Here is a 57671-nt window from a genome sequence, read left to right on the forward strand (position 1 = left end):
GACGATTCGGTCATCACATTCCAGCAGCGCGCAGAGGGGTATGCGGACGACGCCGCGGTCATCGAGGCGCTGAGCACGAATCCCAACGTCGCGGTGATCGATTCGACCGCGCTTGCCGGTGTTGGCAGCTTTGGAGGAGCAGTGCAGGATCCGTTCACGCTCAGTGATCCGGATGGCGACGGCCCGCAGGAGGCGGTACGTTCCGGCGACGACAATTTCGCCCCGGTGACGGTCCAGGTCGAAGGTCCGGGCGGGTCGACCATCGATGTTCAGATCATTGGCATCATCGATTCCAAGATCAGCTCGCTTATTGGGCTTTTCGCTCCCATGGCGACCATGGAGCAGGTGCTGCCGAATCCGTCGCTGACCTCGTATTTCATCCAACTGAACGACCCGAGTCAGTCAGCTGACGTCGCCAAGGAGATCGAGCAGAAGCTGCTCATCAATGGTGTCCAGGTCGTCTCTGTGAAGGATGAGCTGGAAGACTTCCAATCGCAGGCCCGGAGCTTCCTCTACATCTTCCAGGGATTCATGGGGCTGGGTCTCATCGTCGGTCTGGCGGCCATTGGCGTGATTGCCTTCCGGGCGGTGGTCGAACGCAGGCAGCAGATCGGCGTGCTGCGCGCGATCGGCTTTCAAAGCCGCGCGGTCTCGATGTCGTTCCTCATCGAAACGGCGTTCATCGTGCTGCTTGGGTGTCTGTCAGGTACGGTGCTGGGACTGTTGCTGGCGCGAAATCTCTTCGCGGGCGACTCGTTCGTGGAGGGTGGTGTGAGCCTGGTCATTCCATGGGTAAACATCATCGGGGTTCTCATTCTGACGGTCATCGCGGCCCTGTTGATGACGCTCATCCCGGCTCGGCAGGCATCGCAACTCTCCCCGGCAGAGGCGTTGCGCTACGAATAGGTGGAATGGGGCCTGAGTCAGGAGCCCGGTGATGGCCGTCCGGGCTCAGGACCACGCAAACAGGAGCGGCAATGAAGCTTGGTGGAGTTCTGAACAATCGGCTGTCCATGCTGATTGCCGAGATGGGTCACACAGATGGTTTGACGGTAGCCGATGCCGGTCTGCCTGTGCCGATCGAGGTCGAGCGCATCGACCTGGCAGTGAGCCCGGGAGTGCCGCGTTTCGCGCAGGTGCTGGAGGCGGTCGCCTCTGAACTGAAGGTGGAGACGATCGTCATTGCGACAGAAACGCTCACCGCGAATCCGGCAGCGCTCGAGACCATCGAGCGCTGCTTTCCCGGCGTTCCGATCGAATCGGTGCCGCACATCGAGTTCAAGGCGCTCACACGCGACACGCGAGCAGTCGTCCGCACAGGAGAGTGCTCACCCTATGCGAATGTCATCCTGCGCAGCGGCGTGATCTTCTAGCCATCTCTCTATGAGTCCCGACACGATCGGCTTTGCATCGTCTCAGGATCCAGGATTCAGGGCCTTCCACCAAGCACGCCCAACGGGAAACTGCACGTCACGATCCAATTCGGCGCGTCGACGATCTCACCGATCTTGAGGTCCGCGCAGGCCGAGCAGAGCACATAGGCTTCCTGGGGGCTGAGCTTCTCGGTGCGCACCAGGAAGCCCACCATGTACCGGACGGCGTTGCGCGCGTTCTCCATCAGGTCGGGGCCGTGGGCTGTGGTTACCATCCATCCGTCGTTCTGCGACCCGGGCATCTTGCCGGGCAGCATGATGGCCGGTTCGGGCATCGGGTGGCCTTTGCGGAGATCGAACTTCGCGGTCACGGTTGCCTGGCACTCGATGCCAGTGCCGCAGATCTCCCCGTCGCCTTGCGCCGCATGCACATCGCCCAGGCTGAAGTTCGCTCCCGGCACGAAGACCGGAAAGAAAACCTTTGAACCAGGTTGCGCCTGCTTCAGGTCCATGTTCCCGCCGTTCGCGCGAGGCGGCAAGGTGATCAACGGTTCGTCGCTGATCGGCGCGACTGCCATCACGCCGCAGAACGGTTCGAACGGCACGCGAATCCGATCATCGAAAGCTGCGTGCTTGCCAGACGATAAGTCCCAGTGATGCAGGTACGGTTCCTGATACTCTGGGTCCATCTGGAGGAGCCCAAAGTTCGGCACCACGCCGCTCCAGCCCCACTGCTTCGGTTTGATGGAAAGGATCTCCACGATCAGCGTGTCACCCGGTTCGGCGCCCTCGATGGCGATCGGGCCGGAGATCTGATGGATGACCGAGAAGTCGAGATTCGCCAATGCGCTGCTGGCCGACTCTGGACCGAGTTGATTGTTCAGCGCTTCCGGCGTTTCGAAAACGACGGTATCGCCGGGAGCTATGGTCAGGACTGGCGGGATAGCAGGATCGAAGCGATCGTGACGAAGATCCTCGGAAACGTGATGTGTGGTGCCCAATTCGGCGACTCCTCTCGAAAGATTGGTAGCATTGAGCCAGAGCATAGCTGCTTGCACCGGCGCAAGCCCCTCATCAACCCGCCCGTTTCGATCCCGCAAAGGGTCTGGAATCGGCACGTTTGCGTGAAGCGAGAGCATCCGATTGGCACGTGACCGACATGTGAAGATCGTTACCACCCTGGGTCCCGCCGTTGCCGGCCGCGACAAGTTGCGCGAACTCATGCTTGCCGGGGCGGATATGGTGCGCGTCAATGCCGCGCATGGCTCACCTGATGAACGCGCCAAGCTCATCGAGGACGTGCGCGTGGTCAGCCAGGAACTTGGCACGCAAGTCCCGATTCTCTTCGACTTGCGCGGATTGAAGATCCGCACAGGTCCGCTGACCAACGACGAGAAGATCCCCATCGGGCGGGGCAGCGTGGTCGAGATCGTGCCGGAGCCCGTGCCGGCCACCGCCAAGCGCATTGGCATCGACTATCCCGAGTTGCTCAACGTCATCCAGCCGGGCAGCCGCCTGTTGATCTCTGACGGTCTCATCGAGCTGCTGGTGGACCGGGTGGAGCGCGATCGGGCCATCTGCAAAGTAGGCCGTGGGGGCTTGCTGATGGGCCGTCAGGGCGTGACGTTGCCGGGCGCATTTATCGGCGGCGGCTCGCTGACGCCCGGCGACAGGGAAGACATTCAATTCGCGGTCAAGCAGGACGTGGACTTCCTTGGCCTGAGCTTTATCAACGACGCCAGCGATCTGGTCATGGCGCGCGGGGTGGCCGCCGCGCATGGCGCGAGCCCGCCAGGGTTGATCGCCAAGATCGAGCGCCCGGACGCGCTGCAGAACGTGCGTGATATCGCCCAGCAAGCCGACGGCATCATGGTGGCGCGCGGCGACCTTGGAGTGCAGCTTCCGCCGGAGAAAGTGCCGCGGGCGCAGAAGGACATCATTTCCTGTTCGAACGCGCTCGGCGTGCCGGTCATCACCGCTACCCAGATGCTCGAGTCGATGATCACGCAACCAATGGCCACCCGCGCGGAGACGAATGACGTGGCGAATGCGGTGTGGGACGGGACCGATGCGGTGATGCTGTCCGCTGAATCGGCCGTGGGGCTCTTCCCGATCGAAGCGGTCGAAACCATGGCGCGCATCATCAAAGAAGCCGAGCACGGCGGACCGATTCGAACTGCTGCCTCGCTGGAACCGATTCCCACGCGGGGTGACACCGCGCTGGCGAACGCAGACGCGATTGCGCGCGCGGCGTTCGAGCTGGCCGAGAGCGCGCACATTCAGCGGATCGTTGTCTTCACCCTGACGGGGAATGCCGCGCGCCGTCTCGCCAAGTACCGCCCGTCCGCGCCGATGATTGCGGTGACCAGTGATGAGACCACCTCGCGGCGGCTCAACATCGTCTGGGGCATCACCTCGATCGTAGTGCCTCTGGAGCAAGATCCAGACCTCATGTTCCGCAAGACCGGGCGCCAGATCATCGATCTCGGACTGGCAGAGAAGGACGAGTACACGCTCATCGTCGGTTCGCTGCCGATGATGCGCGTCGCCGGCAAGACGAACCTGTTGCACATTCGCCGTTTGGGAAGCTAATCGCGCAGCAGAGGAGCGCATCGAGCGACTCGATGAAGCGGGTCGCGCAGGCTAGCTTCGTGGAAGCGACACCACGACCATAGGAGCGCCTGCGTTTCCTCGCGAGATCAGGAAGCTGCCCCCCTGGATCTCGATGAGCCTGCCGGCGACCGCCAGACTGAGCGCCGATTCGCGACGCCGGTGGGCCGACTCCCACCGCACCCGGCTGGCGACGTCGGTTGCGTTTTCCCCGGGAAGTTCCAGCGCGGCAACCTGCACGAACTGGCCAGATTCGCGCATCTCGACAGCAAGCTGTGAACCGTCCGGTGTCTCGGCAAGCGCGTAGCTGACAAATGCTTCCAGTGCGCGCAAGGTCTGGTCGGGATCGGCGAGCACCCGAGGCGCGGAGAAATCGACATGCGGTCCGAGAATGACCTTGCGCGTGGCCGCCCCGGGTTGCAGCCGATCGCAAACGGCGATCACCAGTTGCGCCAACGACACCGGTTGCATTCGCAGGGTCACCTGACCGCTCTCGAGCTGCGCGATCTCCTCGACCTCGTCGATCCTCCGTTGCAAGCTGGCAGTTTCGCGGTCGATAGCGTCCAGATGCCTGCGGGTTGCTACGGGCTCTCCGTTCGAACCAGACGCCATCGATTGGGTGATGGCGCGAATGGCGTCGATAGGAACCTGCGCATCGGCGGCAATCGCGAGGAGCAGGCTTTCGCGGGCGCGGTCCTGGTTCGATTGCCGGATCGAGGATGATTGCGCGCGTGACGCGAGCAGATTGATCGCCGTGGCGATCTGAGCGAGCTCGGTGTTCCCTGTTTCAGGGAGCCGTGCTTCGTAGAGGCCTCCGGCGATGCCGCTTGCGCGCGCAGCCATGGCGCGCACCGGGCGTGTGTCCATCCAGGCGGCGACGAACGCAAACGAGATCGCGATGACAGCAGCAAAGGCAATGATCAACCAGAGCAAGCGCCGGTCGGTCGTCGAGTCGGTGCCCTGCCAGATCGGAACGATTGCCGCGATGGCGAACACGAATACCGCCAGGACGCCCGAAATCGACAATCGCGCGAGATAGCTGCCATCTTCGGCCCGGTCGACCACCCAGAGCAAGAAGACCCCCGGGAGGAGCGCCAATGCCGCTCCAGCCGCCAGCCAGCCGGCGATTTCCGCGAGCGACTGCCCGCCGAACCCGAGCCAGACGCCCGCGGCTGTCACGGTTGCCGCAAGCGCGACAACGGACGCAATGGCCAGGAGGGCGACCGCGCGGCCGGTGTCCGGCAATGTTTTCATGAATGGTTCACCACGGCTCATCGCCAGGGACCTGCTTGCCGCCGAAATGGCCGTGCTCCGCGTGGTCTGCTTCGGCGAGAAGGGCGAGCTGGTCGAAGAAGGTGTCGAACTCGGTTTCGGGCTGAAAGAAGCGGAAGCGGCCGATTTCGTAGAGCGCCTGCTGTCCAGGCGTAAACGAAGCGCCCACGGAAGCGACCCGGGAGAGCGTCGCCAGGCGAGGGTCATCCTCCGGGAGGGTGACAACCCAATCGGCCAAAGCGTCCAGCCCGGCCGCGCTGGTCAGATTGCGTGGATCGCGCAGGTCATCCTGATAGCGCGAGCGACGCCAATCCGCCACCGAACGGAAGTGCTCCGCGATCGATGGGCGCAGGTCGAATTCGGTCATGCCGGGTTCCTCATGCGGACATTGTAGAAGACGACACCCATCAGAACGGATGTTTTGACGATTTGTCACAAAACGCTTGCATTAGATCAGGTGTTCTGATACAGTGTGTACGTACACATTTCTGCTGACAGCGAAATGGCGCGCCAATCGAAGAAATGCTGACACCCGTCCCGCGTGCTGTCCGTAGTGCCGGTGAGACACGATCCGCCGGTCGAGCCGGAATGATTTGAAGGAGTACATGAATGGGACATCCTGCCCTCACCGCCGACGTTCGCGAAGCCGACGATGCCGTCCAGCCGCGCAGGCTGCGCACACTCGGCAAACTGATCCCCTGGCCGCTCGATCTCGTGCCGCGAACGGTTGAAAGCGGTGGAACGGGAATTCTGGCGAGCGCGGAGATTCGCACCAAACGATTCATCAATCATCGCCGGGTCGAGGAAGACCGCTACAGCGCCGAAGTGATGGCGGCCGACTCTTCCTTGCACAGCGTCATGCAGGCGCTGACCCACGCGTTCGCTGAGATGGAGGAGTTCATCGCCCAGCGCCCGGATGGCGAGGCCGTCGTCATGGAAATTCGACTGCGGGCCTGAACCGCGTGAAGATCGTTTCCAGGCCCCGCTTTCACTGACGAGAGCGGGGCTTTTTCATGCCTGGAAGCGGTCGAGCTCGAAGAGCGAGATGTCGTGGCGTGTCGAACCGTCGATCGCCAGATCGGCAAGGATCTCGCCGATGACCGAACAGAACTTGTACCCGTGCCCGGAGCATGGGGAGGCCACGATGACGCGCTCGTCGTCCGGCAATGTGTCGATGATGAAATGCTCGTCCGGGGAATTGGTGAAGATACAGGTGCGCAACGCCAGCGCCGGACCGTTTGCCATCGGGGTGTAGCGGCTGACGAACGCCCGCAGGATGTCTTCGTCCGCCTGGTCAGGTTCGCGCAATCCCTCGGCCGGGTCGATCGTTTCGTCCAGGTGGTGATAGCGCCCGATCTTGAATCCTGGGAATCCGTAGACCGGAAAGCCGTAGTAGCGTCCTTCGGGCACGGTCAGGTTGAAGACCGGGAATGTTTCGGGGGTAAAGAGCACCGGTTCGATCGGTTGCAGCCAGGCCAGCACCTGTCGTTCTGGCTGCAGCAGGGGAGCCAGTTCGTCCAGCAGCGCGCCCATCCATGCCCCGGTGGTGAAGATGAGTTTTTCGGTGCGGTATTCGCCGCGGGTCGTGCGCACCGAGATGCCGTTGTCGCTCGCTATCCAGTCGAGCACTTCTTCGCGGCCATGAATCTCGGCGCCCAGCTTCATCGCTTCCGCGGTGTGCTGCACGATGGTTCGCTCCGAGAGGACGAAGCCGCCTTCTTCCTGGTAGAGCGCCAAGTATTCTTCCGGCAGGCGGTAGCCGGGAAAGCGCCGGGTCAGCTCGGCACTCGTCAGAACCTCATGCGGCAGGTCATGCACCTTGCACGATTCGAGCGCGCCGGTGAAGACGATCCCATCCGGCTCACTGGCGTCGATGGAACCGGTAATGTGCAGGAGATGCTCGCCGCAGGCCGCCTCCAGTTCCCGCCAGAGCTCATACGCGCGTTTCAGCAGCGGAACGTAGCGTGTGTCTTCATAGTAGGCGAGGCGAATGATGCGGTTGACTCCATGCGACGAACCGCTGGAATGGGGGATATCGAACTGCTCGAGTCCGAGCACCTTCTTGCCGCGACGGGCCAACTGCCAGCACGTGGCCGACCCCATGCCGCCTACCCCGACGACGATTGCATCATATGCATCCATCACGCCCCTGGCTCCTTCGGTTCCTCGTCTACCGACTCGGGCTGGTCGTATTTCTCGATCAACTCGTGCAGCGCCGCTTCGTCATCGTATCGGTCATCGTCCACCCAGGTCTCGGTCAGGCGCGGACCGCTCGGGCCGGCCACGACCTCGATGTCGTCCGCCCAGACGCGGATGACGGCTGAAATCATGGCTGCCACTGACGGACCGAGCAGCACACCTGGTATGCCCAGGAGCTTGCTCCCGATGAGCACTGAAATCAGGCTGGTGAATGGCGAGATGTTCAGCGTGCGGCCGAAGACCCGTGGCGAGGTGACGTAGTTCTCGAACTGCTGGTAGATCAGGCACGCCACGATGACGATCATGGCCGAAGTTGTGCTCACCGTTAGCGCCAGGATCGCGAAGATTACGGTCGCCATCGTCGCGCCAACGATGGGAATGGCATCCAGCACAAAGGCGATCACCGCGGCCACGAGCGGTGACGGAAGATCGAGCGCGGTAAACACGATGAACGTGAAGATCGCGAAGAGACTCGAGTTGATTCCCTGACCGATCACATAGCCGCTGACCACCCGGGTCACTTCCGGGACCATGCGACGGACCTTTTGTTCCTGGCCCTCGGGCAGCATCCGTCCCAGCGAACGGAGCACCTGATCGCCACCGGTAAGGGTGAACGCCGCGACCGCGAAGGCGGTCACGATGCCTGCCAGCACGCTGAAGACGGTTTGGCCGCCGGAAATGGCTTGCTCCACATCGATATCCACGTCGGTCACGTCCGCGCCGGTGGTTTGCTTATCGACGTACGCAATGATGCGGTTATAGAGTTCCGGCTCGCGCGGCTTGAGCCAGGCGAATGCGTCACGGGCGTGTTGCGGCATGTTGTTCCAGAAATCCGCCGCCTGCTGTATCAGCGACGGCGCAACGGCCGCGATGACGAGCGTGAGAACGAGGAGCACGCCCAGCAGCACGAAGATGACGGCGATGCCTCGCCGCACTCCCCTCCGCTCCATGCGTTGCACGAGCGGAAACAGCGCCGCGGCCAGCAGGAACCCAAGGAAGATCTGGAAGAGCACTTCGCTCAGCCGGGTGACCAGCAGCAGGAACCCGATGGTGGCGAGGATGCGGATGATGGTCCGCCATGGGATGTCGATCTCGATGCGCTGCGGGGGATCGTGGTCCCCGTGCCCGCGCGAGGTCGGATCGAGACCGGCAGAGCGGCTTTCGGTTCGGAGGCGCTTTGGATTCTTGATGACAGTGCTCGGCATAGTGCTCAATCGGTCACACGACCGTCACAATCGTGAGAGTATGCACGATCCGCGCCAGCGCTTTGGCGCAATTGCGACAATGGTTGCGCGAGTAGAGTTTGACGAAGAATCTTTCAGTTCGATCGAAGGAGCTTGAATGTCACGAGAGGCCTTTGCAGCGCTCGAAGCCGAAGTGCAAACGATTCACGACCTGGAAATGGCACGCGAGCTGTTGTCCTGGGACCAGCAATGCATCATGCCGGTGGCTGCCAACGACCAGCGCGCCAATCAGGTCGAAACACTCTCCGTCCTGATTCATGATCGTTTGACCAGCGACTCGATCGGCCAGCTGCTCGACGAGAGCGCTGATGTGGGCGCGGCGGCAGGCGCGGAGTCGTACGAGGCAGGGCTGCTACGTCTTGTGCGCCGCATCTACGACCTGAGCCGACGCATTCCCAGTGAGCTCGAAGGCCGCATCGCTCAGGCGGAGGCAGAGGGGTTCGCTACCTGGCGAGATGCCCGCGCCGCGAACGATTTCGCGGCGTTCTTGCCGGTACTGGAGAAACAAATCGCGCTGCGCAAGGAATATATCGCCTGTTTCGATCCAACCGAGTCGCCTTACGACGTGCTGCTCGATCGATTCGAGGAAGGCGCGACCGTGGCGCAGATCGACCCGATCTTCGATCGGCTCAAGCCTCGCCTGATCGAACTGACCAGAGCGGTTGCTGCAAACCAGGACAAGGTCGACGACGGGCTGCTCTTTGGGTCGTTTCCAAAGGCGGCTCAGGTGCAGTTGTCCGAGGACATTGCGGCGGTACTTGGCGCGACGGAGGCAAGCTGGCGTGTGGTCGAGACCGTTCATCCGTTCCAACAGAGTTTTGGCACGAAAGACATTCGGCTCGCCACTCGCTACGACGAGGACTTCTTCTCCACCGCGTTTTATGGAACGATTCACGAGTTCGGTCATGGGCTCTACGAAGCGCAAATCGATCCCTCGCTCGATCGCACGCCGTTGGCGACCGGCGTTTCGATGACCGTGCACGAGTCGCAGAGCCGGTTGCTCGAAAATCTGGTCGGCCGCGGTCGTCCGTTTGTCAACTATGCCTGGCCCCTGATCCGCGCGGCCTTCCCGGACGCCCTCGATGCCTATTCAGCCGAAGAGTTCTATCGGGCTGTCAACAAGATGCAGCCATCATTCATTCGGGTGGAAGCGGACGAGCTCACGTACGGTCTGCATATCATCCTGCGATATGAGCTCGAGCGAGATCTCTTCGAAGGACGCCTGGAGGCCAAGGACCTGCCCGAAGTCTGGAACGCTCGCATGAAGGAGTACCTCGGCGTCGAGGTTCCCGACGATGCCCATGGCGTGTTGCAGGATGTGCACTGGTCAGAGGGGCTGTTCGGCTACTTCCCGGATTACTTGCTCGGCACGGTTCTCTCGGTTCAGATTTGGGAGAAGATGATGGTGGACATTCCCGACCTGACCGAGCAGATCGAGCAAGGCGACTTTGCCGCGCTGCGTGAGTGGCTTCGCACCCACGTCCACTGGAGCGGCAGCAAGTTTCCGCCCAGGGAAACGATCGAACGGGCGGTTGGTGGCCCACTCGATCCAGAACCCTATCTGCGCTACCTCGAGCGCAAGATCGCGGATTTGTACGGTATCTGAGTCCAGAGTCCAGAGTCCAGAGTCCAGAGTCCAGAGTCCGGGGTGCGGAGTCCGGAGTCCGGAGTCCGGAGTTCGGGGGCCGGAGCGAACGGACGCATTCACTGGACACGGGCGCTTGAACGAAAAGGAGTTCGACCAGACCATGTCGATCAGATTCGGAATCTTCGCGCCGCAAGGTTGGCGGCGGGACCTGAACAGCTTTTCCGATCCATACCAGCAGTTCGAGGCGATGACCCATGTTGGTCGCGTTGCGGACGCAGGGAGCTGGGACTCGATTTGGGTCTACGACCATTTCCACACGACGCCGCAGGCCGAGCTGGAGACCACGTTCGAATGCTGGACGATCACGTCAACGTTGGCGCGCGACACGAAGCGAGTGAATGTCGGCCAGATGGTGGGCTGCAACGGATATCGGAATCCGGCGCTCTACGCCAAGATTTCATCCACCGTCGATGTCGCCAGCAACGGCCGGCTCTACGCAGGTATCGGCGCGGGGTGGTATGAGGCCGAGTGGAAGGCGTACGGCTATCCCTGGGTGGAGACACCGCAACGGATGGGGATGTTCCGTGAAGCCGTACAGGTCATCAAGAAGATGTGGACCGAGGACTATCCGGAGTTCCATGGCAAGTACTACACCATCGACAAGCCGATCAACGAGCCGAAGGGGGTCCGGAAACCGCACCCCATGTTCTGGATCGGCGGCAGTGGCGAGCAGGTCACGCTCAAACTTGTGGCGCAATACGCCGACGCGTGCAACGTGATGGGCGATGTCGAGACGGTCGGGCGAAAACTGGAGATCCTGCAAGGCCACTGCGCGGCAGCCGGCCGCAACTACGACGACCTGGTGAAATCGACCCAGATTCGCGTCCACCTGATCGAAGCGGGCGAGGATCCTGTTAAGGCATCGGAAGCAGTCCGCCAGGGAACCCCGTTCGACGACTTTGCCAGCGGTTTCCTGATCGGCACTCCAAAGGATGTTGCGGAAAAGGTCGAGCAATTGGCAGAGGTCGGAGTCGACTACATCATCATGTACGTGACCAATGTTGCCTACGAACCGGCATTGGTGGACCTCCTCGACAACGAAGTTGTGAGAAAGTTCGCCTGACCGGTTTTCGGAGTTACGACCGAGGGGATAACGCGCACTGGTGGGTACCGAGCTTCTGGAACGTCGCACGTTCGGCAAGTCGTCGCTCGAAGTCCCTCCCATCGCGGTGGGCTGCGCGCCCCTTGGCGACATGCGCGACACCTTTCTCTACTCCGTGCCGGAGGAGCAGGCGGTCGCTACGGTGCTGGCTGCGCTCCGCAGCCCGCTGAACTACATCGACACTGCCGCCTGGTATGGCGACGGTGAAAGCGAGCGGCGCATCGGCATTGCGCTGCGGGAACTCGGCGGATTGCCCGAGGGGGCAATTCTCGAGACCAAGATCGGTTGTTCGCCGGAGCTTTGTGATTTCAGTGGCGACGAGGTGAAACGCCGATTCGAGCGTAGCCTGTCGTTGCTGGGTGTCGACCGGTTCGACGCGGTCTTTCTCCATGGGCCAGAACGCACCTCGTTCGAGAACGCCATGGCGCCCGGCGGACCAGTCGATGTTCTGCGCGGCTACTACGAACAGGGGCTATTCGACCATTTTGGGGTGGCGTCCGATCTCAGCGATGTCGATCTGCAGTACCTGGAGACAGGCCTGTTCGATTGTGTCATCTGCTCCAACCGATACACCCTGCTCAACACGAACTCCGACGAGCTGTTCACTTACGCGCATGAGCGAGGGATTGCCGTCCTGAACGCCGCTCCGTATGGCAGCGGCATCCTTTCGCGCGGGCCCCGAGACTATCCACGCTACTTCTACCGAACCGCGCCGCCGGCAATGATCGAGCGGGCACTCGCCATCGAAGCGATCTGCGAGCGATATGGCATTTCGCTGACCGCTGCGGCGCTGCAATTCTCGCTGCGCGATTCGCGCATCACCGTTACCATCGCCGGTATGAGCCGGCCGGAGCGGATACAGGAGACGATCGATCTCGCCTCGGTCGAGATCCCACAGGCAGTGTGGGACGAGATCGAGGCGCTTGGTCCGCCGGATACGTCCGATCCCGCCAGCTACTAGTCGGGTTCGAACGTTCGTCAAAGGAGAGAACGTGGGCAAGGAACTACTCGCGCGTCGTACGTTCGGCAACACCTCGTTGGAGGTTCCCCCGGTCGCCATGGGCTGCGCGCCGCTTGGTTCGATGGAAGACACCTTTCTCTACGCCGTTCCTGAGGACGAAGCGATCGCAACTGTCAAGGCCGCCCTCGCGAGTCCGTTCGACTACATCGACACGGCCGCACTCTATGGCGATGGCGTCAGCGAAGCGCGTGTTGGCATGGCGCTGAGAGAGCTTGGCGGCCTTCCCGAGGGAGCGGTGCTTCAGACCAAAGCAGGCCGAGATCCGGCCGACAACAACTTTCGTGGTGAAACGGTCAAGCGGCGTTTCGAGCGCAGTCTGGAACTATTGGGCGTCGATCGGGTCGATGTGGTCTACCTGCACGATGCCGAGTGGACCACATTCGAGGAAGCGATGGCGCCGGGCGGTCCGGTCGAAGTTCTGCGCTCCTATCAGGACCAGGGCGCGTTCGACTATCTCGGAGTAGCGTCCGGGCCGAACGATGTCGAGTTGCAGTACATCGAAACCGGACTTTTCGACGCGGTCATTACCCACAACCGCTATACGTTGCTGAACACCAACGCCAATCCGGTCATCGACGTTGCCGCGGCCAAGGGGATGGCCGTGCTGAACGCCGCGCCATATGGCAGCGGGATGTTGTCACGTGGTCCGGAATCGTATCCGCGCTATGCCTACCAGCAAGCGCCGGACCATCTCATCGCGCGCACCGGCAAGATCCGTGAGATTTGCGACCGTTACGGTGTGCCATTGGCGGCCGCCGCGCTGCAGTTCTCGATGCTCGACCCGCGCATCACGGTCACGATCGTCGGCATGAGTCGACCCGATCGGGTCAAGAGCACGGTCGAGCTTGCCTCGATCGATATCCCGGGCGAAGTCTGGGAAGAAATCGACGCGCTCGGGCCGGCCGACACCGACGATCCGGAAATCTATCGATTCAAAGACAAGAAGTAGCGACTCGATCTATCAGGAGGAAACGTGGCAAGCGGAACAACCTACGATCTGTTGATCAAGGGCGGCGACGTCGTCGACCCGGGGTCTGGATATAGCGGCCAGCTCGATGTTGCGGTCAAGGACGGTAAGATCGCCGCCGTCGAGGCTGGAATCGACCCTGGCTCGGCGGCTTCGGTCAAGGACGCCAGCGGCAAGCTGGTTACGCCGGGACTGATCGACCTGCATACCCATGTCTACTGGGGATCGACCTTCTGGGGCATCCTGCCCGACCCGGTGACGGCGCGCACCGGGGTCACCACCTGGCTCGATGTCGGCAGTTCCGGCGGTTACAACTTCCCCGGTCTGCGCAAATACGTGATCGAGACCCAGAAGTCGCGGGTCTACGCGTTGCTGAACATCTCCTCGATCGGGCTCACGGGACCCACCTGGGAGCTTTCCAATCCTGACTATCTCGACGTCGCGCTCGGCCAGACGATCATCGAGGCAAATCGGGATGTCATCATCGGCGTCAAGGCGCGTATCGATTCCAGCACCACTCGCGGCGTTGGCATCAAGGCGTTGGATGTGGCCCGCGAATTGGCGGAAGCGGTCGACCTGCCGCTGATGATCCATATCGGCGTTGGGCCGCCAACGATCGACGAGGTCATCGAGCGTATGCGCCCCGGCGACATCATCACCCATTGCTTCACCGGCCACAGTATGAATCTGCTCGATCCGAACGGGCAGCTCTATCCCCGCATCGCCGAGCTGCGCGAGCAGGGACTGGTGCTCGACATCGGACACGGCGCCGGGTCGTTCAGCTTCGAGACCGCCAAGACCATGCTGGCCAACGGCGTGTTGCCGGACGTGATCTCGACCGATATTCACCAACTGGCGATTCAGGGACCGTGCTTCGACATGCCGACCACGATTTCCAAGTTTCTGGCAATTGGCATGTCGATCGAGGATGCCATCGAGCGCGCCACCAGCAAAGCCGCCAAGGCGATTCATCTCGATTACCTCGGCTCGCTCAAACCGGGCAGCGTGGCCGACATCGCCATGTTCCACCTCGAGTCAGGCGACTACACCTTCCAGGATGTCTTCATGAACGAGCAGAAGGGAAGCCAGCTGCTGGTGAACGACGCCACCTGGATCGATGGGGAGGAGATGGAGCGGGTGCCCTATCCTGACCTGCAACCATGGGCGGTCCTGAGCGAAAACCAGCGGAGCAAGATGATCCCGCTGGTGGAAGTGCCGAACAAGCCGGCAGCGCCGCTGCTTGACAACCGCACCCGTTAGGGGGCAATGTCCACATTGCATTAGCAAGCGAAACGCGCGACTAGTGGAGTCTCGCGTCACGAGAACAGGAGGAACACCCGTCAATGTCGACCGAGCGTGACCTGGTTCAGAAATTTGCCACATATGCGGAATCGCGGCGGTACACCCGTCGCCAGATCGTGCGCGCAGGCGCAGCCCTTGGGTTGTCCGCCACCGCAGTGAACTCGGTGCTGGCGATGCCGGCATTCGCGCAAGATTCGGCCGCCTCGCCAGCCGCGGACGGTCCCGTGATGGTGCCGATCGTTGGAGCGGAAATGTCGTTCGACGACATCAAGGCCGCGATCGCCGAGGAAGGCGAAGTCAACGTCGGCAACTGGACCTATTCGGCCAACGATGCGTTGATCAAGCGGTTCCAGGACTACATCAAGGATGTCTACGATGTGGACATCAAGCTCAACTACTCGGGATCGCAGACGCCGAGCACGTATATCACCGACCTGACCATTGCGGTCGGTGCCGGGGACAATGCGCCGTACGACGTGTTGGCCATCGAGGAGAACTACTGGGCCGAAGCGCAGGCGCAGGCCGCTGAGGCAGGCGCGCCGATGATGGAGGATTTCCTCCCATCGCCACTGGTTCCGAATGCGGATCGGGTGCTCGAAACCCTGATCCATGCGCCGACCTCGGTTGGGTTCCAGGCTTCGGCGTCCCCGGGCATTACGATCAACACCGACAACGTCGACTACGTCACTGACTGGGACGATCTGGCCGACGAGCGCCTCAAGGGCAAGCTGCTCATGTGGTTGCCTGGTGACATCACCGGCGGCGGCATCCTGCTGGGCACCGCGGCTGCGCTCGGGCTGGACTACAAAGATCCCGCGCAGATGGACGAGGCGATCGCCTTCCTGGTCGAGAAGGTCCATCCCAACGTGCTCAAGTACACCAACCAGCAGCCTGAATTGGAAGAGCTGCTGAAGTCGGGAGTGGTCGACGCGGCAACGTTCTGGAACGGCGTCGCGCGCAAGTTCTACTTCGATGGAACCGAGAACTTCGCATTTGTGGTCGCCGAGTCCGGTCAGTACGCGGTCAACGGATTCATGTGGATTCCGGCCAAGCCGAAGCATCCGGTGCTTGCCCAGATCTTCGTGGACTGGCGGCTCAGCGACGACGCCCAGTTCCCGGATCTGGAGGCATGGGATATCACCGAAGGTTGGTGGTCGGAACTGCACGAAGGGCTCATGGGCCCGTCGTACGAGGCCGCGATTCCGGAATGGATCGCACCGGTCTACTTCGACTACTTCCCGACCATCGATCAACTGGCGACGCTCTACAAGAACGTCGACTGGGAGTACTACAACCAGCACAATCAGGAGTGGTACGACAAATGGCTCGAGGGCATCGGTCTCTAGCATAGAGATTCGAGCGCTCGCCGGCGCGGCTCCGGGGCAGCAACTGCCTCGGAGCCGCCTGTGTGCAGGGAATCGTTCGACGCATGCGTGAACCCGTTCTCGTTTCGGCCGACCGCGAAGTCGCGGCGCTTCCGGCTCCTGTCGGAGAATCGCGCCTGCGCCGCTGGCTGGTGGGTTATGGGTTGCTGACACCCGCGGTCATCGCGGCGATCGTTTTCTCCTTCATTCCGCTCGGGTACATCATCCTGGTGAGTTTTACCCGCGAGTCGACCTTTTTTCTCCATCATCCCGATTACACGTCTGATAACTACCGCGAGATCTGGGACCGCTACATGCCGCACGTGTACACCACGGTGCGTTTGGCAACCCTCTCCTCGATCGTCGATCTCGTCTTTGGATTCCCATTTGCCTACATCCTCGTGCGCAAGATCAGGTATCGCGGTCTGGTGCGAACGCTGATGGTCTTTCCGCTTTTCGGGCCGCTCTATCTTGCGTTTGGTCTCTACTATGTGCTGCTGCCAAACGGGGCGCTCTATCCCGTGCTCGAGTTCCTGGGCTTGAAGCCGACGACTTTGCTCTATTCGGAGCCCATGACCGTGTTTGGCATGGCGCTCTTTACCTTTCCCTTCATGACGATGAACGTAGCCGCGGCGCTCTCGAATATCGACCCGGTATTGGAGGAAGCGGCGCAAACGCTGGGCGCCAATCCGTTTCGCGTGTTCGAGCGGATCCTGGCGCCGCTCGCGTGGCCGGGAATCCTGGCCGGTTTCCTGATGTGCTTCGGATGGAACCTGGGTGTCTTTGTGGTGCCGATTCTCCTCGGTGGCACGCCGCAGCAACGGGTGCTCTCGCTGACTCTGCAACAGAAAGCAACCGTGCAGTTCGATTATGGGCTCGCGTCGGCGATGGGCATCGTCTTGCTCGCCATGGCATTCACGGTCACCTGGGCATCGTTGCGATTCTCGCGGGGGGCGCTGGGCGCATGAGCGGTCACCGTCGGTTCGGTATGAAAACGGTCTGGACTGTTCTGCAGCATGCCTATATCTGGATCTGGCTGGTGCTTTTCGCGTTGCCGTTTGTGGCGACCGCCTTGCATTCCATCGAGGCGCCCGGCGGTGGGTATTCGACGTTCGCCTATAGCCAGGCATTCGGATCGTTCAAGCACAGTCTGATCTTGTCGGTCGAACTGACCGTGCTGGCGATCCTGATCAATCTGCTAATCGCCATTCCTGCGGCGTTTGCCATCGTGCGGCACGACATTCCCGGCAAGCGGATGATCCTTTCCGCATTGAATCTCTCGCTCTACACTCCGGCCGCGGTGATGGGCCTTGGCCTGGCGATCACATACGCCTACTTGCTCGACATTCCGCGCACGCGGGTGGGCTTGGTTGCTGCCTATGTGGTCGGGACCTTCCCCTTGATGCTCGTGCCGATCATCGTGGCCCTGCGCGACCAACCGTTGATCTATGGAGAGGCGGCGCGCACGCTCGGAGCGAATCGGTTGCAGACCTTCTTCCGCGTCGAGCTGCCGTTGCTCGGTCCTGGCATCAGCGCCGGGGTGCTGATGACCTTCGTGATCGTGTTCAACGAGTTTCTGGTGACGCTCTTCATCGCCGGTCCGGAAACCGAGACGGCCGCGTTGCGGGTCTACAACCTGACCAAGACGGCTGGGTTCGCGCAATCGACGGCTGCGTTGGCAACCATCATGCAGGCGACCTCGTTCATCGTCGTGCTGCTCTTCTTCAAGCTCTTCTCCCAGCGGTATTTGAAGGGCACCTATTTCACGTAAACCGGAGCATCCATGGCCCAGGTACGTCTGGTCGAAGTCGAAAAACGCTATGGCGAAACAGTGGCGGTCGATCGCGTCAGCGCCGATATCGCCGACGGTGAGTTCATCACGCTGCTGGGTCCATCCGGTTGCGGGAAGACGACCACATTGCGCATGGTTGCCGGGTTGATCGAACCGAGCTCGGGGCAGATCTGGTTCGACGATCAGATGGTCAATCGCGTTCCCACGCACAGGCGCAACGTCGGCTTGGCGTTCCAGAGTCATGCGCTCTTCCCGCACATGTCCGTGGCGAAGAACATCGCCTTCGGTCTGCAGATGAAGCGCATGCCGAAAGCGCAGATCCAGCAGCGGGTGGGCGAAATGCTCGACATGATCGAGATGACCGATTTCGCTGACCGCATGCCGGGTCAGCTTTCTGGCGGTCAACAGCAGCGTGTGGCGCTCGCGCGCATGCTTGCGACCGATCCCCGCGTCTTGCTTTTCGACGAACCGCTCTCCGCGCTCGACCGCAATTTGCGCGACACATTGAAGTACTCGATTCTCGAGCTGCAGCGTCGCACGAAGAAGACGGCCATCTATGTGACGCACGATCAGTCGGAAGCATTCGCCATTTCGGATCGCATCTTCGTCATGAACAAGGGTCGCGTCGAGCAGGCCGGCAGCCAGCTCGACATCTATCTACGCCCTGCCACTGAGTTCGTTGCCAATTTCGTCGGGGACAACAATGCGATTCCGGGCGTTATCGAGTCGATTGCAGTGGCCGCCGACGGCGAGCGAACGGCGAGGGTACGAGCGGGCGCCTTCGAGCTGACGGGTTTTGCTCCGGAAGCGTTGGCGGTGGGCGATTCTGTGCTCGCGTTCGTGCGGCCGGAGAATATCGAAGTGGTTGGCGCCAACACCCGCAACGAGGCGGACGGCCTGGTAACTGGCACGGTCGAGCAGATCGTCTTCGAAGGGCCGACCGTGCGCCTGGACGTCGATTGTGAGGGCACGCTGCTCAATGTCTCAGCCAGTGGCGTCGAGCGCCTGACACTGCTCGACAAGGGCCAGAAGCAGGTCACGCTCCGCTTCCGGGATGTCTCCCTCGTCAAGCAATAAATCCGCAACTCGGCTGTACGAATACGTCATCGAATACGCATTTTTGAGGATGGGACGGCGCGTCTACCGCAGCGACTATAGACGCACGGTCGGAAGCGCATGAGGGGCGCCCGCGACCGGCGAATAAGCCGATTGTGTTGCTGGAGCGTCTGGGAATGAGTCAAGAGAACGTCGAGCGGGTACGGAGTTTTTTCGAGGAAGCGTTTTGCAAGAATTGCATGCGCACATTGCAGGAGACACATGCCACCACGCATGTCAGTCATCTGCCCGGAGGCGACCACTACGGTCCCGAGGGCGTGCGCATCGATATTGCGGGATATCTGGAGGCGTTTCCCGACCTTCGCATTGTGCTCGAGGAGATCTGGGACGCTGGCGAATCGATCGCGTATCGGTTCAAGGCCACCGGCACGCATCTTGGCGCATTTCTCGGCTTCACCCCGACCGGACGCCCCGTGAGTATCGAAGGGCTCGGAATCGACCGGATCGAGAACGGTCTCTTTATCGAACGTTGGATCCAGTTCGATACGTTTGGACTGTTGCAGCAGCTCGGTCTCTGGGGCTCGGACACAACTTCCTGAACATCAAGACCGCCCACTAAACCCGTCGTGCAGCGGTTGCCCGGCAACATCGAGCTCGACCGAGTAGATCGAACCGGTGGCGCATTCGGTGATGACCAGTGTTCTACGGTGCGGACCGCCGAAGGCGACGTTGGTCACGCGTTTGCCGGGCACGAGGATCGAGCCGATCTGCTTCCCGTTCGGATCGAAAATATCCACCGATCCTCCGTCATGGTGCGCGACGTAAAGACTCCCGTCCTCGGCGAACGCCATGCCGTCGCCGCCTGACGGCGCCGTCGTTTCCGCCCAAATCTCTCGAGGGCCGACTGTGCCGTCGGCTTCGATCCGGTAGCGCAGCAAGCGATCGCGATAGGTCTCGGCGAGGATGACGTATTGCCCGTCATGCGTGAGGGCTACGCCGTTCGGAAACGCCAACCCGCTGTCGAGCTGCTGCAACTCCCCGTCGACCGTGTAGCGATAGAACCCGCCAACCGGATTTTCGAGGCTTGTGCGCCAGGGATCGGAGAAATAGACATTCCCATCCTTGTCGAAGACGAGATCGTTTGCCCCGTTCAGGGGGACGCCATGAAACTCGTTGACGAGAATTGTCGCCTCGACGTCTGGCGAGATGCGCATGAGCCCGTGGATGTCGTCGCCCTCATCGGCAACCCACAACGACCCGTCGGGATGAAACGCCAGCCCGGCCGGCACGCCACCCGTGTTGTAGAACTCGCGAATCTCGCCGTCCGGTGAGCGACGCAAGATCGAATGGCGTTCCCAGTCGACAAAGAACAGATTGCCATGGCGATCGAACGCCGGGCCCTCGAGCGTGTCGAAACCAGATGCAAGCACGGTCATCTCGCCGACAGTTGCCACGGGTGCAAACTCCTTTGATTTCGAATGGTGACGGACGAGGAACCCTAGTCCAGATGCTTGCTTGGTCAGCCAGGGACGAAGAGCGGTATCTCTTCGTCGATCGCTTCCTGAATGATCGGCTGATAGGCGACGCCAAGCACGTTCGCGACTGCCTGAGAGAACTCCTCGAGTTGTACCCGCAGAAAGCCCATCGTTGTATAGGCGATGGTTCCATCCTGCCGAATGACATAAACAGTGGGAGTTGCAAAGATGTCGAATTCGACCGAGAGCGGAAAGTCATCGCCCTCGATCAGGACGGGATAGGCGAGGCCGCCCGCCCGGCGAATGAACGACCGAGTGACATTGGCCGAATCCTGCGCGATGCCGAAGACCTGCAAGCCGAAGACGCCGTATCGATCGACGAAGCGATCGAGCATGGGCATCATGGCTTTGCTGGCGGCACAGGAGCTCTTGTAGATACCGAGCAGCAAGGGACCGGAGCGCAGCACCTCGGCGAGGTTGTAGTCCGTCCCTTCGCTGTCGGGAAAGGTTCTGTTCAGATTTGGGGCGTGTTCCCCAGCCTGCAGTGACACAACGCCGATCCCAGGAGTCGCGCGCGAAATCGTTCGTGTGTCCAGTATCGCCGACGCCGGGCAACCGTTACCCGGTGTTATGCGCCGCTGGTGTATTGCCAGAGGTCGGCGAGCGGACCGGCGACCCCGAGACCGCCGAATATGTATGCCTCACTGTCGAGCGTGACCAGGTCATGGCTCGACCTCGGGGCGATGATCCCGCTGTCGTCTGTCGCTTCCTGCCACTCGAACCCGTCGCTCGAGCGGGCGCCATACCAGACGTCGGCCGCAGGACCGAACTCTGTTTGGCCTCCGACGAGCAACACCGAGTCCCCGAGTTGCGCTGTTGCTGGATTGGACCGCGCGGCGGGAACAATCGATGGGGCGAGTTGTGTCCAGGTTCCGGAGGCTGTTTCGTATTCCCAGAGATCTCCCTGTGGGCATGGTCCATAGCCGGAAGAACAGCCGGCGTAGAGCAACAGTCGCTCGCCGTTGTCGATTGGCGTGACCTCATGCAAGCATCGACGCAGGGGACGCGTCTCCGGGGTGGGCGATACATCCAGCCAACCCGTCTCGCCTGAAAAGGCCCAGGTATCGTCGAAGCGGCCTTCAAAGGTGAACCCATGCGAAACGATGAAGCGGCCCAAGGCATCGAATGCCCCGCCGAGCCCATAGCGGGGAGTGGGAGCCACCGCCAGGCCATCATCGAGCAGCGTCCATGTTTGCGACGCGAAATCGAAGGTCCAAAGGTCAGCGTAGAAGTCGGCGTCCGCCTGTCCACCAAAGAGAACGAAGGCCGAACCATCGGGTGTCGCTGACGCCGCAACGCCAAAGCGGGGGGAAGGCCCTGCGCTCTCGATCGGCGTCCAGCGACTCGATGCAAGATCGAACGACCAAAGGTCGCCCAACGCGACCCCATTGGCGTCGCGGCCACCAAAGGCGTAGAGCCGGCCGTTCGCGGCGTCGGCGGTCAGGACATGGTCCCAACGAGCCAATGGTCCGCTGCCGTCATCGAGGAGTTTCCAGCGATCAGTCTGCGCGGAGGCTCGGGTCAATCCAAACGGAGCGGCCGCGGCAATGGCGGCCAACAGGGTGCGGCGAGTGATGCGCATGTGCATTCGGTCTCCTGGGCGAATTTGGGTTGCTGAATGCGCTACGTTGCCCAGAGCGATGCGGATCACTCCTCCTCGTAGATGTCGCTCGGCTCGATGTATTCGCTATCCTCTCCGGGATGCTCGATCCGCTCAGGAGAGAACTTCCAAAGGTCGCTGAGCGCGCCCTCGGCGCCGTACCCCCCAAAGACGTAGTACTCGCCGTTCGCCGCTGTCATGTCATGCCACGCTCGCCGGTAGATTCCGAGCGGGCCATGGTTTACCGGCGTCAATTCGGTCCACTTGAAGAACCCGTCGAACAGGTCGCCGGTCCAGACATCTGATTGCAGTCCGAGATCGGAGGATCCGCCCACGAGGAGCACGGAATTGCCCAGCTTGGACATGGCTGCGCCCGTTCGCGGTGACGGGCCGGATGTTGGAGTGACCTCCGCCCAGAAATCGTTGTACATGTCGTAGGACCAGAGATCGCCGAGCCGCCCGGCGCCATCGGGATTCGAAGCTCCGTATCCCATGAGGAGAACCCCATAGTCAGGGAGGGCGACAAGATCGTGATCGAATCGGGCGATTGGCTTCAGGCCGCCGGAAGAGAGTTCCGACCAGCTTCCAGAGGCTGCATCGAATGCCCAGGTGTCGTCGAAGAGCGAATTCCCGTTCCGTCCATGGGTAATCACGAACCGGCCGAACACATCGATCGCGCCCCGGCTTCCCATCCGCGCGCCAGGTCCCGGACCATTTGTCTCGATCTGCCGCCATGTCGTCGAAGCGAAATCGAACCACCACAGATCGTCGAAGACCGCGTCGTCCGATGCCCCGCCTGCGTAGTAGAAGCCTGATCCGTCGGCCGCGATCGCCGAGGCGCTGTCCGACCGCGCTTTGGGGCCGCTCAGATCGAGCTCGCTCCACGTCCAGCTGCCGAGGTCGAACATCCAGAGATCGCCCTTGACGGTTCCCAGAGCGTCGCGCCCACCGACGAGCACTAACCTGTTGTGCCAGGTGTCGATGACCAGGGTGTGTCCCCAGCGGCCAAGCGGATCGGTAGGCTGGCCGTTCGCCAGCAAGATCCAGGGAGGATCCGGTTGCGCTTCCTGGGCACGCGCCGTGCGTCCAAACAAGGCAATGGCCACTGTGGCGGCCAGGAGCGAGCGTCGATCGATTCGCATCGTTCGGTTACCCCTAAACCGGCGGTCGGTTGGCCGCCCATGGCGCGGCGGCTTCGAACGCCGCCGATGCGGCGATGACCGTACCGTCGTCATGCCAGCGCCCGACCAACTGCAGACCGACCGGCATCCCATCCGACGCGAACCCACACGGGACGGTTGCTGCCGGCGTGCCGGTCAAGTTGAAGGGATAGGTGAAGGCAGTCCAGCCGAGATAGGTCATTGCGCGCCCCTGGATCTCGGGTGGAAAGTCGAGTCCGGCGGCAAACGCGGTGCACGGCATGGTGGGACAGACAAACAGGTCGAAGTTGGTCATGAACTGTCGCCAGGTTTCGTAGTACTCCGCGCGGCGTTGCTGCTGACGTGTCAACTCGGCGGCGGTGACTGTCAGCCCGTATTCGACCACCTTCTTGCGGCCCGGGTCGATCTGCCCGGACACCTCGTTCAGATTGTCGATGTGCATCGATCCCATGGCCGCGGCCCAGAGGTCGTCGATGATCTGCCAGGGGTCCGGGAGTCCCGGGTGCGCCTCGACAACTTCGGCTCCCAGATCACGCAGCAGCCGCACTTGCTGCTCGCAAATCGCGGCGATCTCGGGTTCGATGGCGGCATATCCCAGATCCGCGCTCCAGGCAATGCGCCAGCCCTTGAGCGAACGGTTCTCGCAGAAGGTCAGGTAGTCCAGGTTCGAGGACCAGGAAAACCGGTCGCGCGGGTCTTCGCCGACGATCACATTGAGCAGCAACGCCGAGTCGGCCACCGTGCGCGTCATCGGCCCCAGGTGCGCGACATCGGCGATCGCGCTCGGGGGAAAGGTGGGAACCAGCGCGAAGGACGGTTTCAATCCATAGATGCCGCAAAACGACGATGGGATGCGGATCGATCCGGCGCCGTCACCTCCCTGGGTGAGCGGACCCATGCCCGCCGCGACGGCCGCCGATCCGCCTCCCGTGGAACCACCGGCAGTGCGATCCAGATTCCAGGGATTGCGCGTGGTGCCCGAGACGAGATTGGTCGTTTCGCCTTTCCATCCGAATTCTGGCGAATTGGTCTTGCCGAGCATGACCGAACCGGCGTTCTTGACGCGTTCGACAAAGACCGCGTCGATGTCCGGCACCCAATTCTCATAGAGCCTGGAACCGCGGGTGGTGCGAATCCCCTTGGTTGCCGTCAAGTCCTTGATCGAAATCGGAACTCCCAGGAGATCGCCCGCGATGCCCGCTTGCCACGACTGTTCGGCCAGCCTGGCTTGCTCCATGGCGAGATCGCCAGTTACGGTGACATAGGCATTCACCGCGGGGTCGACCCGTTCGATCTGCGCCAGAATGGCTGTGGTAACTTCGACCGGGGAAAGCGAGCGATCGCGATAGCGCGCCAGCATTTCGGTGGCGGGCATGAAACACAAGTCGTCGCTCACAAGCTCTCCTTTGTCGTTCGACCTTCGAATGTGCAGGCATCGTACAGCGCGGAAAGGGTTCCATGCATCAGGACTATATCCTTCGGATGATCCAGCAGATGGGACTCTTTGTAACGGGCATTTTGCAACGCCGCAAGGACGGAAACGACGAACAGGCGCTCATCGACATCGAAGAGGCCTACGGCCGCATGACCGGGCTGCATGCGTCGCTGGTGCATGGGCTGAGCGAGGACGATCTGGTGAACATGATGACCGCGCAGGGTTCGATCCATCCTGAGCGGTTCGTCGCGATGGCGATCCTGTTGCACGAGGAAGGCGACATCTACTCCGACCACAACCAGATCGATGAGGCGCTTCCCCGCATGCAGAAGGCGCTCCGCCTCTATCTGGAAGCATGGGAACGATCCGACGTACTCCGGAATGAAACGATTCCCGGTCTCGATCAGACCATCGGCTGGATGGCCGGCTATCCGGTCACCGACGAAACCCGGCTGCTCCTGCTCGACTACCTGGAGGAGAAAGGCCGCTTCGACGAAGCCGAGAATCTGGTGCTCGACTGGGTCGACGGCGAATCCGATGACGCCATCGGCTATGCAACCGATTTCTACCAGCGGTTGCTCACGCTCGAGGATGCCGAGCTGATCGTTGGCGGTCTCACCCGCGACGAGGTCCGCGCCGGCCTCGACGCGCTCGGCTAGCGGCTGAACCGGCCCTGCGCAGCGCCAGCGGCAATGGCGCGGTCGAGGTCGATGGTGATTGGACCATCGGCCGAAAGCGTGACAGTGACGTCGTCCGAGGTCTTGATCTCGAGTTCGCGCTCTCCATCGAGCGCGATCGTCCCCGTCGCTGGCCGAAATGTGACCGAATCGCCGAATGCGAGCAGTGCCTTGCCGGCGATCGGGATGGAACGCAGCAAACCGGGGGCAACGGGCGCAAGAAGGCGATCCGTCTCGCCGCCCACGGTGACATGCGCCCCCGCGCTGGCGCCTGCGGCCTCGGGGAACAGCAGTCCCCCGATACTGCAAATGCCGATCGCGGACGGAACGATGCGGGAAACCACCAGCTCGCTGACATGAGACGCGTCCCACAGCGCGCGCGCTCCCACCCATTGATGCGCGGAGAGAACTGCGTCGATCAATGCCAGGTCGCGCAGCTCGCCATTGACGGAGATGTCCAGTTTGGGTTGCCGCGCGACGGCAGCTGGAGCAAGACCGGTTGCCACCAGCGCGGTGGCGATGCCAGCCAGCGTCCCTTCGACCATGCGCGGAAAGACATTATTCGTTCCAGTCGAGATTGGCATGAGCGGCACATCGCGGCAGCCCTTGGCCACGACCCGGTTCGTGCCGTCGCCGCCGAGCGTAACGATGGCGCCGACCCCCAGGTCAGCCAGCCGTTGCGTGGCCTCGAGCGAGTCGCCGTGGTTGCCGAGCACCGGCATTGGCAACGGATGCAACGCACAGGCGAGTGCAATATCGTTCGCTGCGCGGGGAACGATGCCGAAGAGATCGGGCAAATAGTGGACCTGCTCGATACCCAGGTCCGACGCGGCCAGCAGGACGCGCCGGACGATGTTGATCTTTTCGTGGTTGTCGAACGTGGAGCCGTGCGCCACGATCCGGCGAATGTCCTTGCCGGATGCCGGATTCGCAATGATCCCGATCGACGGACCGTTTGGCATCAGGCGAGCGACCGCACGAAGCGGTCGATGGCGTTGGCCACCTCGGCCGCACGCTCCACCTGAGGCACATGACCCGTTTCCGGCAGCACCTTCAGGAGCGCATCCGGGAAGACGGTCAGCGCCGCCACAGCGTCAGACAATGGGATCACACGGTCGTTCTCACCCCAGATCAGCAAGACTGGCTTGTCGATGCGCGATAGATGGTCGACCAATCCGAACGACTGCTTGCCCCCGGCGAACGCCGCCTGCGCGACTGCCTGTTGCGCCGCCCAGCCACCGTCTTCCTGGAACCCGGCCATTTCGTCCACGCCGCGGTCGGTGACCAGCTTCTGATCTTCGAAGAAGAGCGACAACAAGCCGCGCGCGGTCTCGGCGCCGCCATCGGTCGCCATGAGATCGAGCAACTCCTGTCCAATCTCGGAGCCCAGCGCCGCGCTGTCGATCAGCACCAGACCCGCGACGAGGTCGGGATGCTCGAGCGCCAGACCGAGCGCCACCGCGCCGCCGAGCGAGTGCCCGACGATGACCGCGGGTTTGCGCTTGCCGCTACTCAGGGTGGCAGCCACATCTGCCGCCAAGCCGGAGAGCGAATAGTCGGCATCTGCCGGGGCGGTCTTGCTCGATCCGCCATGTCCGGGCAGGTCGACCGCGGTCATGCGATGACCGCCTGCCATTCCGCCCATGACGAGCTGCCAACTGCTAAGCGAACCGCCAAGGCCATGGATGAAGACGACGGGCGTGTTCGATTTCGGCCCGGCTTCGAGGAAATGAACCTCTCGCCCATCGGCAAGGGTCGCCATGCGGTCGGCGGGAGACGGATCGATGTTCTCATCGGCGGCCCGCTGTACATCGTCGCTCGTGATGCGTCCGCCAGGACCGGTTGCCTCGACATCGGCCAGGTCGACGCCAAGATCGGCCGCCAGCTTCTTCGCGGCCGGCGAGGCGTTGATGCGCCCGCTGGCATCTCGGCCGGCGGCACGGCGCTCGCGAGCCGCGGCGGGCGCGCCGGCCGCCGCAGCTGCCGGGGCTTGCACATCGGTCGCGATCAGGGCGGTGAGCTCGTCGTCTGACAGGGTCTCACCTTCAGCCAGGATGATCCCGATCGGACCGGAAACCTCGACCTCGCTGCCGGCTGGAGCGACGATGCGATAGAGCACCCCGCTCGCGGGCGCGCCGACATCATCGACGGCTTTCTCGGTCTCGACGGTGAGAAGCATGTCCCCCTCGGAGACCTCCGCGCCCTCGTCGACCAGCCAGTCGACGATGGTGCCTTGGGTCATGGTCAGACCCCATTTGGGCATTTTGACGATGGTTGCCATGTCTACTCCGAAGCTAGACGATCTCGCGGACGGTCTGGGCGATCTTCTCCGGGCTAGGAATGTAGAACTGCTCCAGCGGCGGACTGAACGGCACCGGTGTATGCGGGGCGGTCACCATCTTGATCGGGGCGTCCAGCAGATCGAATCCCTTGTCGGCCACCATGGCGGCGATATCCGATGCCGCCGAGCAGCGCGGATTGTCCTCGTCCACGATGACCAGCCGGTGCGTCTTCTCGACCGACGACAGAATCATGTCCTCGTCCAGCGGCGAGAGCGTGCGCGGATCGATGACCTCGACTTCGATTCCCTCACCGGCCAGGGCCCTGGCCGCGGCGAGCGACTGGTTGACCATGCGCGAAATCGCGACGATGGTGACATCTTCGCCAGCGCGCTTGATGTCGGCCTTTCCAAGCGGAATCCCCTCGTCGCCATCGGGCACCTCGCCCTTGATGCCATAGAGGACCTTGTTCTCGAAGAACATGACCAGATCGTCGTCGCGGATAGCGGAGAGCAGGAGCCCCTTCGCGTCAGCGGGGGTCGAGGGGATGACGGTCTTGATCCCCGGCATATGGGTGAAGACGGAGTAGTGGCAGCCAGAGTGCTGCGCGGCGGCGTTGACTCCGGCGCCGATCTGGGTGCGGATCACCATGGGGCAGCTTGCCTTGCCGCCGAACATGTAGCGCAGTTTGGCGCCCTGGTCGAAGATCTGATCCATGCAGCAGCCGAAAAAGTCGACGAACATGAGCTCTGCCACCGGACGAAGCCCGGTGGCGGCCGCGCCGACTGCCGCGCCGATGAAGCCTGCTTCGGTAATTGGGGTGTCGAGCACGCGGTCGCGCCCGAACTCCTGCACAAGGTTCTTGGTGACACCCATCGGACCGCCCCAGGCATCTTCATCGATGAGATGGTCCACGTTCGCGCCACCGGCAATATCCTCGCCGAGCAGGATCACATTCGGATCCTCGCGCATCGCAATGCGCAGCGCCTCATTGAGGGCGTCTTTCATCGACATCGTTCGAGTTTCACGTGCCACGGCGACCATAGCGGTACTCCTTTGTCCGGCTAGTAGGAAACGTAGACGTTCGTCAGGGTGTCTTCGGGTTTCGGCCAGGAAGCCGCCTTGGCCGCTTCCCAGGACTGGTCGAGGGCGTCGATCACTCGGCGGTCGATCGCGTCGAGCTCCTCCTTGGTTGCCAGGTCGTGATCGACCAGATAGGCGCGCAGACCAGTGATGGGGTCGCGGTCGCGGTAACGCGCCACTTCTTCGTCGGTGCGATAGGTGATGGTGTCGCCCTGGAAATGGCCGTAGAAGCGATAGGTCTTCGCTTCGATCAGGGTGGGACCCTGGCCCTTCCGGGCTCGATCGATCGCTGCTCCGGCCGCTTCGTACACGGAGAAGAAATCGAGACCGTCCACTACGATGCCGGGAATGTCGTACGCGGCCGCGCGGTTGGCGATGTCTCCCACCGAGACGGCATAGGACGTTGGGGTCGATTCAGCGTACCCGTTGTTCTCGCAGACGAAGATCACCGGCAGCTTCCAGATGGCGGCGAGATTGAGCGCCTCGTGGAACGTGCCCTGGTTCGAGGCTCCATCACCAAAGAACGACACGGCAACTGCGCCAGTGCCACGCACCTTGGCGGTGAGAGCCGCGCCGCACGCAAGTGGAAGACCCGCCCCCACGATGCCGTTGGCGCCGAGCATCCCCTTGTCCACGTCGGCGATGTGCATAGAGCCGCCCTTGCCGTGGCAGACGCCGGTCGATTTCCCCATCAGCTCGGCCACCATGCCGGGGATGTCGACGCCCTTGGCGATGCAGTGCCCGTGTCCCCGGTGGGTGCTGGTGATGTAGTCGTCGTCGGTCAGGTGGGAGCAGATCCCCACGGCGACGGCTTCTTCGCCGGCGTACAGGTGGACGAACCCCGGGACCAGACCATCGGCGAAGTTCTTGCCGGCGGCGTCCTCGAACGTGCGTATTTCCACCATCCTGGTGTATGCGTCGAGTAGTCGCTCTCGATCGGGAAGAGAAGTCGTCATTGGCTGCCTCCGTCCTGGGAATCCGTTGTCGATGCGCTCTCTTATACGGTAGAAGCTGTTTTCAGGCAACCGCACCATCCACAGATGGATTGACGAAAACGTAACTAAATGGTTACATATTGACATGGACGTGTTCGATGCCATTGCCGACCCGAATCGCCGGGAGATCCTGATGCTACTGCGCCACCAGCGCATGAGCGCTGGCGCGATTGCCCGGCATTTCTCCATCAGCCGTCCCGCGGTCAGCCGGCATCTGCGGATCCTGCGGGAGGCGGGGTTGGTGGAGGCGCGCACCATCGGACGAGCGCGCGAATATGCATTGGCCGTTGGACGGCTCGATGTGGTGCGCGACTGGCTGCAGGCGTTCGAGCCTCGTGTGCCCGAATCGGTGCTGGACGCGTTCGAGACCGAGGTCTATCGGACCCGTCGAGAGCGTCGCGCAGAGCTACGTGATGCTGCACTACTCGAGGAGGAAAGCGCATGACTCAGGCACCAACTGGACGTATCGAGTGCTCACAACCTGCGCCGTTGTTGATCTACGAACGGCGCCTGCCCGCGCCGATCGACGTGGTGTGGGAAGCGTTGACCGTATCGGAACGAACGGCGCGCTGGTATGGGAGCTGGACGGGAACCCCGGGCGCCGGAAACACGATTCGCGTGACCTGGACGGCCGAGGAGGGAGCCCCGTCCGAGGAGATGACGATCGTAGCGTGCGAACCTCCCCGGTTGTTGACACTCTCCGGCGGCCCGGACCCCGAGTTCCCCTATCTGATCACCGTCGAGCTCTGGGAAGAGGGCGGCGGGACGCGGCTCGAGTTCCGGCAACCGATGTGGGGTGAGGCGAATCCAGCCATGTTGGGAACTGGATGGGAGTTCTATCTCGACCGGCTGGCGGCGTATCTCGCAGGGGATGCGGAACTGCCAGCCTGGGATGACCGGTACTTCGCCATGCAGCCGCACTACGAGGAACTCCAGGCTGCGATGGCAACCTGCGCCGATCGCGAATCGGCTTAGGAATCGGGCAATCCCACCGCCAGACCGTCGTTACCCTGAGCGCCCCAACATGCCATGAAACGGTCCCAGGGGACTTCGAATTCGTACTGCCGTTCCCAGTTGGTGTCGGTCGGACCGAGCAGATCGCGAATGACGACCACGTCGTCGTTGTAGCCGATGACCACCATGGCGTGATCGTTGCTCAGCACGACCTGGATCTGCTTGCCCTCGGGAGTTATCCAGGTGGCTGGGGTCCAGTCCTTGAAATCGACCGTGATCTTGATCCAGATCAGGCGGCCGCGGTCGAGATGATTCTTGATGCGTTGCTGCGACTTGATGACCTTCGTGTAGAGGCCATAGTGCTGAAAGACCTGCCGCATTACCGGGCCAGTCGTCCGGCAGAGAAAATTCCAGGTGTAGTCGCCAGAGTAAGAGGTGGTGATGTCGCCGCCATAGATGAACACGCCGGTGTCGGTCCACTCGTAATACGGTTCGAGCCGGTAATCGATCGGCATGAGCTGGAGTTGTTCGGCCATGGTCGTTTCGATGCCGAACGTTTTGAGAATGGCCCAGGACGCATCGAACTCGCAGGAGTAGGTGTAGAAAGGACCCGTCTTGCAGGCCGTCGGAACGTAGGCGGTGTACTCGGCGGGATCGCGCCACGGTATCGGGTTGTTGAGGACGGGGACATTCTCCGCTGCTGTTGGCCGAGTCAATACGACGCCGCCTGCCAGTGAAGCGACAGTGCCGGAAATGAGCGCTCGCCGAGTGAAGGAACGTGAGACTTGGGTCATTGCGAATTCGCTTTGCGCGGGAAAGAAACCTATTGACAGATCAGGGAATTGGGGGTTCGTTCGGCGAAAATCGCTTTCGCACGCTCGGGCAATTGTGCCGAAAGAACAGCTAGCTGGGCAAATTCTTTGACTTTTCGTGAGTATCGTCCATACTTCGCGACACTCAAACGGACGGCAGACCGTATACGTTTTTCGGAGAGGAGAAACTTGTGAAGCGATTTGCGCAGCGTAGCGCGTGGCTCTATAGCCTGATGGCTGTGGTACTGGTGGCGGGTTCCGTCTTTGCCGCATTCTCGTCTGGAGCGAATGCGCAGGACGAGAAGGTGCTCCGCATTCATCAATCGACGTTCCCGGAGAACCTCGACCCACAAAAGTCGTCGTTCACCTCCGAGATCGCGGTGTTGGCGCTCAACTATGAGGGCCTCACTCGACAGGATAGCGAACTGAACACCGTGCCGGCCGCTGCCGAGAGCTGGGAGTTCAACGAAGACGCAACCCAGCTGACGTTCCATATTCGTGACGGTCTGACTTATAGCGACGGCACGCCGATCACGTCCGAGAATTTCCGGTTCGCGGTGGAGCGCACGTGCGATCCGAACACGGCTGGTGAATACCAGGGCATCCTGTTCGAGATCACCGGTTGCGCGGATTTCGCAGCAGTCGACCCGGCCGACTCAACCGCCTATGACACCGCCAAGGCGGCGCTGGGCGCGACCACGCCGGACGAGAAGACGCTGGTTCTGAATTTCTCGGTTCCGGCTCCGTACTATGCGACCGTGGCCAGCCTCTGGGTCTTCTATCCGGTTCGCGCGGACCTGGTCACCGGCGCCGCCGAGGACTGGTGGAAGGATCCTGCGAAGCAGATCGGCAACGGTCCGTTCCAGATGACCGGCTATGACGAGGGGCTCCAGATCAGCTTCGAGGCCAACCCGAACTACTGGGGTGGCTCGCCGCTGCTGAACGGTATCGAGTACGTCTACCAGGGTGAGTCCGCGATCGCCATCGAGGCCTTCCGCGCGGGTGACCTCGACATCGTCGACGTCGATGCGTCGCAGCTCCCGGCGGTCTCGGCCGATTCATCGCTGTCCGAGAACCTGGTGCAATACGCGGTGGCTTCGAGCTACCAACTTTCGTTCAACCTGAACATGGAGCCGTTCAACGATATCAAGGTGCGCCAGGCATTCTCCCAGGCGTTCGACCGCGAGACCTACTGCGGCGTCATCCGGAATGGCGACTGCCTGCCAACCCTGAGCTGGATCCCGCTCGGACTGCCGGGCTCGATCGAGACCGATCTCTACGGCTTCGATCCGGAAGCCGCCAAGGCCGCGCTGGCGGAGTCTTCCTATGGCTCTGCCGAAGCACTGCCGGAGATCACCATGTACTTCAACAGCAACGACTCGGCGAATACCGCTCGCGCCGAATGGGTCGCTGGCCAGTACAAGGAGATTCTGGGCGTCGACATCACCCTGGCTCCGACGGAAGGCACGGCACTGACCGCCCTGCGCAAGGATCCGTCCACCTTCCCACAGATGCTGCTGGTCGGTGGCTGGATTCAGGACTACCCGGATCCGCAGAACTGGTTGAGCGTCTACTGGAAGTGTGACGCTGCATTCGCCCAGCGCTTCGGCTATTGCAACGAAGAGCTCGATGCAATCCTGGCAAAGGCGGACACCTCCACCGACCAGGCCGAGCGCCTCGCGCTGTACCAGCAGGCCGGTGAGATGTTGGTGAACGACATCCCAGGTCCGTTCCTCTACAACGGAACCCAGACATCGCTCGTCAACCCGAACGTGACCGGCTATACCGCCACGGCGCTCGACGCCGAATGGCCCGGCCAGTTCACGTCGCTGCTGACGATCGACAAGACGTCCTAGCTACACATGCGAAGGGGCGGAAGCAGTTGCTTCCGCCCCTTCATCGTGCATACTTCGAGCATCCGTCTTTTCATACATATCAGTCGACGCGCTCGTGAGCGCTTGCGGTACCCGCCATGTTGCACTTCATTATCAACCGAATCCTTTGGATGATCCCGGTTGTCATCGTCGTCGCGGCAGTCACCTTCTTCCTCATGTACCGCGCCCCGGGAGGGCCGTGGGATCGTGAGAAACCGCTACCTCAGACGACGATCGATCAGCTGAACCGCAAGTTCTCGCTCGACAAACCTCGCTGGATCGACACCGCGGCGCTGTCCGACGAGTGGGACGAGGGAACCCGCAACCCGCTCGTGCTCGGTCAGGCGCTGGTCGACACGCAGTTCTTCAACTACCTGGCCAACGTTTTTCGAGGCGATCTGGGACCCACCTATGCGTCGCGTGGCACCGAGAGCGTGCAATCAGTGATCGCCAACAAGTTCCCGGTCTCGCTCAAGCTCGGGGTCGTGGCGGTTCTCTTTGCCATCGTCATTGGCATCCCGCTCGGGCTTGCGTCCGCCATGCGGCAGAACTCGGCCATCGACTATGCCTGCATGTTCTCGTCGACACTCGGCATTGCTGTCCCGACCTTCGTCAGCGGACTCATCCTCCTCATTTTCATGAGCCGGCTCCTGGGAATATCGCCAATCAGGCGTCCCGAGGAATGGCAAGGGCTTTTTAGCACCGCCTATCTCCTGCCGGGCATCGTGCTGGGTCTTGGCACCACTGCCTATGTCACCCGGCTTACCCGCGCGAGTGTGCTCGAGATCAAGCAACAGGATTACGTACGCACTGCGCGCGCGAAGGGACTCGGAGCACCGACGGTTACCCGGCGTCACATCCTGCGCAACGCACTGCTGCCGGTGGTGACGATTCTTGGCCCTGCTGCTGCTGACCTGATTACTGGCTCGATCATCATCGAGACCATTTTCGGTGCTCCCGGACTGGGGAGCACCTTCGTCACCTCGATTGGCAAGCGAGACTACTCCACGCTCGTCGGGATCACGATCTTCTACGCTGTGTTGATTGCTGTTGCGAACTTGCTGGTCGACATTAGCTACGGCTTCCTCGATCCACGCATCAGGACCACCCGATGACCGCCCGTGAACCGCTCGCCGATCTGGTGATGGAGTCGCCGTCGCTTGCGACCGCGGCCGACGAGACACGCACTGCCGATATGCCCACCCTGGGCGACCTGACAATGACCAAGAAGCCCCGCAGCCTCTGGTCAGATGCCTGGCGGCGCTTCCGCAAGAACAAGATTGCGCTGGTTGGCCTGGGGTACCTGATCTTCCTCATCGTTGTCGCGATCTTTGCGCCCGTGCTGGCGACCCAGAACCCGGTGAAAGCCGATGTCGCGACTGCCGGAACCCTGCGTCAAGCCGCGTGGGTGTCGGACCCGAATCCCCTCAAGACCGGTGATTGGGCGTATCCGCTCGGCACCGACTCGATCGGTCGCGATGTCTGGAGCCGCCTGATCTACGGGACGCGCGTGTCGCTGATCGTCGGTTTCATCCCCATGATCGTCATTCTCTCGATCGGCGTGCCGTTTGGGTTGATTGCCGGCTATGCCGGTGGGCGCCTGGACAACTTGATGATGCGCATCACCGATGTCGTTTACGCGTTTCCCGCGCTCCTGCTGGCGATCATCATGCAGATCTCGTTTGGCGACACTGCCTTCGGACAACTGCTCAACGGGCTGGTGTTGCTCTTTGTGAGCCTATCGATCGTCAATTGGACCGGCGTAGCCCGTCTCGTGCGCGGCACCACCATCTCGTTGAAAGAAAAGGAATTCGTCGAAGCGGCGCGTGCCTCAGGGGCCTCACATGCCAACATCATGCGGAGGCATGTGTTTCCGAACACGTTGAATTCCATCATCGTGGCGGCCGCGTTCGTGATCCCAAGCGCCATCATCTCGGAAGCCGTGCTGAGCTATCTGGGAGTTGGGCTGGCGCCGAGTGTGAATCCGGACACCCCGTTCCCGACCAGTTGGGGGCAGATGATCCTGGACGGCTCCAAGTTCTATCAGGCGCAACTGTGGATGTTGTTGGGGCCAGCGCTGGCAATCGCACTGATTACGCTTGCCTTCACGTTCGTGGGTGACGGTCTGCGCGATGCGCTCGATCCACGCGGTCAGGACTAACGGACCGAGCGTTCGAAGATCAGCTCGAGCCCGTCGATCTCGTCCATTTGTTCGCCGACCTGCACGAAGCCGTAGTGGTCGATCGTTGCAAGTGACGCGGCATTGTCTGGGCTGACGGATGCGCGGACCACTTCGACCGCCGGCTGTTCGGCCGCGTAGTCGATCAGCGCGCCCAATGTGGCGGTGGCGTACCCGCGGCGACGGTATTCTGGGTGGATGGTGTAGCCAACCTCGACCATCCCATTCTCATCCGGGGGACCATGAAACCCGGCATGTCCCACGATGGCGCCGGTCGACCGATCGAGGATCAGACGCACCAGCCAGGTGGCGGAGGGGGGATCCTCGCGGAGCTGATTCAAACGGAAATTCCAAAGCCAGGAGTCTTCGAGGAGGACGGGCGGGAGCGGACGGCCGAACTCGTCGCTCGCCCGTTCGATCGAGCCCGCAACCAGGGCTGCCAGAACGCGATCGGAGAGGATCGCGAGCTCGACCGAAGGGAGCTGTTTGGTTGGCCGGGGGTCATCCAGCACAGTTCACCGTGGAGGATTCACCGGCCAGGGAACCGCACTCAACCTCTGCGAGCTGCTTGCCCATCGAGGAAAGCCTGGTTCCGAAGAATCCGCGAAGTCCGGAGAGGATACTCGGCTTCGCTTGGCGTGTTGCGACGGCAGACCGCAACGTACGATTCGACACTTCGCGCTGTTTTTCCATCATCTGATTTCGCATCGCAATTTCGATGCCTGGTCCAATCTGCACCTTATTGCTCCTTATCTCACACTGGTTCCACTTACGCTGGCTCTGCTCGAGCGGGTGCGGCGCCTCTTACTTGCCACACTCCAAGCATGCCGCCTTCGGCGTGATACCGGTATCCAGCAAATGACGTATTCGGGTCTACGTATACGTCATCAACTGGTCACCGGACTCCATCCGCTCGGTCTACGGCACACAGTGCGAACCAAATTCCTTGTAGCGCGGCGGTTCCTCAGCGTGATAGTCCCGGCAGAGCATCACGAGCCGGTCGAGAAAGATATCGAAGAGCGCTTTCCCTTTTTCGGCCGACGCCACGAATGGATCACCCATGACCCCATTCTCCATCTCCCGCCGCCGCTCGGGGAAGATGGCGTACTTCTGCACCTCTGGACTGAAGTGCCTGCGCCATACGTCTTTGACCATCAGCGACGAATCGATGAGGTCACCGCGCAGATACATTTGCAGGCTGGTTTCCCACTCTCCGCCATGCCCGATGCTGTCGTCGGCGTCACTCATTGCCTTCAGTTCATCGAGCGCCATGTTCCAGTAGGTGAGCGCCAGCGCCCAGACATCTTCTTCGGCCAGCTTTACCGAAGCTACCCAAGTGGGCGCCTCATTGCCGCCGTGGCCATTGAGCAGGATGATGCGGTGGAAGCCGTTGGCCCAGATGCTGCGCGATACATCGCAGAGCACGGCAATGAACACTTCGAGCCCGAGCGTGATCGTGCCGACTTCGCCCATGTTGTAGTGGGTAAACCCATAGGTCACCGGCGGAGCGACGATCACCGGGAAATCCTCGATGGCCTCTGCGGCGCGAATCGCGAGGTGATACGGGATCGAAATGTCGACATCCATCGGGCAATGCGGTCCGTGTTGTTCCACGGAGCCGACTGGCACGATCACCACAGGGCGATCCCGCAACGCATCCATCAGCTCATGACGCAGCATCTCCTGCCAGAGCACTTTCTTTCCGGACGGTGGGCGAACGAGCATGGAACGGTCTCCTATCCCTGTTTCAGCGTCAACGCGCGCAAGCGCCGGCCAACGATGTCGGCTTCTTCTTCAGTCAATCCATGCGGCAGCACACCGACTCTCTTCTTGTCGGCAAGCGATTCAGCCGCGGCAATGGGGGGATCCCCGGCAAGCAGCGCGTTGATGAGCGCATAGCTGCCAATCCCGGTGATCGATTCGTCGATCTCCGCCCAGATGGCGGGATATCGGGCGGGAGGGGCCTCGGTGCGATGAATCGTGACGCCGGGAATACCGTCGAGCTGCTCATGCACGATATCGAGCACTCGGTCCCAACGCGCCCAATCGTCCTCGTCTTTTCCAGCGGCGAAGATCTTGAGCGCGGTGATGAGCCCAACGATTTCCTCGCGCCCTACCTTGAGGGCGCGGCCGAAGCCCTGCGTCGGCACACCGCGCACGCGGCCTTCGTCGATGTAGTGCCGTTTCGACCATGTTTCGGCGCGAACGTCCATGTCCTGGTGCTGCAACGCGACGGAATCGATCAGATCGCGACGCCCCGCCAGCACTCCGCTCGACTGCGGACCGCCGATCGCCTTCCCGCCCGAAAAGGCGACCAGATCGGCGCCATCGGCGATGAACTTTCGCAAGTTCGAGCGTGGCGGCAACTCGGCAGCTGCGTCGACGATGACCGGCACTCCCTTGGCATGGGCAATCTCGGCGACCTCCTTGAGCGGGAGAGTGCCCGGAGTGTCGAGAATTGGACAGAAGACCGCGACGGTTTCGTCTGTGATCGCTTCCTCGATTTGCCAGCCAAACGTGCCGCCAGCTCCGGGATAGCCAAGCGTGCCCACCTCCACGAATGTGATGCCTGCGGCCCGGACGGCGTGATCGTAGGCGTTGCGGTGCCCTTTCTGGACGACGACCTCGCGCTTCATGCCGGTGGTGTCGGGCAGGCGGTCCATCCTGGAGACGTCCATTCCGGCCAGGCAGGCAGCGGTACCCAGCGTGAGCGCTGCTGCGGCGCCAGTAGTGACATAACCCGCCTCGGCGCCCGTGATTTCGGCAATCACCGCGCCGGCGCTTGCCTGCAGCGCATCGATATGCACAAACGACGCGGCGGCTTCGTTCATGGCCGCCAGAACCTCGGGCGCCATGCGGCTGCCGCCGAGCCGTGTAAGCGTGGCCGCCGCGTTGATCACGGGAGTCACGCCAAGTTCCTGGTAGACCGACACGGTAGCTCGTCACCTCTTTCCGATGAAACCGAATTTCACGGCATCATAGGGGAGCCACTGGTAGAGGGCAACGGGGTATCCGGTGACTGAATTCAGGGCGCGGTCAGGTATCCGATGCCATCCCTGAGCCGGAGCTGCGGTCGTCCAGCAAGATCAGCGGTGGCCGACCGGGCCGTGCAGTTGTCGATGTCCAGCATCTTGAGTTGATCGATGGTTACAGGTGGCCGCAATCGCTTTGGCAGCGGTGACGATGCCTTGACAACGGATCTCACCAACCCGGCGGGAAGATGGATTTTCCTCCTGGACGTGCCAAGTTGACGCTGAACGAGATCGAGAATCTCGTCGTAGGTCAGAATGTCCGGACCGCCCAGGTCGTACGTCTGCCCAAATGAAGCTTTGTGGCCCACTGCCCACGCAACCGAACGCGCCACCTCAGTGACACTCACTGGCTGGAAGAGCGATCGGCCGGTTCCCACCACTGGAATGACCGGGAAACCGCGCACCACATCGGCCAACTGATTGATGAATCCGTCGTTCGGTCCAAACATGATCGACGGACGAAAAATCGTGAACGGAATGCCGCTTTGCCTGACAGCTTCCTCTGCCTGGAACTTGGCAGCGAAGTACGGGTAGTCCGGATCGTTCCGAACCCCCAACGCGCTCATGAAGATGATGTGCTCGACCCCGGCCCGTCGCGCTTCGGCAACCACATGTTCGGTGCCCTGGCGAATCACCCGGTCGAACGTTGCTTCGCCCTCCTCGGCGATGATCGCGACGAGGTGAACAACCGTGGCGCACCCCTCCATCGTTCCGCGCAACGAGTTGGCATTGGTGACGTCGCCAGTCACGCAAGCAACGCCCTGGTTGTGCGGTCGAACCGCATCGTTGCGCACGAGGAGCGTGAGCTGGCGCCCATGGAGCGCGTTCTGAACATTCGACCCGACGAATCCGGTCCCGCCCGTGATGAAGATCGAGCCGTTCGTTGGCATGCGCGACGTTCCCTTACGATGGCTCACCCGACCAGCAGAAACGTGCCGACCAGCAGCTCACCGCATCATAGGGCGTGGGACACAGACCTGCGATCCTACGCTCGGCACGACTCAGGAACACCAGTCTCGGGTGGCCAACGCGACGGACTTGGCGCACGTGAGCATGTCGTCGATCGCAACCGACTCGTTCGGCGCATGCGCGCCGCTGACATGATCGGCGCCATACATCAGGCAGGGGACGCCGGCGATATTGACAAAATGGCGCATATCGGCGCCATAGGTGACTCCAGTGATAGCTGGCGTCTTGCCAGTGACCGCCCGGTGCGCATCGGACACGAGCGCCACCAGCGGATGATCGCGCTCGATTTCGGATGGAGCAAACTGTCCGCTGAACCATTCCACCCGCGGCGGATGCTCGGCCAGCCAGGGATTGGAGGCTGCCGCCGTCATAACGACCTGCACGAATTCAGCTTTGAACCCCTCCAGAGTCTCGCCGGGAACGAGACCGGCCCGTCCCTCGGCTATCAGCCAGTCCGGCACCGAGGAGGGCCACGATCCTGATTGGACCACGCCGATGTTGATGGGGATCTTGTTCGAGATCTCAGCGTAGAGGGGGTGGTCGATGGTGCGGTTGCGTTCGGCCTCGAACGCGTTCAATGCGGCATAGATCGGCAGGAAGCAGTCGAATGCGCTGATGCCTTCGTTTCGAGTTGCCGCGTGCGCCGATTTGCCGGAGACATGAATGCGAAAGACGAGCGATCCGCCTTGCGCCACAACGATATCGAAAGCGGTCGGTTCCGTGACGATGCACGCATCGGCCTCATACCCTCGCAGAATCGTTGCCAATGCGCCTGCTCCACCATCTTCCTCGGATATCACGCTCTCGACGAACAGATCGCCGCGGGGTTCCCATCCTGCCTTGCGCAGCGCGGCGGCAGCAATGATATTGGCGACAACTCCCGCCTTCATGTCGAGCGATCCACGACCGTAGACGCGCCCGTCGATGATCTCTGCGGAGAATGGATCGACGTCCCATTGATCGCGCGCGCCGGGCTCGACCGTGTCGATATGCCCGTTCAGGATCATCGACTTTCCGCCGCCCGAGCCTCGCCAGATACCGACGACATTGGGGCGGCCGGCGAGCGATTCGAACTCGCCGACATGCTCCGCGAAGGGCGCCAGTTCTGCCGCCACCGGTTCCCATTTGTCGACCTCCAGACCGATCTCGCGCATCGAGGTCGCCACGATCTCTTGCACCGCTCCTTCGTCTCCAGTCAAGCTGGGGGTGCGCACCAGTGCTTGCAACAGTTCGACGGCCTGTGCCGACAAGCTGTCCACCGCCGCGATCACGTCTCGATCTGAGGGAGTGGTCATTGAGTTCTCCTGGAGGTGACGACGACTAATCGAATGGGGCCCGAGTCGAAGAAAGCCTGGCCAGATCGTTGCGCATTCCTTCGAGGGCATATTGGTCCCAAAGAGCCTTGAATTGCCGGTAGGTATCTTGCCGTTCCGCATGCTGGCGGGAAAGCAACCCGTAGAGTCCGCTTTGTGGCGCATCAGGGGGCGGCCGCAACATGGCAGTTGTGAACGCGCGATAGGCGGATGGATGCGCAGAGGCAAGCGCGGCGTTCAAGGCAGCCACCTCTTCTACGGTCAGGGCGACCAATTCGTCCGCGATCATCTCGATGCGAACATCCAGATCATGCAGATTGCCCAGCAGTTCCTGGAGCGGTTTGAGGCGGTTTATCTGCCGCCGACCCTCGTCTCCGAAAACCGTTTCGAAGAGCTCCAGTGTATAGCGCAGGCGCTTGGCGGAAATGCGCAAATTGTGCAGCTCGACCGTTGCGAGCGGGTCGGCCACCGCCGGTTCCCACGAATAGAACTCGCCAACACGCACACGCAGAATCAGGCAAGCGTTGTGCTCGAGCGGAGCATCTGGATCGAGCTTGCCGATCGGCCATGCCTTGCTCACGGCTTCCCGTCCGATTCATCGAGCGGGAAGCGGCGCCGAGTTTCTTCGCGGATATTGCGTTCAGCAAGGTTCGCGAGAAACGACTCCATCTCCGCCCGCGCGGCCACTCGCTCGCGGTCGACGCGCGCGATCAGTCGATCGATGCCCGGACGCTCGTTCGGTGGCGCGGCCTCGCGCTCTGCTCTCAGATACTCGAGCATGACGTCACGATCGCGCACCGCGCCCAACTCGGATGTGATCTCCTTGGCGAGCGTATGGAGCGGTTTGTACCAGGAGGCGGGAAATGCCGGGGCGGCCACATCCATGGCTGCGCGGAGTCGGCGGGACGCCACGCGCACATCATGCACGCCTTCGATGTCGGTCCCTTCGACCGCACGAGGAACCGCTTTCCAGACGTCTTCCCAACGTGCGCCAATGAGCGCGCGCATGGCGTCTCTATAGGTTGTGCCTGTCATCTACAGTTCGCCCGAGCACGCAAGACGCAGCAGCCCAGCGCGAATTCCGCTCGGTGCTCCAACGATCATGGTTGGACCGCAAATATCGGCGATGGCCAACGTAGTTGCAATACCAGCCGGCAACACACGGGCGCGCTCGACGTTGATGTCGATCTTCTGGGCGAGCTCGATGGCTGTCATGCCGGTGGTCGTCACCAGTGCCGATTCGATCATCGCAACCGGAACAGGGAAGTCGCGCGGGAGCAGCCTCCCCATGAACTCGCCCGTTCCACCCACGATCACCAGACGAGCAGAGCGGTCTGGCAGCGGAAGATGCGATAGCCGTTGCCGCACGGCGCCTCGCATTGTTTCGAGTACCTGGAGTGCGGGAGGCTCGCCTGGAGGAAACTCGTCTGTGAGCCGTCCCGATCCGATCGGCACCGACACGCCGGAAAGCATCTCGCCGTCGACTGCGACGATCACTTCGGTGCTGCCACCGCCGATATCGGCGACGACCATCGTTCCGTTTCGGTCGATCGAACGGGCGAGACCCAGGAATGTGAGCTCGACCTCGCGATCGCCGGGAATGGTCTCCACCTCGATGCCTGTGGTCGATTCGATCCGCTCGATGAATGCTGGGCCATTGTTGGCAATGCGGGTGGCCTCGGTCGCAACGGCGATCATGCGCGTTGCTCCCAGCGCCCTGGCCTGCGTGGCCATCTCTTCCAGCGCCGCGATCGCGGCATCCATCCGCTCGGCATCGAGGTTGCCGGTCCGGTCGACACCTGCTGACAGGCGCGTCGTTGCCGAACGCCAGGCGAACTCGCGAGAGGAACCGTCTTCGCCGCAGCGGCCCACGGACATCTTGATCGAGTTCGAACCGATGTCGAAGACAGCGAGTATCGCGCCGGGTTCTACAGGGTGACTCATTGCGAAAACATCCCAGACCGAATGAGCGATCAACCCGCCATCTGCTGGCAACGCTGCCGACGGCATCATCAACCGTTATGATAGATCAAGGTAGGTAAAGACTCAGATTTGGAGAGGGGCGGCAGCTTCACCGCATGGCAGTCGAACGATCCCAGACCGATACGCTCTTGCGTGAGGCGGTCAATGCCGAGCAAGCGTTGATCGAAGCGGAAACGCTTGCCGAGAATGAGCTCGACGTTGCCGAGTCGCGCTATCGCCTGGCGCTCGAGAAGCTGGAGCGTGCGCAGCAACGCGTCGAGCGCCGCCGGCGCGAGTTCGAGCAGGCACGCGCGCGGCTCGATCAGTGCCAGTTGGAGCGGGCAGCAGGACCGCTGATTCGCCGAGTTGCTGTTGGGCGACCCTCGCTTCCACGGCCGGCACGGGACGACTCCCGGGTGCGCTCCCGGTCGCAGAAAAACAGCGGGCCGACGCCCGAAGGCGCCGACCCAAAATCGAATGACCCGGAATCGGGACGCTAGACCGAAACTGGCTGCCCGGCGAGCGCCATTACGGCCGGAGCGCCAACCGCAACCTCAGAAGCGATCTTGCCCTTGCCGTCCACGAGTACGGCCGACGGGGTTCCACCCGCGCCGAACTTGCGGCCGGTCGAGAACCCTTCGTCGATCAGCATGCGCAGCGGAAGGTCCATCGCTCGATTTGCCTCTTCGGTGCCCGTGGTGACGAGCACGATTTCCGGAGCAGTCTTCGGCTTCTCCTTGGCCCACGCGCGCAGGTCATCGGCCATACGCTTGCAGAAACCGCAACCGGGATTCCAGAAGACCAGGAGCGTATCGGTGGTATGGCGCTGGAGATCGAACTCTTTGCCATCGAGATCCTTGAGCTTGACGTCCGGAGCCTTGTCGCCCTTCTTGGTCGGCGGCTCGGCACGCTGCGCCGGCGCAGCGGGAGCTGGTTTCTTCCCGGAGGCGAGCGCAATCACATTGGGGCCGCCGACTGCAATCTCAGAAGCAATCTTGCCGGTCGGGTCGACCAGAATTGCCGAAGGCGTGCCTGTCGCTCCGAACTTGCGGCCGGTGGCAAAGCCTTCATCGATCACGGTGGTTGAAGTGAGCCCCATTGCCTTGTTGGCCTCGACAGTGCCGGTCGATACCAGAATGACCTCCGGCGCGCCAGCCGGCTTGTCGTTCTCCCAGGCCTTGAGATCGTCGGTCATCTTCTTGCAGAAGCCGCAACCGGGGTTCCAGAAGACCAGGAGCGTCTGCTTGCCCTTGTAGTCGGAGAGCTTCACGGTCTTGCCGTCGAGGTCGGGGAGCTCCATCTCTGGCGCATCCTGGCCAACCAGGTTCGGCCGTTGCGGCGCCGCTGGCTTGGGCGCCGCAGGAGCGCCGCCATTGGCAGCCGGAGCAGCAGCGGCCGCAGCCGGAGCAGGCGCTGCCGGTCGAGCGGCCGCGAGACCGGTCGCACTGGCCAGCAATGCGCGGATCGCGTCTCCGCCGCCCGAAACTGGGCTCGCGATCTTGCCAGACCGGTCGATCAAGACGGCCGACGGTGTGCCGACCGCCTTGTACTCGTTGGAGATGGCGCGGTTCTGCTGGATCAGGACATTCGAAATGCCGTGTTCAGAGACCTTCGCCTTGTTGTCGTCGGCGGTCCCTGAGGTGATGACCGCAATATTCAGCTTGCCAACATTGTCACGCTGCCACTTCCCGACATCGGGCAGAAGAGCGTTGCACGGTCCGCAGGTCGGATCGGTGAAGAGGAGCATCGTCGGCAGACCGTTCGAGCGGATCGCGTCGAGCGTTTGCGTCTCCCCAAAGAGCCCTTCCAGCTTGAACGCTGGCGCTTGCGTGCCCACGGCGAGACCGAGAGCCGGCGTGGCAGGAGCCGCTGCGGGAGCAGCGGCAATCCCGGCGGCGGGGGCATTCTGCTGGGCCGCCTCGATGGCGTCGAGCCGCAGCAGCACCCGCCCGTTCTGCCCCAGCAGGTGGACCAGGATGTAGCCGATTGCGGCGACCGCCGCAATGAGTGCGATGAAGAGAATTGTCGCGATGATTTCGAAGGTGCTCAAATCGCCCATCCATCCCAGCAGGCTCACACCTGCATTACCATGCGAAAACGACCAACGATCCGTGCCGAAAAGAATAATGAAGAGTGCCACGAGGGCCAAGAGCCCGTTGCGAATCAGTGTACGGGGCCCAGCGGGCTCCGAATGAATCTGCCCGAAGCAGTGGCAGTCCGGCGCGCGTCCCTGCTTCATGTTGTAGGCGATTCCGCCGATGAACGCGGCCAGGAGAAGGAAGGAGAGAATTGCGCCCCACCAGGCAGTGCTGGTTGGAATCAGCAACACCGCGGTGATGAGCTCTACGATCGGCAGCCCGATTGCTGCCGGGCCTGCAAGCGACTCGGGTAGACCGAAATCGCGCATTGCTTTCCGAGAACCCTTGAGATCGAGGAATTTGCCGATGCTGGATACGAGAAAGGTTATCGCCAGCACGATTCGCGCGAGAAGGAGCAAATATTCCATTAGGTACCCCACCGCAATCGCCAGCGGCGTTTCATCGATCCGGGCATGACGGTTGCGAAGTTACACGATTCTAGCATCTTATGAATCGTACACTCCCCTCGAAGCGAGGAAAAGAGGACCTGTCAGTTTGGCTAGGATGATGACCAGTTGATTGGGCGGATGGCCCCCGCATGAGCAGCACGGAACAAACGAGTGCCACCCTCATGGAGGGTGTGGTTGTGCGTGCCCATGGCAAATGGTTCACGGTGGAAGTGCCGGACACGGGCGCTGTCTGGCTGGCGACGCCGAAGGGTTCGATAAAGCGAGGACGCCAGCTTTCTGACCCGGTCGTTGTGGGCGACAGGGTGCAGATCGTCGATGTTGGGGATGGAGAGGCGCGTATCGAATCGGTGGCCGAACGGCGATCGGTGCTCACCCGGCCGCAACGGGGTTCGACAGTCAGCGACCAGATCCTGCTGGCAAATCTCGATCAAGCCTTGTTCGTTTTTGCCGTTCGCCATCCTGAGCCGCATCGCCGCATGCTCGACCGATTCCTGGTGCTGGCGGAGGACCGCGGGCTCACAGCGATGATCGGGGTCAACAAGATCGACCTCGACGAGACCCTGCCCGACGGTCGACTTCTCTCCCGCTCGATCTTTGGGGATTACGAATCGATCTATCCGGTCTTCTACTTCAGCGCACGCAGCGGCGCCGGCATTCCCGAGCTACGCGCAGCCCTGCAGGACAAGACGACCGTGCTTACCGGTCCGTCCGGTGTCGGGAAATCGAGCATTCTCAACGCGCTCGGGGCCGAACGGGTTCGCGATGTCGGCGCCATTTCTGACGCCACCGGCAAAGGCCGACATACGACGACTTCGGCTGAGCTCATCAATCTGGACAGTACGACGTTCGTGGCCGATACGCCGGGGATTCGCTCGCTCGCCATGCACGGGGTTGCTCCCGAACTGCTCGACCAGCGCTTCCGGGAGTTCCTGCCCTATCTCGGGCAGTGTTTCTATGCCGATTGCCGTCACTTGACCGAACCCGGATGCGCCGTGCTCGATGCCGTCGCCGCCGGGTCCGTTTCCCCGGAGCGCTACGAGAGTTACGCGGCGCTCCAGCGCGATCGGGACTAGGTGAGACGGTTGTCGGTTGTCAGTTGTCAGTTGTCAGTAGCCAGTTGTCAGTCGTCAGTGGCCAGTCGTGAATGGTCCGGTGTGGAGTGTGTCGAGTGGCACTGGACCCTGGACTTTGGACTCCGGACTCAAAGCCCCGGACTCTCACCGCACGATCGACTCTTCCGGCGACTCGCCGTATTGTGAAACTCGTCGATCCGGGTTTTGCCTTCGCGAATCTGCTGGCACGGAATAGCGTCATGTCCATGAAGCGTGGTTCGCCATCGGCGATCGCAGCAACACGACCCGATAGCCGGTGCAGTCTTGAATGACGTGCCGCTGTCTCCCGCCATGACAAACAGTCCGTCGATCTGATCCAGCTTGTCGATGATCGGATGACCGTCTGGGCTCTGCATATAGACACCCGTCCAGCCGCCACGCATGGTCGAGTTCGCGAAGGCCGGAAACCGTCGAGCCAGCGTGCGCCGGGCAAGATCGATGTATGACTGCTCCAGCGTCTCCTCGAAATCTGTCGGATCGGTGCCGTCCCGGTCTCCCACCGTGACGCCAATCAGTGTGCTCGTCGGCGTGACCGGGGCAATCCAGGCACTGTTGACTGAATCGATCACCACACGGTGCCGACGATTGGTTGGCAGATCGTAGGGGTGACGGAAGATCACGACGCGAGACCGGCGAGGAAAGAGCCCGAGATCGATATCCAGTGGCAGCAGCAGGCGGTTTGCGAACGCCCCGGCGGCGACCAGGACGATGGGAGTCGCGATGGCCCCATGTGTCGTCTTGACCCCGGTGATCTTGCCTCCTTCGGTGACGATGCGGGTCGCTTCCACACCCGTCAGGATCGTCGCACCTCGCTTCGAGGCGGCCTGCGCAAAACCAAAGGCCGTCGCATTCGAATCGGCGAACCCGGAAGACGGTTCGTATGCGGCGACCGTGATGTCGCTGGTGTCGATGAACGGTTCGATGAACGCGATTTCGTCGCGGGTCACGATCATGGTGTCGCTGCCCAGTTCGCGTTGCATCGCGACATTCCTGCGCAGCGCTTCTTCGTCGTCCGGGGAGACGAGGCGCAGGAAGCCGACCTGTTCCAACCCGGGATCGCCGGCTCCGACCTGCTCGGCCCAGCCACGGAAGATACGCATGCTGGCCAGCGCGAGCTGTGTCTCCTGCGGATTGGTGTAGTGCGCGCGCACGAGCGCGCCCGACTTGCCGGTGGCTCCCGCGCCGATATGCGCGCGTTCCAGAACGACCGGTCGAATCCCCTTGCGGGTAAGCTGGTACGCGGCGGACAGACCATTGACCCCGCCGCCGATAACAACGGCTTCTGCGGTGGCCGGGAACGAATTCGAGCTGGTTTCGAGCGACATGGCGTTTCCTCCTGGGCGGATTCTACGGCCCGGAAGCAGCACGCCGACGAGTGGGATGTGCACGATGCGTGAACGACGACAAGTTTCCAACGACAAGGTCGACGAGCTGATCGTCTTTCTGACCCCATATGTCCGCTCGCTGCTCGAGCGGGTCGAAGCGGACGAGTTCACCACCACCCAGTTCATCGAGGTCATGCACCTCGATCCTCAGAGCGAGATCGCATACCAGCAGGCCATATCCGAATGGGGTGAAAACGAGAACAACGCGCGGCTGGTCATACACGGGCAGGTGATTCCGGCCGCATTGCGGGCATCCGGCAAAGTGGAATGGATTGGCTTCGCGCACGAGGAAGAAGATCCCTGGTCGGTTCCCGCGTGGTGGCGCCTCATCACCGATGATCCCGAGTAAAGCCATCGAAACGCGCCCCGAATCCTCACAGACCATCGAAAAGCGGATGAGAAGCGCGAAGAATTGCTCCATTCGGGGGTAGGATGGGAATCGGGCGGCGTATATACTTCAGGTTCTGACGGATGCCGTCTTCGCCTTGCGATGACTGCGTTCGCGGATCGACCGCGTGCGCTTGCGCCCACGTGGGGCCGCACAGGACGGACGTGCGCTGGTAGCGCGGCCGTATCGATGCGAATCCTGCCCATTTTTCCCCGACCGCTTACACCTACATGGACACACCGAATGCAAGACAACTCAGGAAAGAACGGAAACGATCAGAAAAGCTGGATCGATCGTGTCTGGAACCGCGGTGGCGGTGACAACAAGGAAGGCAAGGACGGCGAGCCCGGCTCGACGCGTCCACGCGTTCCGAGCTGGCTGATCGGCCTCCTCATTCTGGCGCTGGTCGGTTGGTATCTCTACCAGAACTTTGTTCCACGTTCCGATTCGTCCACCACCTCGGTGCCCTATTCGGTCGTGACTGCGCAGATCGACGCTGGCAATGTGAAGGAAGCCACCATCACCGATTCGTCGATTCGGGTGGAACTGGAAGATCCGGTCTACTGGAACAAGACCGACCAGGAGATCGAAACGGCCAGCGGTTCGGACAACGTCGAAACCGATCAGCTCAAGGCCACGATTCCGCCGGTTGTTCAGACCAACAACCAGCAACTGATGGATCAGCTCGCCGCCCAGGACGTTGTGGTGAATGGTGAGCAGCAGTCCAGCTCACTCTGGACCGGCCTGCTGGTCAGCTTCTTGCCGATCTTGCTCTTCCTTGGATTGATCCTCTTCATGGGCCGCCAGATGACGCGCGGCCAACAGAATGTCTTCGGTTTTGGCCGTAGCCGCGCCAGGCAACACGATCCAGAGCGGCCGCAAGTGACGTTCGCCGACGTTGCGGGTGAAGAAGAGGCCAAGCGCGAGCTGACGGAAGTGGTGGACTTCCTGCGCAATCCCGCGAAATACCACCAGCTCGGCGCTCGATTGCCGCGCGGCGTGTTGCTGGTCGGCCCTCCGGGCACCGGCAAGACGCTCATGGCGCGCGCCGTCGCCGGTGAAGCGGGGGTTCCCTTCTTCAGCATTTCAGCATCTGAGTTCGTGGAGATGTTCGTCGGTGTCGGCGCCAGCCGGGTGCGCGACCTTTTCGAAAAGGCGAAAGCAAACTCGCCGGCCATCATCTTCATCGATGAGCTCGACGCCGTTGGGCGCCAGCGGTTCGCCGGGCTCGGTGGCTCCAACGACGAGCGCGAGCAGACGCTCAATCAGCTCCTGGTCGAAATGGATGGATTCGACACCAACCAGGAAGTGATCATCATGGCGGCCACCAACCGTCCCGACGTGCTGGATCCCGCGCTGCTGCGCCCTGGCCGCTTCGACCGGCAGGTGACGATCGGGCTGCCAGACCGGGCGGGCCGAGAATCGATCCTCAAGATCCACTCGCGCGGTATTCCGCTCTCAGCCGATGTCGATATTTCAAGTCTCGCGAAGGGAACCACCGGCTTCTCAGGCGCCGATCTTTCGAACCTGGTCAATGAGGCTGCTCTGACCGCCGCTCGACGCAACAAGAAGCTCATCGACAAGAGCGACTTCGAGGACGCGCTCGACAAGGTCCTGCTGGGAACCGTGCGCGCGGCCATCATGAACGACGACGACCGCAAGGTGATCGCGTATCACGAAGGCGGCCACGCGCTGATCGCGCACCTGACACCTGGCACCGACCCGCTGCGCAAGGTCAGCATCGTTCCACGCGGCCGCGCGCTCGGTGTGGCGATTCAGTCGCCAGAGGAAGATCGGTACAACGTCTCCAAGACCTACCTCCTCGGGCGCATCGACACCGCGCTGGGTGGGCGAGCAGCGGAGATCGTGGTGTTCGACGAAATCACGACTGGTGCCGAAAGCGACCTGAAACAGGCGACGGCGCTTGCTCGCCGCATGGTCGGCCTCTGGGGTATGAGCGAGGATGTCGGCCCGGTCTATCTTGGCACGGGTGAGGAGCATGTCTTCCTCGGTCGCGAGATCGTCCAGGAGAAAGCGTTTTCCGATGCGACCGCAACCCGGCTCGATCAGGCCGTGCGCGAGCTGGTGGAGAGCTCACTCGGCCGCGCGATCGGGATGGTGAGCGAGAACCGGGACAAGCTCGAACTGCTCGTGCAGGCCTTGCTGGAAAAGGAAACGCTCGATGCCACTGAGGTCACTGCGATTCTCGGTCCTCGTCCCGGCGACGCTCCCGACGAGCCGATTTCGCTCGATGGCGCTGTCGAAGAACAGCGCGTGAGCGTCGATCTCAATGGCTCCCCAATCGGGGCGGCCGAGTAAGGCGAGCCGGAACGTGGTTTGGCAGCGCATCGCCGCGCTCCTTCTCAGTCTCATTGCAGGAGCGGCCATGGTTGCGACCGTGGTCGCCGAAGCTCCCACGATCATTCCGGTTGCCCCTGTTCGATCCTACGAGGTCGTGAACGAGTATCCGCATGACCCCGCTGCGTTCACCCAGGGATTGATTCTCGTCGACGGACAACTCTATGAGGGCACCGGTCTGAACGGGCGTTCCGAGCTGCGGTTGGTCGATCTGGAAACCGGAGCAGTGCTAGAGCGGCGCCAACTGGACAGCGAGTACTTTGGCGAAGGCGTCACCGTGCTTGGCGATTCGATCTATCAGATCACCTGGCAAACCGGTGTCGCCTTCGTCTACGACAGGGATTCCTTCGAGCAAACGGGCTCATTCACCTACGATACCGAGGGCTGGGGGCTGACGCACGACGGTACGTCCCTGATCATGAGCGACGGCTCCGACCAGCTCTACTACCGGGACCCAGAGACATTCGAAGTCACGAAGCAGATCAGCGTCCACGACGGCGACAACCCGATCTCACATCTCAACGAGCTCGAGTACATCGATGGTGTCATCTGGGCGAATGTCTGGCAGACCAACTTCATTGCCAGGATCGATCCAGAAACGGGCGCGGTGATCGACTGGCTCGATCTCGCTGCGCTCACCCAGGACGTGGTTGCATCTGGGCAGCCGGTCGACGTCTTGAACGGTATCGCCTGGAACCCGGAGACCGAAACGGTCTACGTGACCGGCAAACTCTGGCCAACCCTTTTCGAGATCCGTTTGGCCAGCGAAAGCTGATTTCCAGCCCATCCGAGAATGGCTCACAATCGGGCATACTACCGACAGCGATTGAACGCTGAGTTCTCCCCGGGAAAGGATCGTTCCGTTGGCTGACGCAGACGTCAACATTACCCACGAGCTCCCCGCCATCGATGCGCAGGAGCTCGACGCCCTCAAAGCAATCGAGCGTCGGATGCTCTGGCTTTCGACGCAGATGATCCACCACGCCAACAACGTACGCCCGAACCCGGAAAAGACCAAAGTCGGTGGCCACCAGGCGTCGTCCGCCTCGGTCATCTCGATCATGACGGCGCTCTACTTCAATTTCCTGCGAGCGGGTGACCGCGTTTCGATCAAGCCCCACGCTTCGCCGGCGTATCACGCCGCCCAGTACTTGCTCGGCAATCTGGATCGGGACTATCTCCCAACCCTTCGGCAATACAAGGGCCTGCAGGCGTATCCCAGCCGCACCAAGGACCCGGATCCGGTCGATTTCTCGACCGGCTCGGTTGGGCTTGGCGCTGTCGCGCCGGTCTATGCCGCGCTTGCCAGCAGGTATGCCCAGCTCCACTGGGGCGAAGACGCCGTTACTTCTGGCCGCTTCGTCGCACTGATGGGCGACGCCGAACTGGATGAAGGAAACGTCTGGGAAACGGTTGCCGAGGAAGCAATCCGCGGTCTTGGCAACGTGATCTGGATCGTCGATCTCAACCGTCAGAGCCTCGACCGGGTCATTCCGGGGGTGCGCGCCGATCGGCTGAAGGCGCTCTTCGCTGGCGCGGGGTGGAAGGTCTTCGAAGCGAAGTACGGCACCCAGCTCGAAGCGGCAATGGCTGGACCTGGTGGGAGCGCGCTCCGACGACGCATCGACGAAATGAGCAATGAGGAGTATCAAGCCCTCATTCGACTCAAGGATGGCGCCGAGCTTCGCTCGCGCATTTCCGCGGTGGCCGATGCCGCCTATCGCGCAGACATTCTTCGTTCTCTGAAATCCACACCAGACGACGATTTGCGTGAGCTGATAGCCAATCTCGGTGGACATGACCTGCCGAAACTCATCGAGGTGTTCCACCAGGCAGACGCGGTGGTGGACGCACCTGCGGTCGTGTTTGCCTATACCGTCAAGGGGTGGGGATTGCCGATGGCAGGCGATCCGCTCAATCACTCGCTGCTGCTGACTCAGTCGCAAATGGATGCGTTGCTGCCGACCCTGGGCGATGGCATCGAAGATGTCTGGGCAGGGCTGCCTGAGAATTCCGCCGCCTGGCAACTGGCCCGCGCGGCGGCCGACCGCCTGACTGTGAGCCGCGAGGCAGGCCCGGTGTTCGATCCTGCGACGCTGCCTTCCACTCTGGATGCGCGGCATCCGCAAACGACGTCCACCCAGGAGGCGTTGGGCCGTGCCCTGGCCCGGTTGGCCGATATCGAAGCCGTGCGAGATCGATTGGTGACAATGTCTCCTGACGTTGCCACCTCGACCCATCTCTCGGGCTGGATCAACAAAGCCGGCGTCTTCGCCTTCGAAGAAGGCCCGGTCTATGAGATCGGCGGCCAGCAGATGCTGAAGTGGCATCCGTCGCCCGAAGGGCATCACATCGAGCTCGGCATTTCCGAGATGAATCTCTTCATGTGCCTGGGGCAGTTCGGGCTCTCATATGAACTGACGGGTCAGCATCTCATCCCCATTGGAACGGTGTACGACCCGTTCGTTTGTCGCGGTCTCGATGCGCTCATCTACAGCCTCTATGTGGGGTCGAAGATGATCTTCGCCGGCACCCCGGCGGGCGTTTCGCTCAGCCCGGAAGGCGGCGCCCACCAAAGCACGATCACACCCTCGATCGGGATGGAGCTGCCCGGTCTTGTGCTCTACGAACCCGCGTTCGCGACCGAGTTGGAATGGATCCTGCTCGAAGCGATTGCGCAGGTCAGCGATCGAGAGCATGGGCTGTCCACCTACTTGCGACTCTCGACCAAGCCGGTCGACCAGGCACTGATTCAGGAGCCGCTGGCGCGTTTCGGCGAAGCCGAGCTGCGGCGACAGGTGCTGGCAGGCGGCTATCGCCTGATCGACCGCACCATCCATGCCCCCGAATTGCCGGCATCGGACGCGGTCAACATTTTCGTTGGCGGCATCATGGCGCCGGAAGCGATCGAAGCGGCACACCGGTTGCACGAAGAAGGCGTTGCGGCGAACGTGATTGTCACCACCAGCGCGGACAAGCTCTTCGCCAGCTTGCAAGACTCGCGCCGGGCGCTGTTGCGCGACGCCAGCGCGACACTCGACCTGGGGCATCTGGAAACGCTGATACCGCTCGATGAACGACGCGCGCCCATCGTGACCGTGCAAGACGGCGCCTCCCATGCCATGAGCTTCCTCGGCTCGGTCTTTGGTGTGCCGGTGGTGCCATTGGGAGTGGACGAGTTCGGCCAGTCGGGCACGCGAGCCGATCTCTACCACCAGACCGGCATCGACGCCGACCAGATCGTCAATGCGGCGATGCTCTCGCTGGAGCTTGGGGCAGCAGCGCGGGGCTGAGCCGCCATGCTGGATCCCGACGCACGAAAGCGACTGTTGCGCTCATTCACCTATGGCTTGTTTTGGGTGACGTCGGAGCTTGACGGTGAACGGGGCATTTTCACCGCGAATTGGGTGAGCCAGGCGTCGTTCGATCCACCGATGCTCATGCTGTCGGTCGAGAAGGCAAGCTCGACGCTGCCGTTGATGCAAGCGAGTGGGCGATTCGTCATCGGTCCATTTCGAGACGATCAGCGAGAACTGGCCGGTAATCTCGGCCGCCCACGAATCCGCGTCGGTGACAAGATCGACGTGTTCGCGCTCGACGTCGTCTCCATGGAGTCGGGCGGCCTCGCCTTGGCGGACAGTCTGGGCGCGCTGGCGTGCGAGATCCGCGAGTATGTCAATGCTGGCGACTCGATCGTCCTCGTTGCAGAAGTCGTCGAAGCGCGTCTCTTTGGCGATGGCGAGCCACTGACGATGGCGGCTGCCGGTTTTCGTCATTTTGGCTAACCGGACGCGCGTGCTTGTGGGTCGACCGATTGCCTCGCCGCGTTCTCGACGACGCGACAGCAGCCGGCGACATGAGTCGCCGGCTGCCACGGAGCGGATCGAACGTCGATCCCCCTACATTTGATAGGCCGTCTCGCCGTGGAGGGAGAGATCGAGACCAGCGGACTCCGCATCCTCGGATGCGCGGAGCCCGAAGACCGCATTCACGATCTTGAGCAAGACGAAGCTGACCACCGAGACATAGGCGATGACTGCGACCACCGCGACGATTTGCTTCACGAGTTGTTCCGGATTGCCGTAGAGCAGTCCATCCGAGCCGATTCCATTGAGGGACGCATCAGCAAAGATGCCAGTGGCCAACGCTCCCCAGATGCCGCCGACGCCATGCACGGCAAATACGTCGAGCGCATCGTCCACCTGGCCGCCGGCTCGGATCAGCTCCGCCGCGAAGAAGCAGACGATGCCGCCAACCAATCCGATGGCGATCGAGGAGAGCGGGCTCACGTAACCGGCAGCTGGAGTGACGGCCACCAGCCCCGCGACCGCGCCAACGCCGCATCCCAATACCGACGGTTTCCCGGTGCGGATCCATGCCATTCCGACCCAGGCAAGCCCGGCGGCGGCGGCGGCGAGGGTCGTTGCGACGAACGCGTTGGCAGCGAGGCCATCCGCGGCGAGCGCGCTTCCAGCATTGAAGCCATACCAACCGAACCAAAGGAGACCGGCGCCGATCAGGGTCATGGGGATGTCATGCGGCGTGAAGCCTTCCTTCTCGACTCCGGCGCGGCGGCCAATGACAAACGCGGCGATGAGCGCAGTGACCCCCGATGCGATGTGCACCACGGTGCCACCGGCGAAGTCCATTGCGCCGTAGTCGAGGAGCCAGCCCCCCGCGGCCCATACCCAGTGGCAAACCACGGAATAGACCAATGTCGACCACAGGATCGCAAAGACGATGAAGGCCTTGAAGTTCTTCCGTTCGGCGAACGCGCCGGAGATGAGCGCCACTGTGATGATGGCGAACATCATCTGGAAGAACATGAAGACCATGGCGGGAACGCCGGTCGCGCCAGGTTCCACACCAACGTTGCGTAGACCGATGTAGTCGAGATTGCCGATGAATCGCCCTGTGCCGCCGAACGCGATCGAATAGCCCCAGAGCGCCCAGACGATGGCGATGAGGCAGAGAATGAAATAGCTGTGCATCAGCGTCGAAAGCACGTTTTTCTTGCGGACAAGTCCGCCGTAGAACAACCCTAGCCCTGGTGTCATCAACATCACGAGCGCAGATGACATGAGAACCCATGCGGTGTTTCCGGTATTGAGCTCCACGATCTTCCTCCTGCCGGTAGGATCGAATGAACACTGCGCACTGTATCGAGCACATTGCATCATCGAAATGTGGCGGAAGAACGAATTGAGTGTTTGATTGTGTTCAATGTGAACAAATCGTGAGCGAATCAGATGGTCTGATGCGCGTTTCGCACAGTCGGGAGCAGTCAAATCCATCGTTGATTAGTGCTCGGTGACCAAATCCAGTGTCTGGGCAATCAGCTGCGCTCGAACTGGAGCGGCGCGGAGCTGCATGGAGCGACCGCCGGAGCCTTCCATCGTATACTCGCCCGGAGCCTGGGGCGGGATGGTGTTATCGTTCCATGCTTTTTTGTGTTTTCTGAAGGCGGTGCGGTGTCTAACGATCGATCGAACGGCGATCTGCATGAAGCGCCGGTCCTGGTGAGCGCGACGAACGAGGGCGACGAAGTCGGCGAGGAGCATTCCCTACAGCCGGTCCCGCGCCGGCGCCGCGGTTCCGCGGTCGCAGAACCTGTTGCCGAAACGTTGGCGGTCGAAGCGGTTGCCGCGCCGCAGGTGACCAGCCTGCCCGTCTTCGCGAAGTCCGCGCCGGCAAAACGGCGCATGCTGCCCTCCTCAGTCAGTTGGGAGACTGTCGCCTATCTGCTCATGATCGCGCTTGCCATTGGCACGCGCTTTTGGAATTTGGGCGAAAAGGCGCTCCACCACGACGAGTCGCTACACGCCTATTACTCGTGGGTCTACTACGTTGGGGACGGTTATCGCCACGACCCGCTCATGCACGGGCCGTTTCTCTTCCATTTCGGAGCGCTGATCTATCTGCTGTTTGGCGATACAGATGCCACAGCCCGCTACGGCGCGGCGTTCTTTGGTGTCTTGTTGGTGGCCATGCCCTGGCTCTTGCGGTCTCCGCGCTTTCTGGGCAAGTACGGCGCGCTGGCGGCGAGCTTCTTCATGCTGATCTCGCCCTCCATTCTCTACCAGAGCCGCTATATCCGGCATGACATCTACACACTGGGCGGCACGCTTCTTCTTTTCATCTGCATTTTCCGCTATCTCGATCGCCCCAGCCGGGTCTGGCTCATCACCGGATCAGCGACGCTCGCGTTCCTCTTCACGAATCACGAGATCGTTTTCGCCATCGTCGCGATCTTCTATGGCTTCCTCTATGTCGCGTTGATGATCGAGCAATTCACTGGTTTCCGACGCACCGGCGATCGGAGAGCCTGGGAGTTGCTGGGCGTGAACGCCGCCTATCTGATCGGGATGCTGCTGCTCTACGCGCTGATCCCGCATGCCACGAAGGACGAGCTGCTCGATATCCCCTGGGAAAACCCGACGCAAGCGCAGCAGAACGCCTACTACAAGATGTTCCTGACCAATCCGCTGATCATTGGCGCGACAATCCTGACGATCGCGTTTCTGGTCGGGCTCTGGTGGGTGCTGATCCACAAGCGACCGGGACAGGCGATCGAAGCAGACCAGGTCGCCGCCGACCACCTCGAGGCCACGCCCAGGGACGGACGAATCTACTACACGCCGGAGGACGGCTTTTCGGTCACTGGCGCCGTGCGCGCACTGTGGGCGGACAAGACCGGACTCTACCTGGCGATCTTCGCCTACCTGGCAGTCTTCGTTCCGCTTTACACCAGTCTCTTCACAAACATGGCGGGGCTGCGCTCGTCCACGATCGATACAGACGGGACGCTGCTCTATTGGTTGGGGCAACACGATGTCCGCCGTGGAGAGCAGCCCTGGTTCTATTTCATCTTGCTCCTTCCCCAATACGACTACATCGTCTGCGTGCTTGGCGCGTTGTTGGTGGCCGTCACGATGATCCGTTCCGGAGCCTCGTTGGTGGGATTCTCCGGCGGGAAGCAACTCTTCTTCCGCCTTTTCATGTCGATCTGGTTTCTTGCCATCTTCGCCGGACTCTCGTTCGGCGGTGAAAAGATGCCCTGGTTGGTGGTGC

The 57671-nt window shown here is 61.8% G+C and carries 54 protein-coding genes (2 of these 54 running past the window's edge); 28 read left to right on the forward strand and 26 right to left on the reverse strand.

All coding sequences use genetic code 11. The features are described 5' to 3' along the window. Positions 1-906: the end of an FtsX-like permease family protein gene (locus tag R2855_01750; protein MEZ4529728.1), read on the forward strand. 2157 nt of this gene lie to the left of the window's left edge; only the last 906 of its 3063 coding nucleotides appear in the window; its start codon lies off the left edge, out of view; the stop codon is at positions 904-906. Positions 907-977: 71 nt separating this feature from the next. Then, entirely contained in the window at positions 978-1373 is a 396-nt protein-coding gene (rbsD, locus tag R2855_01755; GenBank protein MEZ4529729.1) for a D-ribose pyranase, read from the forward strand. A 56-nt stretch (positions 1374-1429) separates the two neighbouring features. Here the strand turns inward: rbsD and R2855_01760 are convergent, their stop codons facing one another. Continuing rightward, positions 1430-2374 carry an acetamidase/formamidase family protein gene (locus R2855_01760; protein MEZ4529730.1) on the reverse strand — a complete coding sequence of 315 codons (945 nt, stop codon included), beginning with the start codon at positions 2372-2374 and terminating at the stop codon, positions 1430-1432. Positions 2375-2516: 142 nt separating this feature from the next. On the opposite strand from R2855_01760, the gene pyk reads away from it, so the two are divergent. Continuing rightward, on the forward strand, positions 2517-3965 hold the full coding sequence (gene pyk / locus R2855_01765; protein MEZ4529731.1) for a pyruvate kinase: 1449 nt from the start codon (positions 2517-2519) through the stop codon (positions 3963-3965). Between the two features lie 51 nt (positions 3966-4016). Here pyk and R2855_01770 read toward each other — a convergent pair whose 3' ends face one another. Together R2855_01770 and R2855_01775 are read right to left on the reverse strand one after the other, a co-directional pair. Continuing rightward, on the reverse strand, positions 4017-5237 hold the full coding sequence (locus R2855_01770; protein ID MEZ4529732.1) for a HAMP domain-containing protein: 1221 nt from the start codon (positions 5235-5237) through the stop codon (positions 4017-4019). A 7-nt stretch (positions 5238-5244) separates the two neighbouring features. Further along, positions 5245-5622, reverse strand: coding sequence for a hypothetical protein (locus R2855_01775; protein ID MEZ4529733.1), 378 nt, complete (start codon positions 5620-5622; stop codon positions 5245-5247). Positions 5623-5864: 242 nt separating this feature from the next. On the opposite strand from R2855_01775, the gene R2855_01780 reads away from it, so the two are divergent. Further along, on the forward strand, positions 5865-6212 hold the full coding sequence (locus R2855_01780; protein MEZ4529734.1) for a hypothetical protein: 348 nt from the start codon (positions 5865-5867) through the stop codon (positions 6210-6212). A gap of 54 nt (positions 6213-6266) precedes the next feature. Here R2855_01780 and solA read toward each other — a convergent pair whose 3' ends face one another. Both solA and R2855_01790 read right to left on the reverse strand, forming a co-directional pair. Then, the gene (gene solA, locus R2855_01785; protein ID MEZ4529735.1) at positions 6267-7397 is read right to left on the reverse strand and encodes an N-methyl-L-tryptophan oxidase; all 1131 of its coding nucleotides are present in this window, start codon (positions 7395-7397) and stop codon (positions 6267-6269) included. Further along, the gene (locus tag R2855_01790) at positions 7397-8659 is read right to left on the reverse strand and encodes an AI-2E family transporter (protein ID MEZ4529736.1); all 1263 of its coding nucleotides are present in this window, start codon (positions 8657-8659) and stop codon (positions 7397-7399) included. Before R2855_01790 ends, solA begins: the two co-directional genes overlap by 1 nt. Before the next feature lie 136 nt (positions 8660-8795). On the opposite strand from R2855_01790, the gene R2855_01795 reads away from it, so the two are divergent. The 10 genes from R2855_01795 (at position 8796) to R2855_01840 (ending at position 19549) form a co-directional block, all read left to right on the forward strand. Continuing rightward, entirely contained in the window at positions 8796-10304 is a 1509-nt protein-coding gene (locus R2855_01795) for a carboxypeptidase M32 (GenBank protein ID MEZ4529737.1), read from the forward strand. 142 nt (positions 10305-10446) lie between these two features. Then, on the forward strand, positions 10447-11409 hold the full coding sequence (locus R2855_01800; protein ID MEZ4529738.1) for an LLM class F420-dependent oxidoreductase: 963 nt from the start codon (positions 10447-10449) through the stop codon (positions 11407-11409). A gap of 40 nt (positions 11410-11449) precedes the next feature. After that, positions 11450-12409, forward strand: a complete 960-nt coding sequence (locus R2855_01805; GenBank protein ID MEZ4529739.1) for an aldo/keto reductase — start codon at positions 11450-11452, stop codon at positions 12407-12409. Between the two features lie 31 nt (positions 12410-12440). Continuing rightward, complete coding sequence (locus R2855_01810; GenBank protein ID MEZ4529740.1) at positions 12441-13418, forward strand: aldo/keto reductase; 978 nt, start codon at positions 12441-12443, stop codon at positions 13416-13418. A gap of 24 nt (positions 13419-13442) precedes the next feature. Continuing rightward, positions 13443-14696 (forward strand): amidohydrolase/deacetylase family metallohydrolase, encoded by a 1254-nt coding sequence (locus R2855_01815; protein ID MEZ4529741.1) that lies wholly within the window; start codon positions 13443-13445, stop codon positions 14694-14696. Between the two features lie 83 nt (positions 14697-14779). Continuing rightward, complete coding sequence (locus R2855_01820) at positions 14780-16084, forward strand: PotD/PotF family extracellular solute-binding protein (protein MEZ4529742.1); 1305 nt, start codon at positions 14780-14782, stop codon at positions 16082-16084. A gap of 83 nt (positions 16085-16167) precedes the next feature. Next, positions 16168-17070, forward strand: a complete 903-nt coding sequence (locus R2855_01825; GenBank protein MEZ4529743.1) for an ABC transporter permease — start codon at positions 16168-16170, stop codon at positions 17068-17070. Continuing rightward, positions 17067-17873 carry an ABC transporter permease subunit gene (locus tag R2855_01830; protein MEZ4529744.1) on the forward strand — a complete coding sequence of 269 codons (807 nt, stop codon included), beginning with the start codon at positions 17067-17069 and terminating at the stop codon, positions 17871-17873. Before R2855_01825 ends, R2855_01830 begins: the two co-directional genes overlap by 4 nt. 12 nt (positions 17874-17885) lie before the next feature. Then, complete coding sequence (locus R2855_01835; protein MEZ4529745.1) at positions 17886-18971, forward strand: ABC transporter ATP-binding protein; 1086 nt, start codon at positions 17886-17888, stop codon at positions 18969-18971. A gap of 155 nt (positions 18972-19126) precedes the next feature. After that, the gene (locus tag R2855_01840) at positions 19127-19549 is read left to right on the forward strand and encodes an ester cyclase (GenBank protein MEZ4529746.1); all 423 of its coding nucleotides are present in this window, start codon (positions 19127-19129) and stop codon (positions 19547-19549) included. Positions 19550-19552: 3 nt separating this feature from the next. Here R2855_01840 and R2855_01845 read toward each other — a convergent pair whose 3' ends face one another. From R2855_01845 to R2855_01865, 5 genes are all read right to left on the reverse strand, one after another. Next, positions 19553-20404, reverse strand: a complete 852-nt coding sequence (locus R2855_01845) for an SMP-30/gluconolactonase/LRE family protein (protein ID MEZ4529747.1) — start codon at positions 20402-20404, stop codon at positions 19553-19555. Between the two features lie 65 nt (positions 20405-20469). Then, entirely contained in the window at positions 20470-20976 is a 507-nt protein-coding gene (locus R2855_01850; protein MEZ4529748.1) for a TlpA disulfide reductase family protein, read from the reverse strand. Positions 20977-21053: 77 nt separating this feature from the next. Beyond that, positions 21054-22067, reverse strand: a complete 1014-nt coding sequence (locus tag R2855_01855) for a kelch repeat-containing protein (protein ID MEZ4529749.1) — start codon at positions 22065-22067, stop codon at positions 21054-21056. 65 nt (positions 22068-22132) lie between these two features. Beyond that, complete coding sequence (locus R2855_01860) at positions 22133-23227, reverse strand: kelch repeat-containing protein (protein MEZ4529750.1); 1095 nt, start codon at positions 23225-23227, stop codon at positions 22133-22135. 13 nt (positions 23228-23240) lie between these two features. Then, complete coding sequence (locus tag R2855_01865) at positions 23241-24641, reverse strand: amidase (protein ID MEZ4529751.1); 1401 nt, start codon at positions 24639-24641, stop codon at positions 23241-23243. Between the two features lie 62 nt (positions 24642-24703). On the opposite strand from R2855_01865, the gene R2855_01870 reads away from it, so the two are divergent. Continuing rightward, positions 24704-25339, forward strand: coding sequence for a DUF6483 family protein (locus R2855_01870; GenBank protein MEZ4529752.1), 636 nt, complete (start codon positions 24704-24706; stop codon positions 25337-25339). On the opposite strand, the gene R2855_01875 is transcribed toward R2855_01870, so the two are convergent. Genes R2855_01875 through R2855_01890 form a run of 4 tightly spaced genes read right to left on the reverse strand, consistent with a single transcriptional unit; the run spans position 25336 to position 29675 of the window. Continuing rightward, complete coding sequence (locus tag R2855_01875; protein ID MEZ4529753.1) at positions 25336-26319, reverse strand: NAD(+)/NADH kinase; 984 nt, start codon at positions 26317-26319, stop codon at positions 25336-25338. The two genes, R2855_01870 and R2855_01875, sit on opposite strands and share 4 nt — an antisense overlap. After that, positions 26319-27638 carry an alpha/beta fold hydrolase gene (locus tag R2855_01880; GenBank protein MEZ4529754.1) on the reverse strand — a complete coding sequence of 440 codons (1320 nt, stop codon included), beginning with the start codon at positions 27636-27638 and terminating at the stop codon, positions 26319-26321. The genes R2855_01875 and R2855_01880 overlap by 1 nt, the downstream gene beginning before the upstream one ends. A gap of 13 nt (positions 27639-27651) precedes the next feature. Continuing rightward, positions 27652-28680, reverse strand: a complete 1029-nt coding sequence (locus R2855_01885) for an alpha-ketoacid dehydrogenase subunit beta (protein ID MEZ4529755.1) — start codon at positions 28678-28680, stop codon at positions 27652-27654. Positions 28681-28700: 20 nt separating this feature from the next. Beyond that, positions 28701-29675, reverse strand: a complete 975-nt coding sequence (locus R2855_01890) for a thiamine pyrophosphate-dependent dehydrogenase E1 component subunit alpha (protein ID MEZ4529756.1) — start codon at positions 29673-29675, stop codon at positions 28701-28703. A gap of 124 nt (positions 29676-29799) precedes the next feature. Here R2855_01890 and R2855_01895 point away from each other — a divergent pair, with 124 nt between their 5' ends. Continuing rightward, positions 29800-30159: a metalloregulator ArsR/SmtB family transcription factor gene (locus tag R2855_01895; protein MEZ4529757.1), complete on the forward strand. Its 360-nt coding sequence runs from the start codon at positions 29800-29802 to the stop codon at positions 30157-30159. Beyond that, the gene (locus tag R2855_01900; protein ID MEZ4529758.1) at positions 30156-30689 is read left to right on the forward strand and encodes an SRPBCC domain-containing protein; all 534 of its coding nucleotides are present in this window, start codon (positions 30156-30158) and stop codon (positions 30687-30689) included. Before R2855_01895 ends, R2855_01900 begins: the two co-directional genes overlap by 4 nt. Here R2855_01900 and R2855_01905 read toward each other — a convergent pair. After that, positions 30686-31462 carry a C39 family peptidase gene (locus R2855_01905; protein MEZ4529759.1) on the reverse strand — a complete coding sequence of 259 codons (777 nt, stop codon included), beginning with the start codon at positions 31460-31462 and terminating at the stop codon, positions 30686-30688. The two genes, R2855_01900 and R2855_01905, sit on opposite strands and share 4 nt — an antisense overlap. 209 nt (positions 31463-31671) lie before the next feature. Here R2855_01905 and R2855_01910 point away from each other — a divergent pair, with 209 nt between their 5' ends. The 3 genes from R2855_01910 (at position 31672) to R2855_01920 (ending at position 35515) form a co-directional block, all read left to right on the forward strand. Then, complete coding sequence (locus R2855_01910; GenBank protein ID MEZ4529760.1) at positions 31672-33336, forward strand: peptide ABC transporter substrate-binding protein; 1665 nt, start codon at positions 31672-31674, stop codon at positions 33334-33336. Positions 33337-33452: 116 nt separating this feature from the next. Then, the gene (locus tag R2855_01915; protein ID MEZ4529761.1) at positions 33453-34469 is read left to right on the forward strand and encodes an ABC transporter permease; all 1017 of its coding nucleotides are present in this window, start codon (positions 33453-33455) and stop codon (positions 34467-34469) included. Next, positions 34466-35515, forward strand: coding sequence for an ABC transporter permease (locus R2855_01920; GenBank protein MEZ4529762.1), 1050 nt, complete (start codon positions 34466-34468; stop codon positions 35513-35515). Before R2855_01915 ends, R2855_01920 begins: the two co-directional genes overlap by 4 nt. Here the strand turns inward: R2855_01920 and R2855_01925 are convergent. The 8 genes from R2855_01925 to R2855_01960 all read right to left on the reverse strand — a co-directional run bounded on the left by R2855_01925 (position 35512) and on the right by R2855_01960 (position 42791). After that, the gene (locus tag R2855_01925) at positions 35512-36045 is read right to left on the reverse strand and encodes a GNAT family N-acetyltransferase (protein ID MEZ4529763.1); all 534 of its coding nucleotides are present in this window, start codon (positions 36043-36045) and stop codon (positions 35512-35514) included. The two genes, R2855_01920 and R2855_01925, sit on opposite strands and share 4 nt — an antisense overlap. Before the next feature lie 406 nt (positions 36046-36451). After that, the gene (locus R2855_01930) at positions 36452-37258 is read right to left on the reverse strand and encodes a creatininase family protein (GenBank protein MEZ4529764.1); all 807 of its coding nucleotides are present in this window, start codon (positions 37256-37258) and stop codon (positions 36452-36454) included. Between the two features lie 11 nt (positions 37259-37269). Further along, entirely contained in the window at positions 37270-38466 is a 1197-nt protein-coding gene (locus R2855_01935) for an aminotransferase class V-fold PLP-dependent enzyme (protein MEZ4529765.1), read from the reverse strand. Positions 38467-38558: 92 nt separating this feature from the next. Continuing rightward, a complete protein-coding gene (locus R2855_01940; protein ID MEZ4529766.1) occupies positions 38559-39455 on the reverse strand; it encodes an NAD(P)H-binding protein in 897 nt (298 codons plus the stop codon). 111 nt (positions 39456-39566) lie between these two features. Further along, positions 39567-40829 carry a peptidase gene (locus R2855_01945; GenBank protein MEZ4529767.1) on the reverse strand — a complete coding sequence of 421 codons (1263 nt, stop codon included), beginning with the start codon at positions 40827-40829 and terminating at the stop codon, positions 39567-39569. A gap of 25 nt (positions 40830-40854) precedes the next feature. Continuing rightward, positions 40855-41427 carry a CHAD domain-containing protein gene (locus R2855_01950; GenBank protein MEZ4529768.1) on the reverse strand — a complete coding sequence of 191 codons (573 nt, stop codon included), beginning with the start codon at positions 41425-41427 and terminating at the stop codon, positions 40855-40857. After that, positions 41424-41882, reverse strand: coding sequence for a CHAD domain-containing protein (locus R2855_01955; GenBank protein MEZ4529769.1), 459 nt, complete (start codon positions 41880-41882; stop codon positions 41424-41426). The genes R2855_01950 and R2855_01955 overlap by 4 nt, the downstream gene beginning before the upstream one ends. Then, positions 41883-42791: a hypothetical protein gene (locus R2855_01960; protein MEZ4529770.1), complete on the reverse strand. Its 909-nt coding sequence runs from the start codon at positions 42789-42791 to the stop codon at positions 41883-41885. It lies immediately after the preceding gene. Between the two features lie 134 nt (positions 42792-42925). Here R2855_01960 and R2855_01965 point away from each other — a divergent pair, with 134 nt between their 5' ends. After that, on the forward strand, positions 42926-43309 hold the full coding sequence (locus tag R2855_01965) for a hypothetical protein (protein MEZ4529771.1): 384 nt from the start codon (positions 42926-42928) through the stop codon (positions 43307-43309). Here R2855_01965 and R2855_01970 read toward each other — a convergent pair. Continuing rightward, positions 43306-45315: a redoxin domain-containing protein gene (locus R2855_01970; protein ID MEZ4529772.1), complete on the reverse strand. Its 2010-nt coding sequence runs from the start codon at positions 45313-45315 to the stop codon at positions 43306-43308. The two genes, R2855_01965 and R2855_01970, sit on opposite strands and share 4 nt — an antisense overlap. 170 nt (positions 45316-45485) lie before the next feature. Here R2855_01970 and rsgA point away from each other — a divergent pair, with 170 nt between their 5' ends. Further along, complete coding sequence (gene rsgA / locus R2855_01975; protein MEZ4529773.1) at positions 45486-46430, forward strand: ribosome small subunit-dependent GTPase A; 945 nt, start codon at positions 45486-45488, stop codon at positions 46428-46430. A gap of 128 nt (positions 46431-46558) precedes the next feature. On the opposite strand, the gene R2855_01980 is transcribed toward rsgA, so the two are convergent. Further along, positions 46559-47794: an FAD-dependent oxidoreductase gene (locus R2855_01980; GenBank protein MEZ4529774.1), complete on the reverse strand. Its 1236-nt coding sequence runs from the start codon at positions 47792-47794 to the stop codon at positions 46559-46561. A gap of 64 nt (positions 47795-47858) precedes the next feature. On the opposite strand from R2855_01980, the gene R2855_01985 reads away from it, so the two are divergent. From R2855_01985 to R2855_02005, 5 genes are all read left to right on the forward strand, one after another. Continuing rightward, positions 47859-48203 carry a hypothetical protein gene (locus R2855_01985; GenBank protein MEZ4529775.1) on the forward strand — a complete coding sequence of 115 codons (345 nt, stop codon included), beginning with the start codon at positions 47859-47861 and terminating at the stop codon, positions 48201-48203. Between the two features lie 282 nt (positions 48204-48485). Continuing rightward, positions 48486-50561 carry an ATP-dependent zinc metalloprotease FtsH gene (gene ftsH / locus R2855_01990; protein ID MEZ4529776.1) on the forward strand — a complete coding sequence of 692 codons (2076 nt, stop codon included), beginning with the start codon at positions 48486-48488 and terminating at the stop codon, positions 50559-50561. Between the two features lie 13 nt (positions 50562-50574). Then, the gene (locus R2855_01995; GenBank protein MEZ4529777.1) at positions 50575-51375 is read left to right on the forward strand and encodes a glutaminyl-peptide cyclotransferase; all 801 of its coding nucleotides are present in this window, start codon (positions 50575-50577) and stop codon (positions 51373-51375) included. An 88-nt stretch (positions 51376-51463) separates the two neighbouring features. Next, positions 51464-53893 carry a 1-deoxy-D-xylulose-5-phosphate synthase N-terminal domain-containing protein gene (locus tag R2855_02000; protein MEZ4529778.1) on the forward strand — a complete coding sequence of 810 codons (2430 nt, stop codon included), beginning with the start codon at positions 51464-51466 and terminating at the stop codon, positions 53891-53893. A gap of 6 nt (positions 53894-53899) precedes the next feature. Beyond that, positions 53900-54385, forward strand: a complete 486-nt coding sequence (locus tag R2855_02005; protein MEZ4529779.1) for a flavin reductase family protein — start codon at positions 53900-53902, stop codon at positions 54383-54385. Positions 54386-54499: 114 nt separating this feature from the next. Here the strand turns inward: R2855_02005 and R2855_02010 are convergent, their stop codons facing one another. After that, entirely contained in the window at positions 54500-55717 is a 1218-nt protein-coding gene (locus R2855_02010) for an ammonium transporter (GenBank protein ID MEZ4529780.1), read from the reverse strand. A gap of 354 nt (positions 55718-56071) precedes the next feature. Here R2855_02010 and R2855_02015 point away from each other — a divergent pair, with 354 nt between their 5' ends. Further along, positions 56072-57671 carry the 5' portion of a TIGR03663 family protein gene (locus tag R2855_02015; GenBank protein MEZ4529781.1) on the forward strand. 1022 nt of this gene lie beyond the right edge of the window, so only the first 1600 of its 2622 coding nucleotides appear in the window; it begins with the start codon at positions 56072-56074; its stop codon lies beyond the right edge, outside the window.

This window comes from Thermomicrobiales bacterium (assembly GCA_041390825.1).
Taxonomy (GTDB): Bacteria; Chloroflexota; Chloroflexia; order Thermomicrobiales; family UBA6265; genus JAMLHN01.

Excerpts from the sequence above, each read along its gene's own strand:
- R2855_01930 (MEZ4529764.1), bottom strand. The coding sequence starts at position 37,258 with ATGCTCGTTCGCCCACCGTCCGGAAAGAAAGTGCTCTGGCAGGAGATG.
- ftsH (MEZ4529776.1), top strand. The coding sequence starts at position 48,486 with ATGCAAGACAACTCAGGAAAGAACGGAAACGATCAGAAAAGCTGGATC.
- R2855_01875 (MEZ4529753.1), bottom strand. The coding sequence starts at position 26,319 with ATGCCAAACGGTCCGTCGATCGGGATCATTGCGAATCCGGCATCCGGC.
- R2855_01800 (MEZ4529738.1), top strand. The coding sequence starts at position 10,447 with ATGTCGATCAGATTCGGAATCTTCGCGCCGCAAGGTTGGCGGCGGGAC.
- R2855_01830 (MEZ4529744.1), top strand. The coding sequence starts at position 17,067 with ATGAGCGGTCACCGTCGGTTCGGTATGAAAACGGTCTGGACTGTTCTG.
- R2855_01840 (MEZ4529746.1), top strand. The coding sequence starts at position 19,127 with ATGAGTCAAGAGAACGTCGAGCGGGTACGGAGTTTTTTCGAGGAAGCG.
- R2855_01825 (MEZ4529743.1), top strand. The coding sequence starts at position 16,168 with ATGCGTGAACCCGTTCTCGTTTCGGCCGACCGCGAAGTCGCGGCGCTT.
- R2855_01870 (MEZ4529752.1), top strand. The coding sequence starts at position 24,704 with ATGCATCAGGACTATATCCTTCGGATGATCCAGCAGATGGGACTCTTT.
- R2855_01915 (MEZ4529761.1), top strand. The coding sequence starts at position 33,453 with ATGTTGCACTTCATTATCAACCGAATCCTTTGGATGATCCCGGTTGTC.
- R2855_01775 (MEZ4529733.1), bottom strand. The coding sequence starts at position 5,622 with ATGACCGAATTCGACCTGCGCCCATCGATCGCGGAGCACTTCCGTTCG.
- R2855_01880 (MEZ4529754.1), bottom strand. The coding sequence starts at position 27,638 with ATGGCAACCATCGTCAAAATGCCCAAATGGGGTCTGACCATGACCCAA.
- R2855_01855 (MEZ4529749.1), bottom strand. The coding sequence starts at position 22,067 with ATGCGCATCACTCGCCGCACCCTGTTGGCCGCCATTGCCGCGGCCGCT.
- R2855_01820 (MEZ4529742.1), top strand. The coding sequence starts at position 14,780 with ATGTCGACCGAGCGTGACCTGGTTCAGAAATTTGCCACATATGCGGAA.
- R2855_01835 (MEZ4529745.1), top strand. The coding sequence starts at position 17,886 with ATGGCCCAGGTACGTCTGGTCGAAGTCGAAAAACGCTATGGCGAAACA.
- R2855_01960 (MEZ4529770.1), bottom strand. The coding sequence starts at position 42,791 with ATGAGTCACCCTGTAGAACCCGGCGCGATACTCGCTGTCTTCGACATC.
- solA (MEZ4529735.1), bottom strand. The coding sequence starts at position 7,397 with ATGGATGCATATGATGCAATCGTCGTCGGGGTAGGCGGCATGGGGTCG.
- R2855_01965 (MEZ4529771.1), top strand. The coding sequence starts at position 42,926 with ATGGCAGTCGAACGATCCCAGACCGATACGCTCTTGCGTGAGGCGGTC.
- rbsD (MEZ4529729.1), top strand. The coding sequence starts at position 978 with ATGAAGCTTGGTGGAGTTCTGAACAATCGGCTGTCCATGCTGATTGCC.
- R2855_01905 (MEZ4529759.1), bottom strand. The coding sequence starts at position 31,462 with ATGACCCAAGTCTCACGTTCCTTCACTCGGCGAGCGCTCATTTCCGGC.
- R2855_01920 (MEZ4529762.1), top strand. The coding sequence starts at position 34,466 with ATGACCGCCCGTGAACCGCTCGCCGATCTGGTGATGGAGTCGCCGTCG.
- rsgA (MEZ4529773.1), top strand. The coding sequence starts at position 45,486 with ATGAGCAGCACGGAACAAACGAGTGCCACCCTCATGGAGGGTGTGGTT.
- R2855_01860 (MEZ4529750.1), bottom strand. The coding sequence starts at position 23,227 with ATGCGAATCGATCGACGCTCGCTCCTGGCCGCCACAGTGGCCATTGCC.
- R2855_01885 (MEZ4529755.1), bottom strand. The coding sequence starts at position 28,680 with ATGGTCGCCGTGGCACGTGAAACTCGAACGATGTCGATGAAAGACGCC.
- R2855_01890 (MEZ4529756.1), bottom strand. The coding sequence starts at position 29,675 with ATGACGACTTCTCTTCCCGATCGAGAGCGACTACTCGACGCATACACC.
- R2855_01980 (MEZ4529774.1), bottom strand. The coding sequence starts at position 47,794 with ATGTCGCTCGAAACCAGCTCGAATTCGTTCCCGGCCACCGCAGAAGCC.
- R2855_01770 (MEZ4529732.1), bottom strand. The coding sequence starts at position 5,237 with ATGAAAACATTGCCGGACACCGGCCGCGCGGTCGCCCTCCTGGCCATT.
- R2855_01900 (MEZ4529758.1), top strand. The coding sequence starts at position 30,156 with ATGACTCAGGCACCAACTGGACGTATCGAGTGCTCACAACCTGCGCCG.
- R2855_01940 (MEZ4529766.1), bottom strand. The coding sequence starts at position 39,455 with ATGCCAACGAACGGCTCGATCTTCATCACGGGCGGGACCGGATTCGTC.
- R2855_01970 (MEZ4529772.1), bottom strand. The coding sequence starts at position 45,315 with ATGGAATATTTGCTCCTTCTCGCGCGAATCGTGCTGGCGATAACCTTT.
- R2855_02005 (MEZ4529779.1), top strand. The coding sequence starts at position 53,900 with ATGCTGGATCCCGACGCACGAAAGCGACTGTTGCGCTCATTCACCTAT.
- R2855_01795 (MEZ4529737.1), top strand. The coding sequence starts at position 8,796 with ATGTCACGAGAGGCCTTTGCAGCGCTCGAAGCCGAAGTGCAAACGATT.
- R2855_01790 (MEZ4529736.1), bottom strand. The coding sequence starts at position 8,659 with ATGCCGAGCACTGTCATCAAGAATCCAAAGCGCCTCCGAACCGAAAGC.
- R2855_01780 (MEZ4529734.1), top strand. The coding sequence starts at position 5,865 with ATGGGACATCCTGCCCTCACCGCCGACGTTCGCGAAGCCGACGATGCC.
- R2855_01985 (MEZ4529775.1), top strand. The coding sequence starts at position 47,859 with ATGCGTGAACGACGACAAGTTTCCAACGACAAGGTCGACGAGCTGATC.
- R2855_01945 (MEZ4529767.1), bottom strand. The coding sequence starts at position 40,829 with ATGACCACTCCCTCAGATCGAGACGTGATCGCGGCGGTGGACAGCTTG.
- R2855_01895 (MEZ4529757.1), top strand. The coding sequence starts at position 29,800 with ATGGACGTGTTCGATGCCATTGCCGACCCGAATCGCCGGGAGATCCTG.
- R2855_01955 (MEZ4529769.1), bottom strand. The coding sequence starts at position 41,882 with ATGACAGGCACAACCTATAGAGACGCCATGCGCGCGCTCATTGGCGCA.